This is a genomic window from Burkholderia sp. JKS000303, assembly GCF_002563755.1.
Classification (GTDB): Bacteria; Pseudomonadota; Gammaproteobacteria; order Burkholderiales; family Burkholderiaceae; genus Burkholderia; species Burkholderia anthina_B.
In genome coordinates, this window is the sequence record NZ_PDBZ01000002.1 from 400,870 (window position 1) to 457,328 (window position 56,459).

Consider the following 56,459-nt stretch of genomic DNA (forward strand, 5'->3'; position numbering starts at 1 on the left):
GTTCAGGAGCACCACGCGAAAGTGATGCTCGAGCAGCGAGATACGGCGGCTGGCGGTGGACAGTGACATGTGGGACTGCTGCGCGGCGCGCGAAAGGCTGCCCAGCTCGGATGCACGAACGAACAGGGCGAGTGACGTGAGATCGAACAAGCGCGGATTCTCCATTGAAGCTTGCGGAAGTATGTCATTGCTCGACGCCCGCCATCGCGCCGGGCGCTTTGGGGCTAACCCTGAGCGGCAGCCGATGCTGCGCCGCACACCGCGACGCACCCGGCAGGTCGCGGCACAACGCAGAGGGCGGGATCGGCCGCTAGAATTCAGGGTCTCGCTTCTTGTGCATCGCACCGTGCCGCGACCGATGGCGCGTGCATTCGAGATATTCGAAGTGCCGCTTGAAGGATTTCGCATATCGGCCGGATTCGGCAGCCGGTAGATTCGAACGGTCCCCACTCGCACATACCTGTTCGACAGCGCGCGCTGCGATCCAGACGCGCGGCGCGGGTGAGCGGGGCCATCCATGAACCTTCGGAGACAAACGTGGAAATCGACGCGACCTGCAGCCCGGGCGGCATCGCAACACCGGCATCGACGCACAACCCGGCGCACGAGGACCGGCTGTTTCGTCGGCTTGCGCTGCATATCCTGCCGATCCTGATGTTCGCGTACGTCACTTCGTATATCGACCGCGTCAACGTCAGCTTCGCCAAGCTGCAGATGAGCCAGCACCTGGGCTTCTCCGACGCGGTGTTCGGCTTCGGCGCCGGGATCTTCTTTCTCGGCTACGTGATCTTCGAGGTGCCCAGCAACATGCTGCTGGTGCGGGTCGGGCCGCGGCGCTGGATCACGCGGATCGTCGTGTCGTGGGGCATCGTGTCGGGGCTGACGGCCTTCGTGTCCACGCCGATGCAGTTCTACGTGATGCGTTTCCTGCTCGGTGTCGCCGAGGCCGGTTTCATTCCGGCCATCGTGCTCTACATGACCCACGCGTTCCCGCGTCACCGGCGCGCGCGGATTCTCTCGCTGTTTTATGCCGCCCTTGCGCTCGCGGGGTTGATCGGCTCGCCGTTGACCGGCTTCATCCTCCAGTATTTCGACGGCGCAATGCAGATCCCGGGCTGGAAGTGGATCTTCATCGTCGAGTCGCTACCGGCCTTCGTGGCGGCCCTCTACGTGTGGAAAGGGCTCGACGACGACGTCACGCGCAGCGAGCGCTTTTCGCAGGCGGACCGCGCGATCCTGACGCGCGTGCTGGCGGAGGATCGCGAGATCACCGCGGCGGCGAGTCACCAGGGCCTCTTCTCGAGCTGGCTCGTCTGGGCGTTCTGCGTGATCTACTTTCTCGATGTGTTCGCCATTTACGGCTACACGTTCTGGGCGCCGACGATGATCAAGCAGATGGGCATCGGCAGCGACTTCGTGATCGGCCTGCTCGCGGCGCTGCCCAACGCGGTGGCCGTCGTCGTGATGGTGCTGTTCGGGCGCAGCGCGGACCGGCGCGGCGGCCGGCGCCTGCACGTCGCCGCACTCCTCCTGATGGGCGCGGCCGGGCTGGGGCTGTCGGTGATCTGGCGCGACCAGCTGTGGCTCGGCATGTTCGCACTCTGCATTGCGAACGCCGGCCTCATCTCGTTTCCGCCGCTGTTCTGGAGCATGCCGACCGCGGCGCTCGGCACCGCATCGGTGTCGATGGGCATCGCGGTGATCAGTTCGTTCGGCAACCTGGGCGGTTTCTTCGGGCCTTATGCTGTCGGTTATCTGAAGCAGGTGTCGGGCGGCCTGACCGCGCCGCTGTTCCTGATGGTCGGCTGCCTGTTGCTCGGCCTGGTTCTCACGATGCTCTTGCCGGCACGCCTGATCGATCGATAACGGCGACCCATTTCGCCGCGGCGTCGGTGCCGCGGCACCATCGTTTTTGACGGAAGGAAATCACATGAAACAACAGATTGGCCTGATCGGCGTCGGTTTGATGGGACACGGTATCGCGCGCAACATCCTGAAGCACGGCTATCCGCTCACGGTCGTCGAGCATCCCGGCAACCAGCCGCTCGACGAGCTGTTGCGCGGCGGCGTCCGGACCGTGAAGACGGCGCGCGAGCTGGCTCAGGAAGCGGACGTCGTCATCCTCTGCGTGACGGGTTCGCCGGAGGTCGAAGCGGTGCTCACCGGCGAGCAGGGCGTATTGGCGGGATTGAAGGACAACGCAATCGTCGTCGATTGTTCGACGGCCGTGCCGGAGTCGACGGTCAGGATGGCGCGGCTCGTCGAGGCCGCCGGCGGCCGTCTCGTCGACGCACCGATGACGCGCGGCGCCAGGGAAGCGCACGAAGGGCGGCTGAACCTGCTGGTCGGCGCGACGCCGTCGTTGTTCGACGAGGTGCGGCCAGTGCTCGCGTGCTTCGCGGAAAACATCACGCGGGTGGGTGAGCTCGGTGCGGGACACAGCATGAAGCTGCTGCACAACTTCGTGTCGCTCGGGACCATTGCACTGCTGTCGGAAGCCGTCGCCTGTGCGAAGCGCTCGGGCGTGGACACGGCGGTGCTCGCCGAGGTCCTCGCAAACGGCGGCGGCGGCGGGGTCGCGCTGAACCGGCTGCGTCCGTTCCTGGCGTCCGGCGACACGTCCAGCCTGCCGTTCCATATGGCGAACGCGTTCAAGGACCTGTCGTACTACTCGGCGATGGCGGAAGGGGCGGACGCGGCCCATGCCATTGCCAGTGCCGTCACCGATACCTACCGGGATGCGGTGACCAGCGCCGGTGCGCATTGCCCGGTGCTCAAGTTGTCCGATGTGCTTGGGGCGACGGTGGCAGCCGACGAGGGCGAAGCGCGGTAGCTGCGCATACAGCCCGGCTGGTGTGCGGGCTGGACGGACTGCGGGTGGCAATCAGGTCTGCTCCCGGTGTGCGCGTCGAAGCCGCACATCGGTGCGCCGGTCGCGCGGCAGGTTCGATTCGCGCCGTGTCGGGAAGGTGGCGGAGCCGGCGCGGATCCCCGCTACCGCTTGCGCTTCCGCCGCCGAAAGAAATGCCAGAACATCGCGGTCGCGTCCGGCCCGGTGGCCGAGTGGAACGCTTCGCGCGGATCGCCGCCGCTCCATGCGTGCGCCAGCCGGCGAACGATGCAGACCCGCACGATCACCCGGCCGCTGCGCAGATAGTCGGTGTATTCGGCGCCGTCGTCGGCGTACGTGTGCTGCTCGCCGACGCGCAACTCGCCGTGTTCGTCGACGAGCCGGTTGAGTCGCGCGAATGCCACGCCGAGCTGCATCGCGTTGGGTTCGGCCACCACCGTATCGAGTCCGCCGTGCATGACGAGCGCGGGCATGCCCGGATACGCACGAACGTCGACGCAGGTGTCGACCACCTGTACCGGATCGTCGCGCAGCCCGCGCCGCATCACGCTCATCGCGGCCATGGTCGACAGTGGCGGCGCGATGGCCGGGCCGGAGTGCAGGCCGACGGCCGCGAACAGGTCGGGAGACTCGATCGCCAGCCGCGCGGCCAGCCCCGCGCCGGCCGACATGCCGGCCAGATACACACGGTCGCGATCGAACCCGCGCTCCTGCACGATCGCCTCGATCAGCGACGCGATCGCCGGCGCTTCCGAATGCGATGCATCGCCATGCCAGTGCCAGCAGCGATGCGAATGGGCGGTCTTCGCCTGTTCGGGAAACAGCACGGCAAACCCGGCGCGCTCCGCGATGCGGCAAATGCGCGTGCCGGCGGCGAACGACTCGGCCGTCTGCTTGCAGCCGTGCAGCATCACGACGACGGGCATGCCGACGGTCGTCGCCGGCGCGACGGGAAGATACAGCCCGTACGCGAGATGGTTGACGAAGCGGCCGGCAGCCGGGCGGGCCGAATGGAACGAACGCAGCCACGTGCCGGGCGCCTGGTTCGGCGTTGTTCGTGCGGCGGGGGCCGGGCTCGCGGGGCGCGTCGCCTGTGTGCCCGCGGGGCGCTTGGTGGTTCGCTTGGCCGACGCGGCCGGTTTGGCAGGCTTCTTCCTGGGCCGCGTACTCGTCGCGGCGGAAAGCAGATCGAAAGGCCGTAGCCAGAGACTGGATTTTTTCCTGGGCATGGACGAATCTCGTGCCGTCGACACGCGCCACGGGATGCGGCGCAGCCGGCGGTCGGATGGAAGTCGAATGCGGGCCGCGCGCGATGCGTGCTGCGGGAAGCGTTGGTGTCGAAACCGCCGACCGTGGACGATCAGCCGGTCATCGGCCGGCCGACGACATGCCACGCGACATCTTCACGGAAGCGGTGCGATTCGGCGCCGCGACACGGCATGCTAACAGGCGTCGCTTGTGGCAAGTGCGATGGTTCCGTGACGTCTCGATGAACGGTTCGACCCTACCGCGGGCTGCGTCGAACCGGTATGCTCGACTTCTTCCATGCACATCCAGCGAGCGGCCTCGCGATGAACCTTGCTTTCTCCCCGACGACGCAAGCCGACGCGGACGCCCTCGTCGCGATGCGTATCGCCGCGATGCGCGACAGTCTCGAGCGCATCGGCCGCTTCGACCCGCAGCGTGCGCGTGAGCGGTTTCTCGCGTCGTTCGATCCTGCGTTGTGCCGGTTCATCGAATGCGACGGCGTGCGTGCGGGCTTCTTGCTGGTGCGGCCGAACGCCGATCACTGGCTGCTCGATCACCTGTACGTCGCGCCCGGGCAGCAGGGGAAGGGTATCGGCGCGGCCGTGCTGCGCGAGATTTTCGTGGAAGCCGATGCGCAGCGGATGCCGGTGCGTGTCGGCGCGTTGCGCGGCAGCGCATCGAACCGGTTTTATCAGCGGCACGGTTTCGTGCAGACCGATGAGGCGCAATGGGATATCTACTACGTGCGGGAACCGGGCGCGCCCGTGCGCGCGGGTTGAATTCCGTCATCGCGGCGTGCATGCCGCGAGAGCGGCATCGACCGGATTCTTCGGGCCGGAGGCCAACGGCTTGCGGATCGACGAAGCGCATCATCGGCCCGCCACTGGCGCGGAGGGGCGCGTCGCACCCGTGACCCACGTCGGTCGAGCAGCGTTTTGCCGCGCTTGTCGAGCGACTCGAGCGGCGGGGCGACGTTACGCGGCTTGACGTCGTGGCGCGAAATGCCGTCGCATGATCACGACCAGCAACGCAATCATCGCGACCGGCGCCACATGAAACGGCCACTGGAACAGGCCGTTGCAGAATGCCAGCACGGGCGTCATCCATGCCAGGCCGATACCCGCCCGGTCGATGGCGGTCAGGTCGTCGTGTTTCGAATCGTGCAGCAGCAACGCGATCGGGAGGCCGAGCCAGACCAGATCGTAGCTCATCATATACGGCTGCATGAGCAGGCTGGCGACCACGAGCGCGGCGGCCCGCAGTTCGAACCGTGCGTGACCGGCCCACAAACACGCCGCGGAGACCGCGGCCGGAATGGCAACGGCCAGGTGCAACGCGTGCGCGCCGAGCACGGGGAGACCGGCCATTCTCGCCATGGCGAACACGGTGGGCATGCCTGCCCAATGATCGTCACCATGGTGCAGCGCCGCCCGGCTGAATTCCGGCAGGTAGGAAGCGAACGCGCTCCAGGCATCGACGCCGAGCACCGCTGTGCTGCATGCGAGGAACGCGACGCCGAAGACGCCTGACGCGAACAGCATTCTCCAGTGACGTCCGCAAACAAGCGCGACTGGAAACAGGACGCCGAACTGCGGTTTGATCGCCAGAAAGGCGAGACATGCGCCGGCGCGGACCGGCGCTGATTCGATCAGCACGAGTGCGCCGCCGGCCGCGGCCGCCGTGAGCAGCGAATTCTGACCGGCGTAAATCGCGACGGCGACGCCGGGGAACGCCGCAGCCACCCAGCGCCTCGGCGTGCCGATATCGCGACACAGACGCGCGATGGTCGCGCCGTACACGCCCACGCCGAGCGCCGTGAACAAAGCGACGGCATGCGCGAATTTCAGTGTGCCGAACGGAAGAAGGGCCAGCAGGAAGGTCGGCGGGTACGGAAACGGCGCGTATCCGATCACCGGCCGGACCTGCGCCTCGACGGGCAGCATCCACGCGGCCGAGAATACCGCCGATGCGCCATGTTCAATGGCGACCCGGGCAGCAGCCCAGAAAATTCCGAAGTCGATTCCGACCATCGGAGCGGTTCGGTCGTCGAGTACGTAATATTTGACGCCCCAGATGGCGAGGGCGGCAATTTGCATGACAAGCGCGGCACACGCATAGAGCGACGTGCGACTGACACGCGTGAGTGCGTTATCCCACGTGCCCACGATCGTTCCCCCCGATCATCAGCGTGATATTGGATGGCTGACACGGCAAGCGCGCCCCTGCTCGCGTACCACGTCGACCGATCCTACGCCAACCCGGGATGAGCGCCTATCCGGTCGTGACCCGGCTACCGCCGGTCCAGCAACGTGTCGCTCAGCACGCTGAACGCCGCGCCCGGCAACGCGCTCAGTTGTTCGACGACGCTGCTGACCGGATAAAACGACACCACCGAATCGTCGAGAATCCCGACGCCGATCAGCTCGACGCGCTGTTCGCGCAGCGCCTCGACGCGTGCGCGCAGGTCGGTGCGCAGGATCGCCGGGTTGCCGTCGCCGGTGGCCGGATAGCCGTCCGACAGCACCATCAGGATGCGGCGGCGCGCGCGCTTCGACAGCAGCCGTTCGGCGGCCCAGCTCAGTGCTTCGCCGTCGGGGTTCTCGTGCCCGCATTCGATGCAGGCGAGCCCGCTCGGATTGTCCGAATCGAAGCGCTTGTACACGCGCAGGTCGAGCCGTTCGACGAAGCGGTTGTAGCCGAACGTGTCGTGGCCGCCGTCGAGCCAGCGCTGGTAATGCGCGCGCATCGCGGCGTCCTCGACGGAACTGTAGCCGAGCACTTCGCAGGCGAAACCGAGCTGCATCAGCGCATCGCACAGCGCGGCCGCGCAGAGCGTCGCGAGTTCGATCTTCCTGCCGGCCATCGAGCCGCTGCAGTCGAGCAGCAGGCTCACGGCCGCGTCGCGTCCGGGCGCCGCGCGCGTGACGCGAAACGGCGTGCGATAGCCGGGCGTGGTCGCCACGCGCACGAGCGATGCGCGATCGAGCTGCCCGCGTTCCTGTTCGCGCCGCCAGTGGGTCTGCTCGTCGACTTTCAACGCGCGTTCGAGCCGCATCCGCAGCGGCTCGGTCTGCGCGCGCGCCGTGCCGCGCAGACGATGCCAGCGCGCCGGTTCGCCCTTGCCGGTGAAGTCCGTCACCGTATCGAAGGCCGTGGTCAGCGGAATCGAGAGGAGCGGCCGGTTCTCTGCGGACAGACGGATCGTGCCGGGCGCCGCATCGCCTGGCGCCGGTGTCCCGGATGACGACGCCGTTTCGGCGATCGCGCCGGCGGCGGAGTCGGTGGCGGCGGGCGCGCGTGCGTCGTCCGACGCGCCGGGTTCGTCCGCGTCGAACTCGGCGGCGATCGCGTCGCTGTCGAGCGTGCTGCCCGGATCGGCGGCGAACATCATGGTGTTGGCGCCGGTCGACGCGAGCGCGCGAACGCGCGCCACGATCCGCCGCGCGGCCCCGATGCTGTCGGCAGTCGATGCCGCGGCACGTGCTTCGTCGACGAGATCGGCGGTGGCCGCGATGGTCGCGTCGAGCGACGGCACGTGCTCGATGGCGGTCGGCGGTTCGTCCCACAACGCGCGTTCGATGCGCCACAGCAGCTTGTCGCGCCACGCGAGCGTTGGCCATCCGCGCAGCGTGTCGGCGGCGGATGCCGCACGCATCCGGATCAGGAATCGCTGCGCACCGGGATACAGCGCAACGAGGCGTCCGGCCGCGCGCCGGTCGTCGATCGCCTGCGCGATGCGTTGCACGACGGGCGAGGTTAGCGCGGCCACGGACTCGATCGCGCTGAAGCGCGCGCGGGCCGCATGGAGATCGACGAAGCCGGTGATCGCGTCGTCGTCGATGGCGCCGTCGAGCAGCGTGTCGGGCAGCACGAGCCGGTCGCGCTGCAGCAGCGGCCCGTGGCTGGCAAAGCGCACGTCGATCCCGTGCCGTTGCGACAGCGTGCGTGCGAGCCGGGTCAGGTGAACCGCGCGCGCGTCGTCGTCCCGGTCCATCGCGTCAGGCCTCGAAGTCGATGTGGTGACGGATGATGCTGCGAATCAGCGCCGCGTCTCCCGGGCCGACCTTCGCATAGATCGTCGGGCCGGCGGCCGATTCGGGGTCGCCGGTGCGCAGCATCAGTTCGGCCCAGTCGAGCAGACGGCGGGTCGAGAACGCGCTGGCGAGATCCTCGCGGACGAACGCTGCACGGCAGTCGGCGGCGATCGCCGCCAGCGTCGCGGCCATCGCGGCGGACATGCGCGGGCCGAACGTCTGCTGCAGCACCTGCGCTTCGTCGTGCGGCGGCAGGTAGTCGAGGTGGTACACGCGCCAGCGGTCGAGGAACGCCTCGTTCATCACGTTCGCGCCCTGGTACAGGTGCCGGAACTGCCCCATCGCGCCGATCGCGTTCGCGGTCGCGAACAGCCGGAACGACGGATGCGGGACGACGATCTCGTTGCCTTTCTCCTTCAGCAGCAGGCGGCCGCCGGGTTCGAGCACGGCGGTCAGCACCGCGAGGATCGCCGGCTCCGCGAAGTCGATCTCGTCGACGATCAGCCACAGCCCTTCGCGCATCGCGGTCGGCAGCACGCCGTCGACCCAGATCGTTTCGCCACCCTTGACGGTCCAGAAGCCGACGAAGTCGCCGACCGTGGTCTGGCCGTTCATGTTCGAGCGCAACACGCCGTGACCGGTCCGCGCGGCGACCTGTTCGATCAGGCTCGTCTTGCCGGTGCCCGTATGACCGATCAGCAGGATGCGGCGGTTTTCGACGATGTCGTCGAGCACGCTGGCCGCGCGGGTGGTCAACAGGTAAGCAGGATTGAGCGGCGGAACGAGCGGGCCGCCAGGGCCGCGCGGCATCGGCACGCCGCCGACCGGCACGGCGTGCACCGCGTCCTGCGAGGCGGCCGGCCGGGCAGCCTGTGCGCGGCGCAGGTCGTGCATGAAGCCTTCGCGAAGGGCCGGGGAGGCGTGCTCGCCGTCGCCGTCGTCTTTGTCGCGGCGGGCGAAGCCTTCGTGGTGCCACTTGCGCAGCTTTGCGTCAAGGTTGTCCGCATCGACGACCGTATCGACCGACGTGCTGCCGTCGGGCCGGTGATGCTGGATGCGGAACATGTGCGCGCGCTCGGAGCGGCTGACGACCCATTGTCCGGCGGACGGATCCGCCAACTGCCGATAGACGCCGAGGAGCGACGGGGCGGAAGGTGCGTTGTCAGCGGTTGCGTTCATGGTCGAGAGCGGAAAGGAACGGCGGAATCGGCGGGCCGGGCAGGCGCTGGCTGCGCTCGATGCGAACCGCGTGGGCCGTGCCGGCCGGATGCCACGAAACGCATGAGCGGCGAACCGGAACGTCACGTCCCCGGTGCATGCTCCGTACTGTATCGCATTGGATCAATGCCGGGTCCGGCCGCGGGCGGCGCTCGGGAATGGCGGCTCAGGTGCTCTGGCGGGGTGCGAAGCCGACACTGGCGGCTGCGACGGCGGGCGGTGTGCGGTGCGACGGGGCGTCGACGGTCGGTGCGGCGTCGAGCGCCGGCACGCGCTCGCTCATTGCCCACTCCGTGCCGCGCAACCGGGCGGTGACACCACACATGCGCATGGGTGGCGCTTCACCGATACGTCCACAACCGATGCATCAGAAACGTCGTCGGCGGAATCAGCAGCGCGATCGCGACGATGCTCCAGCCGCGCGGCACGTCGAGCAGCTCGGCTGTGCGCGCGAGCACCATCGTTTCGGTGAAGCCGGCCAGCGCGACGACCAGAAAGCGTCGCAGGTTGCGCGAATGCACCGTCGACGAGAAGCTCCACAGCGTATTCGCGAGATACGAGAACACCGTCGCGCAGATGAACGCGACCGCGTTCGCGATGACCTGCGTGGCATCGAACAGCGCGTACATCGTGCAGGCGATCAGCGCGTGAAGGGCGGTCGAGCAGAGCCCGGACAGCCCGAAGCGCGCCAGCCGCACGCGTTCGGCATAGAGCAGCGCGAGCATCGTCGCCTCCGTGCGTCAGCGCGTGCCGACCCGCGCGCGGGCCGGCTGTACGCGGCGGCGTGCGATCGGGCGCCGCGCATCGCGCGCGACCGGCAGTTCGGTCACCTTGCTGTGCGCCTGGTACCGGCGGCGAATCAGGTAGACGGGCCGTTGCTTCGACTCGTCGTAGATGCGGCCGATGTACTCGCCGACCACGCCGATGCCGACGAGCTCGATGCCGCCGATGAACAGCGTGACCGACAGCAGCGATGCATAGCCGAGCACCGGATTGCCGAACAGCAGCGTGCGGCCGACGATGAACGAGCCGTACAGGAACGCGAGCGCGGCGATGCCGACGCCGATGTAGGTCCAGCTGCGCAGCGGCACGGTGCTGAAGCTCGTGATGCCTTCGAGTGCGAAATTCCACAGCTTCCAGCCGGAGAACTTCGACTGCCCGGCGCTGCGTGCGTCGCGCTGATACTCGACGATCACGGTGCGGTAGCCGACCCACGCAAACAGCCCTTTCATGAAGCGATGCCGCTCGGGCAGGTTGCGCAGTGCGTTGACGACCTTGCGGTCCATCAGCCGGAAGTCGCCGACGTTCTCGGGCAGCTTCACGTCCGACAGCAGGTTGTGCACGCGATAGTAGACGGCCGCGGCGGTGCGCTTCGCGAACGAATCGCATGCACGGTTGCTGCGCTTCGCGGCAACGACTTCCGCGCCGTCGCGCCAGTGCTCGAGCATCACCGGAATCAGGCTCGGCGGATCCTGCAGGTCCGCGTCGAGCGGAATCACCGCATCGCCGGCGGCTTCGTCGAGGCCGGCCGTGAGCGCCGCTTCCTTGCCGAAGTTGCGGGTGAGGTCGATCACGCGTACGCGGCGATCGGTCAGGCTCACCCGGATCAGGCGTTCGAGCGTGTCGTCGCGGCTGCCGTCGTTCACGCAGACGATCTCGAAGCGGATCGCGTCGAGGCCGGCCATCAGCGGAATCACGACGTCGAAGAAGTGCTCGACGGCTTCGCCTTCGTTGTAGAACGGCACGACCAGCGAGACGAGTGGCGTATAGAGCGGTTCGCGCATGATGGTTTCCCCCTGTGATGACGCGTCAGCGATCGGTGCCGAAGGTCGGGCGGCCGATGCGGCGCAGTCCGTGCGCCGGGCGGTGGTGCGGTCGGACCGAATGCGTGAAGCCGGTGTCGGTCGTGTTGTCGTGTGCGTCGGGCATCGACGGTACGTCGTGCCGTTCCTGTGCGATCCGGCTGACGAGCAGCGCGAGCGAGGCAAGCGTGACGAGCGGCATGAACTGGAACGCCAGATGCGGCACCAGCGCGAGGCCCGCGAGCGGCATCGCCCACATCAGCATCAGCCATTCGCGATCGAAGCGCCGCCAGCCGTGCGTCCAGGCATAGCGCGCGTACCACGCGATCACGAGCCCGTACCAGGTCAGGTCGTAGTCGTACAGGTAAGGGCTGACGAGCAGGCACGCGCACGCGACGGTCGCGGCGCGCAGCGCGTAGGAACATGCGCCGCGCCATGCGTAGACGACGGCGCCGGCGGCGAGCGCGGTGGAGAGCAGCTGCAGCGCGCGCGCGACGGTGGCGGGCCAGCCGGCCATCGTTGCGAGCGCGAACAAGGTCGGCATGCGTGCGAGCTTTGCCTGGCCGGTGCCGACGACGTGGTACGCGTCATGGATGCCGTGCGCGAACGCGACCCACGCGCCGATGCCGAACACGAGTGTCGACAGCGCGACGCTGCCGGCGATCGTCGCGGCCCATGCGACCAGTGCGCGCCACTGCCCGGCGCACAGCAGCGCGAGCGGCAGCAGGATCGCGAGCTGCGGCTTCATCGTCAGCATCCCGAAGCAGATGCCGGCGACGACCGGGCGGCGATTCAGCACGAGCAGCCCGACGCCGGCGAGCGTTGCCGTGAACAGGCTCGTCTGCCCGACGATCAGCGTGAGGAACGCGGCCGGGAAGGCGAGCGCGCAGAGCAGCGCCGCGTCGCGCTGAACGGTCGCGCGGATCGTCACCGCGAACAGCACATAGGTGGCGGCGAGCCACAGCACGAGCGCGACCAGATACGGCAGCCAGCCGAGCGGCAGCACGAACAACAGCATGGTGGGCGGGTAGAGCCACGGCAGCGTGCCGTGCGCGACGTTCATCGTCGGGACCGCGAGCTTCTCGATCGCGAACAGCGTGGGGAAATGCCAGGCGTCGATGGCGTGTCCGTGGGCCGCGAGGCGGGCCGCGCTCCAGATCGGCGAAAAATCCTGCGACAGCGGCTCCAGCACGCCCGTATGCGAACGAGACAGGCGGAACAGCGCGATGGCGATGGACAGCAGCTCGATCATCAGCGCCCCGCCGGCGTAAAGGAGCACGCGTTCGCGGGTGAGCCAGTGCGGAAAGCGGCGCGGGCCCGCGATCGGCAGCTCAGGGTGCGCGTCGATGGCGCTCGACGGATGTCGGAGCGAGAGCGGCGTTTTCATTGCGGCTTCCGCGGCGCGAGCGTCGCGCGACGCACGACGACGAACAGCATCGCGAGCAGCACGAGCGGGCCGATCTGCGGCAGCTTCATGACCGGGTTGAAGAACTCGAACCCGGGCAGCAGCCATGCGGCCACGATCACGATCTGGTCGCCGGGCAGCCACCCCTCGTCGAGCCCGTACGCGATCAGGCAGAAAACCGCGATGCCCAGCCACGTCAACTCGTAGTGCCACAGATACGGCGTGATCAGCAGCGTCGCGATCGCCAGCGCTGCGCTGCGCAGCCGCATGTCCTGCGTGCGACGCCACACGTTGATCGCGGCGGCGAGCGCGAGCAGCCCGATCGCCGCTTGGGCGGCGAGCGCTACCGGTTGCGACGTGCCGGCGAGACGAAGGGCCGCGAACGACGTCGGCGAAGCGAACCAGTAGGCGGGGAGCATGAAATGCAGTTCGCGCACGGTCGATAGCGTGTGACTCAGCCCCGTCAGCGACTGGGTGCCGGACAGGGCGACGCCGGCCGCCGTGATCAGGATGGCCGTGAATGCGGCGGACACGAAGGGACGCCACGCGCGCGTCGCGATCAGCACGAACGGAAACAGGATCGCCATCTGCGGTTTGATCGCGAGCAGCCCGATCAGCATGCCGGCGACGATCGGGCGGCGGCCGAGCTGATAAAGCGCGAGTGCGGCGATACCCGCGGTCAGCACGCTGTTCTGCCCCAACAGGATCGACGTAAACACGGCGGGGTACGCGAGTAACACGAGCGCCGCGGCACGCGGGACGGGAAGGTGCGTGCGCAACCCGGACAGCCGCGAGATCGCGTACGCATAGCATAAAAGACTGCCCGCGGAAAAGAGGAAGTAAGCGGGCAGGAAAGGCACAAGGGCAACCGGAACGACGAACAGCAGCATCGTCGGCGGATAGAGCCAGGGCAGCGATCGGTAATGTCCGAATGAACCGAACTGCGCGACCTCGGCATGAAAGAAGGACGTCGGATCGTAGACGGCGGCGGCGTGGCCATGCAACGCGAGGTGCGATGCTGTCCAGAAAACGGAAAAGTCGACGGCCGGCAGTGCGGTGCCGGGTGCCGTGAATCCCTTCGTCACGGCGGCCCAGGTGACGAGCACGGCGATGCAGAGCATCAGCATGATGCAGCTGTACGGAATGATCCGGTCTGCCGTCAGCCACTGAGCACAGCGTATTGCGCGATAACGCGTTCCACGATTGGCTGTGTACATGATGCCCCGTCTTGTGTGAACGCTGCGTGGTCGGTCGCAGCCGTTTTGTGTTGTCGTGTGTCTCCGGATCGATTCGCACTGCATGGCGTTGTCCGGTGAATGCATTGTTGAAGAAAAAATCGCATGAAGCAAACCGCGTATTGAAAGGCGCGATACCGATTTGTCAGCGATACCGCCGAAAACCGGGTTTTCATGTCTGAGAAAACGAGGCCGGCGCATTTGATGTTTCTCGCATGAAACATTCCTCGTTTTTCGCCGGTGCGGCATGGTGCGGAATACGCGTTTTGCGAGCGACCGCGCCGATTCGGGAAAGTCCCGAGAAAATTTTTTGAGGCCCTTGTGCAGCGCGGCGGCAGCGAAACCGGTGCGCCAGGCGGGATGGCGCGCGTATATCAGATTTGAAACATTTCCTGCAACGCGCCGCGGTCCGGCATCGGCAAGATTTCCCGAAACCCTTGCTGCACGTGGATTTCTTTCCGGCTGGCCTGCTCTTTGCGAGAAGGTCCGCACGACAGTCGACGATGTGACGAGCGACCGGTTGCCGGAACAGGCAGATAAAGCCGGAGCGAATCACCTGCGGAATGCCAAGGATCGAGCGGACGTCGGGGAACACGCCGTCCGATCCAGCAAACCGGCGATCGCGTCGAACGATCGAGCAGACGCCGGCATCGTCCGAGCAATAAGAATCGGCAAGACCGAATTTGGGGAATAAAAATGATAGACCAGAGCACACTGCGGCTTGCACGCCGCGACGACAATCAGCAGCATCGACGCGAACGCGTCACGCCATCAATCCGAAGCCATGCGTCGGACGGTCGCCATGCCGTTCCGCTCGATCGCGATATCGCGCCGATCGAACTGCGCATGCGTGCCGAACGTTTCATCTCACCGAAATTCGCTCGCCCTGACAGGTTGACGCACTGTCGTGCCTGTTGCTGAGCATCGCAACCGAATCCGTTTGTTGTGCCCGTAGTAACCGCTCCCCGAGTCGATCCTCGACAACGGGAATTCCATAGTAGTGCGAAAGGAGACTAGCCATGTCCAAGCTCATGCTCAAGATTCGTAGCTTCTTCCAAGACGAACAAGGCGTAACGGCCATCGAATACGGCCTGATCGCTGCCCTGATCGCAGTCGGCATCATTGCCACCGTATCCGCAATCGGTACGGATCTTCAGACCGTGTTCAGCACGATCGCCACCGATCTCAGCGCGGCAGTCTGAAAACGACGGGGCGGCGAACGGTTGTCCGACCGTTCGTCGTCACCGGTCGGTGGGCGCAGGTTCGGACGCGGCATCAACAGATGTTGGCTGGACGGAACGGCAGATGGCTCGGCCGGTGCAGTTGACGAGCCGTCTCCCGGTCTTTTTGATCAACCGTGAAACGGAGACGACCATGCAAGCCCGTATGCGTGACCTGTTGCGCTGGATTCGTGACAAGCGTGGCGTGACATCGATCGAGTATGCGCTGCTCGCAGCCATGTTCGCCGTCGCCGTCCTGGGCAGTGTCGTGACGCTGAGGGGCGCGCTCGTCGGCGTGTACAGCACGGTCGCGACTGCCGTGACAGCCGCGGTGAGTGCCGCGGTGTCACTTGCTTCCTGATTTTTTTGCCAGCCGGAGTCCGCCATGTTGCCTGTCGCGCTGCCTTATCCGGTTCCGTTGTGCGTGACGGTGCTTGCGGTCGTTGCGGCCAGCACCGACATCACGAGCCGGCGTATCCCGAACCGCATCGTCGTGCTCGGTCTCGCCGGGGCACTGATCGCACAGTGCGCGCTGCACGGCATCCAGGCAGGCGCACTCGCATGGATGGCAGGCGCGGCGACCGGCTTCGGCTTGCTGCTGCCGCTTTATCTGCTGCGCGGGATGGCGGCGGGCGATGTCAAGTTGATGCTGGCGATCGGCGCATGGGTCGGCGTGCAGATGACGCTCTACATCGTGCTTGCCACGTTTGTCGCCGGCGGTATCGGTGCGCTGGCCGTGGCGCTGATGCACGGCCGGATGCGGCGGATGTGGACGAATGTCCGGATGCTGGTCACGCGGCGCGGGGCCGGCGTGCGCACGACGGCGACCGGCGAACCTGTCGCGGTCGTGTCGGTGGGCTCGCTGCCGTACGGCGTCGCGATCGCGGCGGGCACGCTCGGCGTGGTGTTCGCCTCCTGCGCATGAACGACCAGGCTGCCAAGAGAAAGGAAAGGACCAACATGAACACGAACCGCACCGATCCGAGACGCGACGCGCAGGTTGCACACCTGCCCGATCCGTTGCCGTCGCGGGAAGTCCATACGAAGCTCGGCGAGCAGTTGCCGGCCGCGCCGCGCTCGCTCGACGAAACCGGGCTCGGCCTGAGCTTCGTCGCGGGGCTCGTGCTCAAGTCGACGCTGATCATCGGGCGGCCGTCGTACGGCGAGCTGATCGAACGGCATTGCCTGCCGCTCGCGGTGCTCGACGACGTCTTCGCGTTCCTGGTGCGTGAGCATCTGGTCGAGCTCGCGCATCGCGGGACGACCGATCTCGACGTGTCGTTTCGGCTGACCGACGCGGGCCGCGTGCTCGCACGGGCGGAACAGGTGCGCAGCAGCTACAGCGGCCCCGCGCCGGTGACGCTCGATGCGTATCTCGCCTGCATCGACGCGCATTCGGTGCGCCAGCTGCGCATCACGCGCGCCGACGTACTGGCTGCGTTCGACGGCATCGTCGTCGACGCGGCGATCCTCGACGCGGCGGCCGCCGCGCTGAATGCCGGCCGCCCGCTGCTGATCTACGGGCCGGCCGGCAGCGGCAAGACCTTCCTGGCCGAACGCCTCGGCACGCTGATGCACGGCCACGTGCCGGTGCCGCATGCGGTGGTCGTCGGCGGTGAAGTGATCCAGATCCACGATCCGCTCGTGCATGTCGATGTCGCGTCGCCGACGGACAGCCTGTCGTTCGATCGTCGCTGGCGCCTGTGCGAGCGGCCGGTCGTGATGTCCGGCGGCGAACTGACGCTCGGCGAACTCGACCTGCGCCGCGACGATGCCGCCGGCTTCTACCAGGCGCCGCCGCACATGAAGGCGAACATGGGCATGTATGTCGTCGACGACCTCGGCCGCCAGCGCGTCGAGCCGCGCGACCTGCTCAATCGCTGGCTGCGCCCGCTCGATCGCGGCGTCGATTTCCTGACGCTCGAATCGGGCCACCGCTTCGTGCTGCCGTTCGACGTCTGGCCGGTGTTCTCGAGCAACATCGCGCCCGAGCAGCTCGGCGACGACGCATTCCTGCGCCGGCTCGGCTCGAAGATCTACGTCGGTCCGCTGTCGATCGACGACTACCGCGCGGTGTTCGACGCGGCCTGCGTGTCGCACGGCCTGGTGCCGGCGCACGACGCGTTCGAGTATCTGCTGCACCACCTGCACTTGCCGACCGGCAAGGCGTTTCTCGCGTGCTTCCCGGATGACCTGCTGCGACTCGTCGCCGCCGGCGCGCGATATCGCGGCGATCCGCACGAAGTCACGCCCGACGGGCTGTACGACGCGTGGGCCAGCTATTTCGGCGCGGCGCCCGAACGGGACGGCAGTCACCCGCCGCCCGTCGAGCGGGTCGGCCGTACCTTCATATCGGGTTGAGCGGTTCCCTTCACCAGTCATCGAGGAGCATTGCCATGAAAAACAGTCGAGCGGTCATGATGCTGATCGTCGCGATGGTCGCGGGGCTTGCCGCGGTCGTATTCGCGTCTCGCTGGCTGATGAACACGTCCAATGGCGCGGTTACGCCGGTCGCGGTGGCAGCCACCGACCTGAACCTGGGCGAGCCGATCACGCCGAACGAGATCCATATGGTGAGCTGGCCGTCGGGCAGCGTGCCGCCGGGGGCCTTCACCGACACGAAGGCGCTCGACGGGCGCGTCGTGCGTGCGAGCCTGACGCGCGGCGAGCCGGTGATCGAAACGAAGCTCGCGCCGATCGGCACGAAGGGCGGGCTCTCCGCCGTGATCGCCGACGGCAGCCGCGCGATCACCGTGCGCGTGAACGACGTGGTGGGGGTCGCGGGCTTCGCGCTGCCCGGCAACTACGTCGACGTGATCGTCAATACGCAGGAGCAGCAGGGCAAGAGCGACGGGCAGAGCATCTCCAAGATCGTGCTGGAGCACATCCTCGTGCTCGCCGTCGCGCAGCAGGTCAGCCGCGACGACACCGCGCCGAAGGTCGTCAATGCGGTGACGCTCGAAGTCACGCCCGATCAGGCCGAGCGGCTCGACCTCGCCCGCAGCGTCGGCACGCTGTCGCTCGTGCTGCGCAACCAGATCGACCAGAAGACGCTCGCCACCGATGGCGCCACCAAGATGACGCTGCTCGGCAAGGCGCCCGAAACGCCGCCGGCACCCGCACCGGTACACACCGTGCGCGTGCGGGTCGCGTCGCACGTGGCGCCCGAAGTGCGCCGCGATTGCATCGGCGTGCTGTCCGGTGTGAAGGGCAGCGTCGAATGTTTCTGACGCCATAGAACACATCCAGATAACAGATCGGCCGCCGTCAGGGCACGGCGGCGTTGGAAGTCGAAAACCGGCGCATCGCCGGTCACTCGGGGGATCAGACGAAATGAAGATCAAACCGCAACGTTCAGGTACCGGCCTGGTGCGCACGCGCATCGCCCGGGGCACGATGATGGCCGCGATCCTCTGCACCGGATGGCTGACCGTGTACAGCGCACTCGCGCAGGAAGGCGCGGAGTCGGCCGCGCTGGCGAAGGGCGGCGCGAGTGCGCCGGCCGCGGTCGGCAAGGGGCCGATGCAGATGACGATCAGCATGGGACCGGTGCCGGCCGCCGCGCCCGCCGCCCAGGTCGGACCGCTGCGCGGGCCGAACTGCGTGGGCGCGGTGCGCGACTCGACCAGCGTCAGCGTACCGCTCGGCAAATCGCTGCTCGTGCCGATGCCGGAACCCGTGCGCAACCGCACCATCGGCAACCCGGCCGTTGCGCAGGCGACCATGGTGTCGCCGCAGACGCTGTACATCCTCGGGCTGTCGGTCGGCACGACCAACATGATCGTGCAGGGGCGCAGCGGCGCATGCCGCGTGATCGACGTGGCGGTCGGCGCGGATGCCGCCGGCCTGCAGGCGTCGCTGCAGCAGTTGATGCCGGCCGAGCACGACATTCATGTGTCGACCGCCGCTGGCACGATCGTGCTGGCGGGCAACGTGTCGAGCTCGCAGGCCGCGCAGCAGGCGATGCTGATCGCGCACGCCTACAGCGACAGCGCCGGTGAGGGCGGCGGCAAGGGCGGCGGCGGCGTGCTGAACATGCTGAGCGTCACGTCGCCGCAGCAGGTGATGCTCGAGGTGAAGGTCGCCGAAGTGTCGAAGACGCTGATCAACCAGCTCGGCAGCGCATTCAACATCCAGGGCGGCTTCGGCTCGTGGAGCGGCGCGCTCGTCAGCAACCTGCTTGCCGGTGTCGCGAGCGGCGCGGTCTTCAACAAGGCGAACAACAAGCCGTTCAGCATCGCGGCCGATGCGCAGAACACCGATAACCTCGTCAAGATCCTCGCGGAGCCGAACCTCGTGACGATCAGCGGCCAGGAGGCGACGTTCCTCGCCGGCGGCAAGGTCTTCATCCCGGTACCGCAGAGCAGCGGCACGGGCACCACGACGATCACGCTGCAGGAAGAGGAGTTCGGCGTCGCGCTGAAGTTCACGCCGACCGTGCTGGCCAACGGCCGCATCAACCTGAAGGTGGCGCCGGAAGTGTCGGACCTGTCGCAGACGGGCGTCACGCTGAGCGCGACCAACGTCAGCGGCACGTCGATCCTGCCGCTGATCACGACGCGGCGCGCCTCGACGACGGTGCAGATGAGCGACGGCGAATCGTTCGCGATCGGCGGGCTGATCAAGGACAACGCGACGGGCGCGCTGAAGGCGATCCCGGGTGTCGGTGAGGTGCCGGTGCTCGGTGCGCTGTTTCGCAGCACGTCGTTCCAGCAGGATCGCACCGAGCTGATCTTCCTGATCACGCCGCACCTGGTGAAGCCGCTGCAGACCGCCGACGTGCCGCTGCCGACCGACAGCTTCTCGAAGCCGAACGAAGCCGACGTCTATGCGACCGGCAACATGGAAGGCCGCGGTGGTGTCCGCAAGCCGGCCGCGCAACCCGCGAACGGCGCACCGGCACCGGATGCGCCGCAGACGCCGGCCCCGGCGCCCGCTCCGGCACCGCAATCGGATGCGCCCGCCGGGCCTGCGGCCGCATTGCCGGCCCCGCGCGCACCGCAGCAAGCGGATGTGCCGTCGCCGGTGCCCGTCGAGCCGCCGAAGGCCGCCGCCGCCGCGCCCGCCGCAGCGGGTGCGGTGAGTGCAGCGCCGGCGCCCGCCGCGCAGGCCCAGCCGCAAGCGCAGGCCGATCCGGCCAGCGCGGCCCGCGTCGCACGGATCGAGGCCGCCGCCGCCCGCCTGGCGGCAGCCGGCCCCGACACGCCGGCCAGTCCGGCGCCGCGCCCGAAGCACCGGCACCCGGACGCCGTTCGCACGCAGCTCGCGCGGGCGAACGCGGAATCCGAGTCCACCGATCGTTGATGCCATCCAAGGGGAAGCTCATGAACTCCGCCTGCCTCGTTTTCCTGCGCCGCGCGGCGCTGGCCATGCCGCTCGCCTTCGCGCTCGCCGGCTGCATGTCGTCGTCGCCCGTATGGGACAGCCGCTTCGGTGACTCGGTGCGCGCCGTCACCCAGGCCCAGATCATCGACCCGCATGCCGCCGACCACGCGGCATCCGATCCGGGGGTCGACGGTGCGGCCGCCGCGTCGGCGATGGACAACTACAACAAGTCGTTCACGCAGCCCGAGCCGAAGGGCAACACCTTCGTGATCGGGATCGGCAAGGCTGCCGACTAACGACCGCATGCTCAGGGAGAACGCCATGTCCAGCGCAACCCGTCGTCCGAACCCCACGCGTCGCGGTCTGCATCACCAGCGCGGTGCCGTCGCGATCATCGTCGGCCTTGCGCTCGCGGTGATGATCGGGTTCGTCGGTCTTGCGCTGGACCTTGGCAAGCTGTACGTCACGCGCAGCGAACTGCAGAACAGTGCCGATGCGTGCGCGCTGTCGGCCGCGCGTGACCTGACGGGGGCCATCAGCCTGACCGTCGCCGAAGCGGACGGGATCGCCGCCGGTCACCTGAATTTCGCATTCTTTCAGAAGACCGCCGTGCAGATGCAGACGAATTCGAGCGTGACGTTCACCGATTCGCTGTCCAACCCGTTCCTGACGAAGTCGTCGGTCACGACCCCGGCGAACATCAAGTACGTCAAGTGCACGGCGTCGATGAACAACATCGCGCACTGGTTCGTCGAGGTGCTCAACGTGCTGCCGGGCGTGAAGATCGGCAAGACCGAGCAGGTCGCGGCGAGCGCGGTCGCGACGGTCGGCGGCGGGCAGACGGCCTGCGCGATTCCGGTGTTCGTGTGCAAGGCGTCGGCTGCGGCGCCGTACAAGGTCGGCGACTGGATCACGTCGCCGTCCGGCTCCACATACGGGCCCGGCAACTTCGGCTGGGCGGCGCTCGACGGGTCGACCAACGAACCGACCATCGCGACCGAGCTGTCCGGCAATACCTGCAACATCACGGTGCCGCCCACCCTCGGCTCGACGGGCCTGAAGACCGCGGCGTTTCGCGCCTGGAATACGCGGTTCGGCATCTATACGAACGGCGCCAACGGATCGAGCGGCCAGCCGGACTTTACCGGCTATGCGTACGTCGGTCCGAACTACGGGCCGCCGGGAACCGCCGGAATCCTCGGCGACGCCTACGCGCAATTCGTGATCGATCGCACGAAGTTCAAGTCCTACCAGGGCGACGGCGCGCCGCCGGGCGGCAGCGGCATCTCCACCGGCTGGACGGGTTCGGCGGGCAACTACCAGACCGCCGGCGGCGACCGGCGGATCGCCCTCGCGCCCGAAGGCGACTGCTCGGGGCTGAAGGGCAACAGCGTCAACGTGCCGGTCACGCAGTGGGATTGCGTGCTGATGCTCGATCCCTTGCCGTTCAGCCCGGGCAAGGGCGCGGTCATCGCGCACCTCGAATACCTCGGCTCGTCTCCGTTCAGCACTTCGTCGTCGGGTTCCGGCAACTCGACGGTCACCGGCAACAATCCGTGCGCGACCCAGGGCGTGCCCGGCGGCGGCAGCGCCAGCGGCACCCAGGTGCCGATGCTCGTTCAATAGCGGAGAGCGATCATGAAAAGAGTCCTGTTCCGTCGGTCGCGCATGCGTGGCGTGGCTGCCGTGGAGTTCGCGATCGTCCTGATCCCGATGATCCTGCTCGCGACCGGCGTGGCCGAGTTCGGGCGGGCGATCTATCAGTACGAGACGCTGACCAAGGGGACCCGCGATGCGGCGCGCTACCTGTCGCTCTATCTGCCGGCCACCGACAGTTCGTATCCGGTGGCGCAGGCGCAGTGCCTGGTCGTATACGGCAGCACGACTTGCGGGAAGGCTGGCACCGAACTGTTGCCGGGCCTCGAGACGTCGATGGTGATCGTCTGCGACGCGCTGCACACGACCGGCTGCAGCGACGCAACGGATCCGTCGGCGTTCTCCGGCCTGACCACCTACGACGCGAGCAACAACGCACCGACCGGCTCGGCGACCGGCAGCATCAGCATCGTCGAGGTGAAGGTGAAGGGCTACAAGTACCAGCCGATCCCGGCCTACCCGGGGCTGAAGGCGATCACGTTCGGCAACATCGTCACCGTGATGAGGCAAGCATCATGAGCGCGCATCGTTTTCCGCGGTTGCGTCGCCGCGCCGAACGCGGCTCGACGATCGTCGAGTTCGCGCTGATTGCGTCGATCCTGATCATGCTGCTGGTCGGTATCTTCGAATTCGGCCGCGTGCTGTTCTACTGGGGCACCGCGAGCGAGGCCGTGCGCCTTGGCGCGCGCACGGCGGTCGTCTGCGACGTGAATGCCGCCGGCGTCGCGAAGCGCGTGACGTCGATGCTGCCGCTGCTGGCAAACGCGAACGTGTCGGTGACCTACACGCCGTCGGGCTGCGACGTGACCTCCTGCACGTTCGTGACCGTGAGCGTCACGAACGTCACCGTGAAGACGATGATCCCGTTCATGAAAGTCGCGGTCACCATGCCGCCGTTCACCACGACGCTGCCGCGGGAAAGCCTGAATTCCTCGACGGGCGGCAGCGCCTGTCAATAACCGAACCGACGAGGCATACGTCATGATCAACATCCTCGTAGCGTCCGACGACACCGCGCGGCTCACGCAGATCGCGCGCCTCGTCGCCGACAGCGGCCGCTATCGCGTGACCCGCGCGGCAGGGCGGGCGTCGCAGATCGAGCATCGCACCGACGGGCTCGACGCATTCGACATCCTGCTGATCGACGGCGCGATGCTCGATGCGTCCGAGCTGTCCGCCATCGAGCGGATCTGCCGGCTGCACCCGGGGCTGACCGGCATTCTCGTGACCGCCGATGCGTCGCCGCACACGCTGCTGGACGCGATGCGCGCGGGCGCACGCGACGTGCTGCAGTGGCCGCTCGATCCGGCCGCGCTCGCCCATGCGCTGGAGCGCGCCGCCGCGCAAAGCACGCGGCGCGACACCGCGGATACGCGGATCGTGTCGTTCATGTCGTGCAAGGGCGGCGCGGGGACGAGCTTCACCGCGAGCAACGTGGCGTACGAGATCGCCGAAAGCTTCAAGCGCCGCGTGTTGCTGATCGACGTGAACCAGCAGTTCGCCGATGCCGCGTTCCTCGTCAGCGACGAGACGCCGCCGTCGACGCTGCCGCAGCTCTGCGCGCAGATCGAGCGGCTCGACGGCGCGTTTCTCGACGCGAGCGTCGCGCACGTGACACCGACCTTCCACGTGCTCGCGGGTGCGGGCGACCCGGTGAAGGCCGCCGAGATGCGCGAGGATGCGCTCGAATGGATTCTCGGCGTCGCCGCGCCGCGCTACGACTTCGTGATCTTCGACGTCGGCGTCAGCATCAATCCGCTGTCGATGGTCGCGCTCGACCGCAGCGACCAGATCCAGCTCGTGCTGCAGCCCGCGATGCCGCACGTGCGCGCGGGGCGCAGGCTGCTCGAGATCCTCGTATCGCTCGGCTATTCGACCGATCAGCTGCGGCTCATCGTGAACCGTGTGACGCGCGCAAGCGAGCGGACCCGCACCGCGCTGGAAGAAGTGCTCGGCCTGCAGGCGGTCTGCACGATTCCCGACGACGTCGACACCGTGCGCGAAGCGATCGACCAGGGCCATCCGGTGTCGCGCGTCGCGCGCAGCGCCGCGGTCGTGCGCGCCCTGCAGGGCTGCGCGAAGCAGATCGTCGAAGGCGACGTGCGCGCGGGGCACGGCGCGTCCAGCAGCGAACCGTTGATGTCCCGGCTGTTCGGCCGCAAGGCCGCGCCGAAGCTCAAGTCCATGTGAATCTCTCGGGGAAACCATCATGTCATTGCGCGAACAGATGTCCTTGTACCGGGCGCAGCCGCAGTCGGCAGCCGGCGAGCCGGCGTCGCCCCATTCGTCGGTACGCGACGCCTACCAGAAGCTGCGCCGCGAGATCCACCTGGCCGTGCTCGAGCGCGTCGAGCTGGAGCGCCTGTCGCGGCTGCCGCAGGATCAGGTCCGGCAGGAAATCACCGCGCTGATCTCGCGCATCCTCGACGAGGGGCGCATGCCCGCGAACGATATCGAGCGGCGCCAGCTCGCGATCGACGTGTACGACGAGATGTTCGGCTTCGGTCCGCTCGAAGCGCTGCTGCGCGACCCCGGCATCTCGGACATCCTCGTGAACACGTACCGGCAGGTCTATGTCGAGCGCTGCGGCCAGCTCGAGCTGACCGACGTGACGTTCTACGACGACGCCCACCTGATGAAGGTGATCGAGAAGATCGTGTCGCGCGTCGGGCGCCGCATCGACGAATCGAGCCCGATGGTCGATGCGCGGCTGCCCGACGGCTCGCGCGTGAACGCGATCATCCCGCCGTCGGCGATCGACGGGCCGCTGATGTCGATTCGCCGCTTCGCGGTCAGCCCGCTGAAGATGGACGATCTCGTGCGTTTCAAGAGCCTCACGCCGCCGATGGCGGAACTGCTCGATGCGCTGTCGCACGCGAAGGTGAACGTGCTCGTGTCGGGCGGCACGGGCAGCGGCAAGACGACGCTGCTCAACATCCTGTCCGGCTTCATCCCGCGCAACGAGCGGATCGTGACGATCGAGGACGCGGCCGAACTGCAGCTGCAGCAGCCGCACGTGCTGCGCCTCGAAACGCGCCCGCCGAACATCGAGGGCAAGGGCGAGATCACGCAGCGCACGCTGGTGCGCAACGCGCTGCGGATGCGTCCGGACCGGATCATCCTCGGCGAAGTGCGCGGCGCGGAAGCGCTCGACATGCTCAATGCGATGAACACCGGCCACGAAGGTTCGCTCGCGACGATTCACGCGAACACGCCGCGCGACGCGCTCACGCGGCTCGAGAACATGATCAGCGTCGGCGGGCTGTCGCTGCCGCCGAAGACGATGCGCCAGCAGATCGCCTCGGCGATCTCGGTCGTGGTGCAGGCCGCGCGGCTCACCGACGGCAAGCGCAAGATCGTCAGCATCCAGGAACTGACCGGGATGGAAGGCGACATCATCAACATGCAGGAAATCTTCACGTTCAAGCGCACCGGCGTGGACCGCGACGGCACGGTGCGCGGCCACTTCTGCGCGACCGGCGTGCGGCCGAAATTCGTCGAGCGGCTGCAGGCATTCGGCATCAACCTGCCGGACTCGCTGTACGACCCGTTGCAGCGCTACGAGACGAACTGACGCGCGGGCCGGCGTCTGATTCCGGGGAGGCTTCATGGACGCGATCTTTTACGGATTTGTGATTCTCACCTTCGTCGCGGTGGTGCTCGCGATCGAAGGCGTCTATCAATGGTGGAACGCGCGGCACGGGGCGGCCGCGCGCCGGATCGAGTCGCGCCTGCGCGCGATGTCGGCCGGCGGCAACGTGCAGCGGGAGCGGATGTCGATCCTCAAGAAGCGGATGCTCGACGAGTCGCGGCCGCTCGACCGGCTGCTGCTGCGCGCGCCGCGCGTGCGGCAGCTCGACCTGACGCTGCAGCAGTCGGGCCTCGACTGGACGGTCGCGAAGCTGGTCGTGCTCACCGCGGCGCTGCCGGTGGCGGCGCTGCTCGTGCTCAGCTTCACCGCGTTGCCGCTGATCCTCGTGCTGCCGATCGCGCTGCTGTGCGCGTGCCTGCCGATGGTGTACGTGACGCGGCATCGTAATCGCCGGATGCGCAAGCTCCAGCGGCAATTGCCCGATATCTGCGACATGATCGCGCGCGCGCTGCGCTCGGGCCATTCGTTCACGAGTGCGCTCGGCATGGTCGGCGAGGAGTTTCCCGATCCGATGGGCGGCGAGTTCAGGATCACGTTCGACGAGATCAACTACGGCGTGTCGCTGCACGACGCGCTGATGAACCTGGCGACGCGCGTGCCGGTGCAGGACCTGCGCTATTTCGTGATTGCCGTGCTGATCCAGCGCGAGACGGGCGGCAACCTGGCCGAGCTGCTCGACAACATTGCCGGGCTGATCCGCGAGCGCTTCAAGCTGTTCGACAAGGTTCGCGTGCTGTCGGCGGAAGGGCGGCTGTCCGCCTGGATTCTCGGCCTGCTGCCATTCGGGACCGCGGCCATGATGGCGCTGCTGAACCGGGAGTTTCTGTCCGTGCTCTGGGAGGATCCCGCCGGGATCAAGATGGTCAGCTCGATGCTGGTGTCGATGATCTTCGGCCTGTTCTGGATCCGCCGGATCGTCCGGATTCGCGTCTGACGCGCGTTACAGGCTTCACGAACCGTTTCGAGGGTGTCATGCAAAACCTGAGCGTAATACAGACCGTGATGCTGGGCGGCTTGTTCGTCTTCGTGACCGGCGGCGTGCTCGTCGCGATGCTGCTGTTCGCGCCGCGCAACTTGCAGCGCCGGATCGAGCAGGCCGGCGGCGCTAGTGCGGGCGTCGCCGTGGGCGGTGGCGGCGACGAGTCGTCGCGATGGGTCGCGAAGCTGGTCGAGCTGTCGCATCCGATCTCGCGGCTGTCGGTGCCGCAGGACGGCTGGGAGGATTCGCCGCTGCGGATCCGGCTGATGAATGCCGGATGGCGCGAATCGAGTGCCGCGGTGCTCTATTTCACCGCAAAGACGGCGCTCGCGCTGGCGCTGCCGTGCTGCGCGCTGCTGTCGCTGATCACGACGCGCCTCGCGGAACAGCGCATGCTGCTGTCGTTCATTCTCATCGCGTTCGCGGGCATCGGCTACTACGTGCCGAACACCCTCCTCGCGCGGCGGATCGCGGCGCGTCAGCAACAGATCTTCGAGGATTTCCCCGACGCGCTCGACTTGCTGACGGTGTGCGTCGAAGCAGGGCTCGGGCTCGATGCGGCGTTGATGAAAGTAACCGACGAGCTGCGTTTTCGCAGCGTGGTGGTCGCCGGCGAGTTCGACCTGCTGCTGCTCGAGATGCGTTCCGGGTTCACGAAGGAGACGGCGCTGCGCAATCTCGCGCTGCGAACCGGCGTCGAGGATGTCGAATCGTTCTGCGCGATGCTGATCCAGGCCGACCGCTTCGGGACGAGCATCAGCGAATCGCTGCGCGTGCTGTCGGACATGCTGCGCACGCGGCGGCGAATGCGTGCCGAGGAGCGCGCGGCCAAGATCGCGTTGAAGCTGCTGTTTCCGCTGATCTTCTGCATCTTCCCCGCGCTGATGGGCGTGTTGCTGGGGCCGGCGGTGATTCACGTGTATCGCGTGCTGCTGCCGACGTTCGTCGGTATTGCGCACTGACAGTGCGTGTGCGGGGTGCCGCACGAAACGAATTTCCGCGCCGGCCTTGATGCCACGACCGGTCGGCACGGTCAATGTCTTCATGGGAGATTCCTTCCCCCGGGCGACACCGCGAGACAGGTCGATCATAGCGGCGTCAACGCAACCCGGACCCATGGTCGACCCTGGATGCAGCCGTAGTCCACTGCCCGCGCGGGTGGCCCCCTACTGCTAACCATGAACGGCCGGTCGTGTACCTGGACACGACCCACGCATCCCCGCGCCAAAGGGCTGCGTCTCATTCGTCGGACGAACCCGGCCGGGGCGACCGGCCGGGTTCGCGCTTCACTGAAAGTGATGCACGTAGCGCAGCACCATCCGTGTGCCCTGCGGCCGGTTGCGCGCATAGACTTCGAAATACGCGTTGAACAACAGGTGATCCTGCGGCGAGAAGCTATACATCGCGCCCGGCCCGATCGCGAGCACGGCTTCGCGCGTGCCGGATACGTCCTGCCCGTTCGCCTTCATGTCGGTGGTCTGGCGCAGCCAGTAGCCGTTGAGCCCCAGCCGCAAGCCGGGCCGCACCTCGTACTCGGTCGCGAAGTTCGCATGCACGGCCTGGCCGGCCTGCGTCGAGCTCACGTCGGACCCGAGCGCGGTCGCCGGTTCATGGTTGGTCGCATTCCACAGGTAGTGCAGCCGCCATGACACGGTCCACTTCGGCGTGACCCAGAACGTCGCGGCCCAGTACGGATCGAACGACCAGAAATGACTGCCCGGATTGATCGCGCGGGCCGGATCGTAGGCGCCGGTCGGCGCGATGAACTGGAACTCGACGCGCTGCGCAAAGCGCGGCCCCTGCGCGCCCATGACCGGATCGAACTGGATGAACGGGCCGACCAGCAGGTCGCCCAGCCCGGCGCGCGAATTCAGCGCGACGTTGCCGATGCCGTCGTTGGTATGCACGGACGCCACCCACGGCAGGATCACGTCGAGCCCCGGATGCATGCCGCGGAACGTCAGCGGCGACTGGTAGACGAGCTGGCTCAGCCCCGCGAACAGGTCGATGTCCTGCTTCGGCAGCCCGACCTTGTTGCCCGCGTTGTCGTTGACGCGGCCGGCCGTGTAGTACTCGAAGTACTGCGTGCCGTACCAGCCGGAGCCGGCCGGCGGCATCCCGTCGAGAAAACTCGTCATCCCCAGGTTGACCGACGGCAGGTCGGTCGCACGGGCCGGCGCGTGGCCGGCGATGCCGGCGAATGCGAGGCCCGCGATCGCGAGCAGGCGAGAGCCGCGTTTCTTCATCACCACCTCCTGACTATTTATTTGTATAACTAATCAAAGTGCGCGTTAAAGATCGGGGTGATCCGAGATCGCGCGATACTGGCCCGCGTGGAAGACGAGCGGCGGCTTGCGGAACACGTCGAGCTGCTCGATCTGGCCGATGAACAGCAGGTGATCGCCGCCTTCGTAATGGCCGACGTGACGGCACACGAACCGCGCGCTGGCGCCGTCGAGGCACGGCACGCCGCCCGACTCGGCGTCCACGTGCGGCACGCCGTCGAACTTGTCGGTGCTCGGGGTCGCGAAACGGCGCGACAGCGCGATCTGGTCGTGCGCGAGAATGTTGATCGCGAAGTGCGTGGCCGCCACGAAATCCGGGCGGCTCGGCGCGACCTTGCGCAGGCTCCACAGCACGAGCGGCGGGTCGAGCGACAGCGACGAGAACGAGTTGGCGGTGAGGCCGACCTTGCGCCCGTCGGCGGCGCGCGTGGTGATCACGGTGACGCCGGTCGGAAACTGCCCGAAGGCGGCCCGCAATTGCGCCGGGTCGATGGCGCGATGGCCGGAAACGGTCGTCATCATCGCGCTTGCTCCGCACGTGCGGCGTGTTCGCGGATCAGCGCCGCGCAGGCCGACGGATCGAACCACCACGGCGAGAATTGGCGCGGATCGTCGAAGCCGTCGACGATCGTCCGGGCGAGCGACGGCAACTGGCCGGCCGCGCCGAGCAGTTCGAGCACGTGCGGCGGCGGCGGGGTCAGCAGCGAGTTGGTCCAGCGCACGACGTGCTGCGCATAGGCCCAGTAGCGCTCGAACGTCTCGTGCATCCAGGCTTCGTCGAACGGCGCCGCCTCGCGCGCGAGGATCGCGTCGCCATACACCTTCGCGCACTTGGCCGCATTGTTCGAACCCTGGCCGGTGATCGGGTCGTTGACGACGACCGCATCGGCCATGCCGAACACGGTGCGGCCCGACGGCAGGCGGAAGAACGGCTTGCGCACGGTCGGCGTGAAGCGCCCGGACAGCGTGCCGTTCGGATCGGTGAGCGCGACGTCGCGGCAGCGCTCGAACTCCCACGGCACGTACTGTTGCAGGAACGACAGGCTCCGGTCGAGATGCTGCTCGGGCGTCTTCACGTCGGCCCAGCAGTCGAGCGGGCCGCCGGGAATGCCTTCGAACACCATGATCTCGCACGGGTCGGTCGTGGTCAGCGCGGGGAACACGAAGTATTCGCCGATGCCCGGCAGCAGGTTGAAGCGCACGCGCGAATATGGCTGGCTCGGCGTCATGCCCTTCACGTAGGTGAGGGCCAGCGCGCGCTGCGGGCGCTCGAACGCGCTGCGCGCGTCGTCGCGGCCGAGCAGGTTGACGATTTCGCCCTTGCCGGCGGCGAGCAGCACGAGATCGTGGCTGCGCGCCAGTTCCTCGAGCTCCGGCACGCCGACGTCGCAGATGCGCACGTCCGCGCCGCGCCGCCCGATCGCGTCGAGCCAGTGCGCCATCTTCACGCGCTGGTCGACCGATTGCGCGTAGCGGGTCAGGCGCGACGACCAGTCGATCGCCTTGCGGCCGTTGCCGTCCGGATGCGGCACCGCGATGCCGATGCCGTCGACGGACGGGCATGCTTCTTCCCATTCGTTCAGGCCGAGGTCGCGCTCGATCTGCAACGCGGTATGGAACATGCACTGGCTCGACATGACCTTGCCGGTGCGGATCTGCTCCGCGTCGCGGTTGGTCGCGAGCGTGACGTGATAACCCTGGTCGAGCAGCGTGAAGGCGAGTTGCAGGCCGGACTGGCCTGCACCGACGATGGCGATGCGTTTCATGATGGAAATCCTTGGTAGAACGAATTACTTGGGTAGGAGCGTGAACCGGAAGAAGCGGCGTGCGGCTATTCCGCCAGGCGCGGAATCGCCGGCACGGCCTGCTCGGGGCCCATCGCGGAGTAACCGCCGTCCACCGCATAGTCGGCGCCGGTCACGAAGCTCGCCGCGTCGCTGCACAGGAACGTGACGACCTGCGCGACTTCCGACGGGTCGCCGACGCGTCCGAGCAGGTGAAACGGCGCGGCCACGCGATCGGTTTTCGCGCGGTCGCCATGCGTCATCTCGTCCATCACGCGCGACCACGTCCATCCCGGCGACACCGAGTTCACGCGGATCCGGTCGGCTGCCAGATCCATCGCCATGCTGCGCGTGAGCTGGCGCATCGCGGCCTTCGACGTCGGGTACAGCCAGCGGCCGGTTTGCGCGCATTGCGCGGAGATCGAGCTGAAATTCACGATCGCGCCGCCGCCGCGGCGCGTCAGGTATGGATGCACGGCCTTGGCCATCATCGCCGCCGAGACGACGTTGACGTCCATCGCGGCGAGCCAGTCGTTGCGCGTGGCCTGGATGCCGTTGTCGACGTAGCTGCACGCGAGGTTGATCAGCAGGTCGACCGCGCCGAAGCGCTCGGCGACGGCCGATACCGCGTGTTCGATCGCACGGTCGTCGGTGATGTCGGTCGCGACGAACATCCCGCGCTCGCCGAGGGAAGCGGCGACGCGCGCGCCGTTCTGCGCATCGAGATCGAGGATCGCGACGCACGCGCCGGCGCGGCTCAGGTCCTGCGCGACGGCGGCGCCGATCAGCGTGGCGCCGCCGGTGACGATGGCGACTTTGCCAGCAAGGGCTGTCATGGGGTGTCTCCTGGAAGGATTGAATGAAGGCGGCGCGCGCCCGGCGCGTCGCCTGTTTGTCCGGTGCTTACGCGCTGTCGCGCCAGCGGCCCATCAGCCCGTTCGACGGCACGGTTTCGTCGAGCAGCTTGCGCGCCGTTTCGACGCCGGCGACCGGCAGGCCGGCCGGGTCGAGCAGCCCGACCTGCACGAGCACGCTCGCCTGATCCCAGTAGATGTGTTCGTGATACAGCTTGTCGCCGCGGAACTTGACGATCGCGACGAGCGGGATCTCGACGCGCTTGCCGGTCGGCGCGACGCCGGGCAGCATCCAGTCGATCTCGGTCGTGTGCGTGAAGCAGAACAGCAGTTCGTCGACGATCTGGCTCGCGCCGACCGTGCGCGAGATCGGCGTGATCGTCGTGTCGGGCGGATTCGCATGCACGAAGTGATGCGTGTAGAAGCGCTTGAGCTCGTCGTAGCCGACGCCGCCCGTCAGCGTCGGGATATGGTTCACGTAAGGTTGGGCGACCATCGTGGCCATCGTCGCGTCGACGTTGCGCGTGTCGAATTCGTGCCGCAGGTGTTCTTCCCACAGTGTGGACAGATCGTAGTGCGGGCCGAGCGCCGCGCGGAATGCGGCAATCGCGCGCTGGTGCGCCATCACCGCGGCCGCCTTGTCGAAATGATCGCCGCCGATGCGCGCGAACGCATGGTCGACGCCCGGATAGACGTACACCTCGACGCCGTCGCGGCCGGACAGCGCGGCGCCGATGCGCTGCTGCGCGTCGGGCGGGCAGAAGCGGTCCTGCGCGGCGATCTGCAGCACCAGCCGCCCGCGCAGGCGCGACGCTTCGTCGAGCGCCTGCTCGATTCCGACGCCGTAATAGCTGACCGCCGCGGCCACGCCCGGCAGCCGGCACGCGGCCAGGTACGCGAGCTTGCCGCCGAGGCAGAAGCCGAGCACGCCGGCCTGGCCCGTGCATTCCGGGCGTTGCGTGAGCACGGCGAGCGCCGCGCCGATGTCCTCGACCCCCTTGTTTTCGTCGTACTCGCGGTACAGCGCCATCGCGCGCTCGACGTCGGCGGCGGAGTCGCCCAGTTCGATGCCGGGAGCCTGGCGCCAGAACAGGTCGGGCACGAGCACCGTGTAGCCTTCCTCCGCGTAATAGTCGGCCACGTCCCGCATCGTCGCGTTCGCGCCGAAAATCTCGTGGCACAGCACGATGCCGGGCCCCTTGCCGGCGGCCGGTGCGCTCAGGTAGGCGCGAAACGTGCCGCCGTCCGGCGACGGGATCTCGATGTGATGTCCTTTCATGCGTCTCTCCATTCTGTTCGTGGCTTGCATGGACCCAGTATTGGCGGACGAAACGCGCGCTTCTATCCGCTTTCTTCGGCCGGTATCCGCGAATTCCGGAAACCTGCGGTTCGGCCTGCCGCATCGGGGCCGGAACGCGGCGCACTGCGGGTATGTGCGGATGCGGAAGTCCCGCACAGTTTTCTACGATGCGCGAACGGTCCGCTTCTTGCGTCAGGTACGCAGGGCTTGCGTAGTGTAACGAGGCGGACTGTCCGGATACGCCGGACGCTATCCGGATCGTGCGACCGGATTCCCGGGAAGCGGGAATGCGTGCACAGCGCAAGTGCGATCGAGCACGACGGGAGAACATCGATGGGGCAATTTTCCGGAACGGGCTGGCTGGGCGAGGCCACCTGTTTCAATCACGACGCGCTGCTGCTGCAGTCGAACGATCTCGACGAGGTACGCGCGCGCGTGGCGGATGTGTTCAAGCCGCATCGACTCACGCTGACCGGCGATTCGCGCGCGCTGCACAGCTGCATGCACCATGCGCGCTGGGGCAATCTGTCGTTGAATCTGCTCGACTATGGCGGCGAGGTGTCGATCGAGCCCGGGCCGCTCGAGCATTTCTACCTGTTGCAGATGCCGCTGCGCGGCGATGCGGAGATCGAATGCGGCGCCACGCGCTTCGTGTCGTCGCCCGACACGGCGTCGCTGCTGTCGCCGACGCTGTCGCTGCGGATGCGGTGGGGCGAAGCGTGCCCGCAAGCGATCCTGCGCATCGAGCGCGAGGTGATGGAGCGGCATGCGCAGCGGCATTTCGGCGACGACCGGCGCGGGCCGGTCGAGTTCGAGCCGGAATTCGGTTTGTCGTCGCCGCAGGGCGCATGCCTCGCGCAAATGCTGCCGATGCTGGCCGATGCGATCGCAACCGACGGGCATCCGCTGCGTCATCCGCTCGCGTTCGAGCAGCTCGAATCGACGCTGCTGAACCTGTTGCTGTACGGCCACCCGAACACGGCGCGCAACGGCACGCGTCCCGCGCCGGCGCCGCTCGCGCCGTTCTATGTGCGGCGCGTCGAGGAGTACGTCCGCGCGCATCTCGACGAGCCGCTGACGATCGAACGGCTCGCCGAGCTCGCCGGCGTCAGCCCGAGCACGCTGTTCGCGGGCTTTCGCAACCGTCACGGCATTACGCCGATGGCGTTCGTGCGCCAGTTGCGCCTGCAACGTGTGCGCGACGAACTGCGCGACGACGCGACACCGGGGCTCGCGTCGGTGACGGACGTCGCACTGAAATGGGGGTTCGCGCACCTCGGGCGGTTCGCGATCGAGTACAAGCGCGCGTTCGGGGAATCGCCGTCGGCGACGCTGAGAATGCGGCGCGTGCGCAACTGACGGCAGCCACGTCGACGCAGGCTCATGCGTCGAAAGTGTGGCACACGCGTCAAGCGGGCGCTTGACGCAGATCATGAACGCGGACGATGCCACCTCGCCGCGTAGGGGCACGCCCCATCGCCCGTGTCACGGCGCTAGGATGAATGACGTCATCCCCAGTCGCCGGAGACGCACATGAAAATCAGCGAACCGATGCGGGCACCTTCGACGCCCGATACGTTGCCGTTGCTGCAGCTTGGCCTGCGGCCGTTCTATCTCACCGGAGCCGTGTTCGCGAGCGTCGCGATCGCCGCGTGGCTCGCGGCCTGGCACGGGCTGCCCGTCGCCGGCCGCACGGGCGCGATGACGGGCCTGATGTGGCACGTGCACGAGATGATCTTCGGCTTCGTCGCGGCGATCGTGGTCGGCTTCCTGCTGACCGCCACGCGTGCCTGGACGTCGCGCGAGACACTGCGCGGCCCCGCGCTCGCGGCGCTGTGGCTGGGTTGGCTGGCCGGCCGCGTGCTCGTCTGGTCGGGGCCGCCGATGCTCGCGGCCGTCGTCGATTCGCTGTTCCTGCCGGTGACGGCGCTCGTGCTGCTGCGCGTGCTGATTTCGGCGCAGAACCGGCACAACGTGTTCCTGCCGATCGCGCTGCTGGCGTTCGGCGCGCTCAACGCGCTGTTCCATGCGTGCGTGATGACGGGGCGGGCGGATCTCGCGCTGCGCGCGGCCTATGCGGCGACCGGGCTGGTCGTGTTCTTCGTCGCGGTGATCACCGGCCGCATCGTGCCGATGTTCACGATGAATGCGATCCCCGGATTCACGATGCGCCGCTTCAGGAGCGTCGATGCGCTCGCCGCGCCCGCGGTCGCGCTGACGCTGTTCGCGGACGCGCTCGGCGCGCCGGACACGCTGCTGATCGCCGCCGCGCTCGCCACCGCGCTGCTGCATGCATGGCGTCTTGCCGGATGGCATTCGTGGCGCGTCGGCAACCGGCCGATCGTGTGGATCCTGCACGTGTCCTGTCTGTGGATTCCGGTCGGGTTCGTGTTGCTCGCGCTGTCGTTCGCGGGCGTGGTCGCGCATTCGCTGGCCATGCATGCGCTGACCGTCGGCGCAATCGGCGGCGCGATCATCGCGATGATCACCCGCACGGCGCTCGGCCATACCGGACGCATGCTCGTCGCGGGCCCGTGGGAGCAGCTGTGCTACTGGCTGGTGATCGGCGCGGGCGTCATTCGCGTGTTCGGGCCGCTCGTTCCGGGCGTGCCGTATGGCGTCTGGCTCGATGCGTCGGGCGCGTGCTGGATCGTCGCGTTTCTCGCGTACACGGTGCGCTACGCGCCGTTCCTGCTGGCGCCGCGTGCGGATGGCCGCCGGGATTGATGGCCGGGCGTCGCGGGTCGGGCAGGGGCGGGGGGCGTGTGGCGTCGTGCGACGGACGGCGCGACGCCGACCGTGATCGGCCCGAGCGAGGACATGCATCGCCGCCGGCAAGCGCGATGGCTTGCCGGCGGCGTCACGCCAGGAGACCGGTTGCCGCGACCGGGCCGGCCTCGTTGCGCGTGTTTCAGAAATGCACGACGGTCCGGATGGACTTGCCTTCGTGCATCAGGTCGAACGCTTCGTTGATGCCGGTGAGCGGCTTCGTGTGCGTGACGAACGGTGCGAGCTGGATCGTGCCGGCCATTGCGTCCTCGACCATGCCCGGCAATTCGGAGCGGCCCTTGACGCCGCCGAACGCCGTACCGAGCCAGCGGCGGCCGGTGACGAGCTGGAACGGACGCGTCGAGATTTCCTGGCCGGCGCCCGCGACGCCGATGACGACCGATTGACCCCAGCCGCGGTGCGCGCATTCGAGCGCGGCGCGCATCACGTTCACGTTGCCGATGCACTCGAAGCTGTGGTCGACGCCCCAGCCGGTCATCCCGACGATGACTTGCTGGATCGGCTCCTGATGGTCCTTCGGGTTCACGCAGTCGGTGGCGCCGAACACGCGGGCGAGGTCGAACTTGCCCGGGTTGGTGTCGACCGCGATGATGCGGCCGGCCTTCGCGAGCTTCGCACCCTGGATCACGGCGAGGCCGATGCCGCCGAGGCCGAACACGGCCACCGTATCGCCCGGCTGCACCTTGGCGGTGTTCTTCACCGCGCCGAGGCCGGTCGTGACGCCGCAGCCCAGCAGGCAGACCTGCTCCGGGTTCGCGTCCGGGTTGATCTTCGCGAGCGAGACTTCGGCGACGACGGTGTATTCGCTGAACGTCGAGCAGCCCATGTAGTGATAGATCGGCTGGCCGTTGTAGCTGAAACGCGTGGTGCCGTCGGGCATCACGCCCTTGCCCTGGGTGGCGCGCACCGACACGCACAGGTTGGTCTTGCCGCTCTTGCAGAACAGGCATTCGCCGCATTCGGCGGTGTACAGCGGAATGACGTGGTCGCCGGGTTTCACGCTGGTCACGCCTTCACCGACTTCCACGACGATGCCGGCGCCTTCATGGCCCAGCACGGCGGGAAAGAGCCCTTCCGGATCGTCGCCCGACAGCGTGAAGGCGTCGGTGTGACAGACGCCCGTATGGGTGATCTTGATCAGCACTTCGCCCTTGCGGGGCGGCTCGACATCGATCTCGACGATCTGCAGCGGCTTACCCGCCTCAAACGCAACAGCAGCACGTGATTTCATGGCAATCCTGTTAGAAAAAACACCGAATGGAGCGCTACGTCGACGATTTCGCCTCAGTCAACGCAAGTAGGACCGAACGAGGGTGACGATTTCGTCGATCGATCCGGGAGAGGGTTGCGGGGCGTCCGCGAGCTGTGTGAATTCCTCGCGCAAGTGACTTTCCAGCACGTTGGCCATGACCCCGTTGATCGCACCGCGGATGGCCGCCAGTTGCTGCAGGACCGGGCCGCAGTCCGCGCCCTCCTCGAGCGCTTGCTCAAGCGCGTTCAACTGCCCGCGAACGCGGCGCACGCGGGTCAGGACGCGTTTCTTTTCTTCGGGGGAATGCGGCATGGTGTCGTGGCTTCCGGATACTGGGGGGCAGTATAAAACAATGCCGCGCGCAGGTATAGGGGATCGTTGCCGGCCGCGGCCCGGCCGGCGGCGGGCGAACGGGGCGCGGGAAGGCGGCTGCGGCGCCACGTTTGGCACTCTCGCTGGTGGCCGGTTTGGACCAACGATGACTTTTTGAAGTCGATATGCTGCGTTCTCGTTCGATCCGACGCGGCGCCGACCCATGCAGACGCGTCGTGGATAACCGGGCTTCATAAGGACTGGCGCCGTCCACCTGCCGATATCGAATCACATGATCGATGCAATCGGTTAGAAATCCTATTGAAATGTTTGCCGTCGAGAAGAGGCCAGAACGAATACGCGTGGTTGTCAAAAAATCCAGGAGCTTCCTGTCAGGAGACGATATGCAGATGCAGAACACTGAAGGCGTGATGCGGCGCGACACGACGGAATGGTTGCCGTTGATTGCCCTTTTCATGGTGGGTGTCTTTCCGAACGGCGTGTTGCTGTGCGCGCCGGCGCTCGGCAACCAGCTCGTCAACGAGTTTGCGTTCACCCCCGAGCAGCTCGGGAATTTCTTTTCGCTGGAATTTTGCGGGTTCGCGGTGGCCGGGATTCTCGGCACCTATGTGCTGCCGAGAGTGAACTGGGTGAAGCTCTTCAACTTCGCGCTGTTCGTGTTCGTCGCCGGCTATGTCGCGTCGATCTTCGTGCTGCCCGATGTCAGGGCGCTGATGATCGTGCAGGGCGTGACGACGATCTTCGGCGGCTGCTCGATCAGCCTGCTCGGCTTGTCGTTTTCCGGGCAGGTGTCGCGGCCGGCCCGCGGATACGCGATGTTCATCCTCGGCCAGCTGGCGTCGGGCACCGTCGGCCTGCTGGTGCTGCCTTGGCTGTTCCAGGCCTACGGGCTGAAGGCGTTCTTCGTCGCGGAAGTGTTGCTCGCGTTGTCGATGGTGCCGTTCATCAAATGGCTGCCGGCCACGCCACCGTCGGCGCGCGCGGGGAACCGGCCGCAGGCGAGCGTGCCGTTCCACCTGCTGCTGCTCGGGCTCGGCACGGTTACAGCCTTCTACTACGGTCTGGCCAGCGTGTGGACGTTCATCGGGCAGATCGGCACCGGCATCCATCTGACGGACGCCAGCATCGGGACCGCGCTGGCGATTTCCACCGTGGCCGGCATGATCGGCTCGGTCGTCGTCGGCGTGCTCAGCGGCCGCGTGCAGGCCGCGCTGCTGATCTCGGCCGGGATGGGCGCGATGCTCCTGTCGTGCGTCGGGCTGGTCGACGTGCGCTCGCTCGCGCTCTTCACGCTGTCCGCGATCCTGTTCAAGTTCGCCTGGACGTTTGCGCTTCCACCGATGCTGGAGGCCATTGCGCAGGCCGATGAAACCAGCCGTCTGCTCGCGTTCTCCAGTTCGGGCATCGGCGTCGGGTTGATGGTCGGTCCCGCGGTCGCCGGCTGGATCATCTCGATCAGCAAAGGCTACACGGCAATGCTGCTCGTGGCCGCCGCGATGTGCGTGTTCGCGTGGCTGGGCTGCCTGACGCTCGTGCGCGTCAATCGACGCGCGACGAAGACCGGCCACGCGGGCCGCGTCGCGGTGCGGTGACACGCCACGCGACGACCGGCAAACAAAACAATCACGATCGTTTGGAGCATCCATGAAATACAAGGCAGCCATGCTGTGCACGGTGTTGTGCGCGGTGACGAACGCGGCGTCCGCGCAGAGCAGCGTGACGCTTTACGGCCTGATCGACGAGGGCATCGGCTTCACGAACAATGCCGGCGGCAAGCAGGCGTGGCAGACGCAGAGCGGATGGACCGCGGGCGACCGCTGGGGGATCAAGGGCGTCGAAGCGCTCGGCGCGGGCACCGCGGCGATCTTTACGCTGGAGAACGGCTTTCTGCTCGATTCCGGTCGCGCGCTGCCGTCGGGCATGCTGTTCGGGCGTCAGGCGTTCGTCGGCTTGCAGAGCACGCGCTGGGGCAGCGTCACGCTCGGCCGGCAATACGATTCGATCCAGGATTACCTCGCGCCGTTGACCGCCAATGGCCGCGATGGCGGGTGGCCGTTCGCGCATCCGTACGACAACGACAATACGGTCGCGACGTTCCGGCTCAACAACGCCGTGAAGTTCAGTAGCACGAATTATGGTGGGCTGCAGTTCGGCGGGGTGTATGCATTCGGCAATGCAACCGGGTTCGCGAGCAACCGGAGTTTCAGCGTCGGCGCATCGTACAGCCGCTCGCCGCTGTCGCTTGCGGTCGCGTATCTGCAGGCCGATTCTCCGGGGGCGACGGCGTCTGGCGCCATTTCGTCGACCGATGCGAATTTCGTCGCACGGCGTCAGCGCGTGTGGGGTGCCGGTGCGAACTACGACTGGGGGCCGGCGACGCTCGGCCTGACCTACACGCACACGGTGTTGAACGACCCGGTTTCGTCCGCCTATTTCGGCACGCTGCCGGCCGGCGCGACGCTGCTGCGGTTCGACAACCTCGAGGCGAACGTCCGGTATCAGGCTACACCGACCGTGGTGCTCGCCGCGATGTATGCCTATACCCTCGGCCGGTTCGATGGTGCTTCGGGGGCGGCGACACCGCGCTGGCATCAGGGCGGCCTGATGGTCGATTACCTGCTGTCCAAGCGGACGTTCCTGTACGCGCAGGCGGTTTATCAGCATGTCGGCGGCGATGCGGCCGGAACTGTGTTCGGCAACGCCTATATCACCGGGTCGGCCGGCATCTCGTCGACCCGCTCGCAGGTCCTTGGTCGCGTGGGGATCCGGACCGTCTTCTGACGCTTCCCGGGTGATTCGCGGTTCGTTCGAACCGCTTCGTAAACCCTCGGTGAACGGTAGCGTTCCCGAGGGTTTCTTGCATTCGGGCGGTCCGTATCGGGCGGTTCGTGCGCACGCAAGCAATGGAGCGGGCGTGTAGAACCCGACGGGACCGCCGGTCGCATGCACTGTTTCGATGCGATACAGAAGCGGCTGCGCATGCCGGACGACGAACAAAAAAAGCCGACGACACCAGTCGTCGGCGGGTGCTGCACGATCAAGCGTGACGCGGGCCTTATCGCGCCACGTGCACCGGCGGCCGCCGGTTCGCCCACGGACGCGCCTGTTCGAGCTGCGCGGCCAGTTGCAGGAGCGTGGCTTCCTGCCCGTAGCGCCCGGCGAAGTGAACCCCGACCGGCAACCCGGTGTCCGTCACATGCAACGGCAGCGAGATCGCAGGCTGCCCCGTCACGTTGAAGACGGGCGTGAACGGAATATATGAGAACACCTGCCGGGTCCATTCGAACGCGGCGATGCCGGCACGATCCTGATTCAGTTCGCCCAGCGGGCGCGGCAGTCTCGCGAGCGTCGGCGTCAGGCACACATCGACCGTTTCGAAAAACGCGCCGACCTGCCGGCACACCGCGTTGTGCTGGCCGAGTGCGCCGATCAGGTCGGTGGCCTTGTAGTGCCTGCCTTCTTCGTAGGATGCGAGCGTCGCGGCCTCGAGGTTGTGCGGGCCCGGCGTGCGGCCGGTGGCCAGCGCGAGCTGCTGCGCGCTGGCCGCGATGAAGCTCATCCACACGACGTGCGTTGCCTCGAGGAACTGCTCCCAGTCGTAGACCGGCGCATCCTCGACGACGGTATGACCGAGTTCCTCGAGCAGGCGCACGGTCCGGTGCACGGCCTCCACGCACTCGGGGTCGGGCAGGTCGCCGGCGCCCGTCTTCGTCGACCACGCGATGCGCAGCGCGCGCGGTCGTTGCGCGATGACGGCACCGTACGGCTCCGGTTGCGGCAGCGGATGGCCGGGCGCGCCGACGTCGGCGCCCGACACCGCGTCGAGCAGGGCCGCCGCGTCGCGCACCGTGCGGGTCAGCGCGAACTCCGAGATCGCGCCGAACACGAGCTCCGACCCGTGGTACGGCCCCCACGGGGTCCGGTAGCGGCTCGGCTTGAGGCCGACGAGACCGTTGCACGACGCCGGAATCCGGATCGAGCCGCCGCCGTCGTTGCCGTGTGCGACGGGAACGATGCCCGCGGCGACGGCGGCGCCTGCGCCACCGCTCGAACCGCCGGCGCTGCGCGCGAGATCCCACGGGTTGCGCACCGCGCCGTGCAGCCGCGGTTCGGTCGACGGGCTGTACGCGAACTCCGACGTCTGGGTCGTGCCGGCCAGCACGAAGCCGGCCTGCCGGAAGCGCGTCATCAGCTCGGAATCGGCCGGTGCGACGAGCCCCCGCGCGAGACCGGAGCCCATCTCGCACTTGACGTCCTTCGCCTGCAACACCGCCTCCTTGATCAGGAACGGCACGCCCGAAAACGGTCCGGCCGGGATCGCGGACGCCACGGTGGTGGCTGCCTGCTCGCGAAGCACCTGCAGCACCGCGTTGACGGTCGGGTTGACCTTGTCGATGGCGGCGAACGCGGTGTCCAGCAGCTCGTGCGGCGTGACGTCCTTTTTGGCGACGAGCTCGGCCAGGCCCAGGCCGTCATGGCGTGCGTACTCTTCCAGGGAAATCATGTGGGTGTCCTGTCGTCAGATTGAATAGCCAGGGCGAACCGTGCGGCTGTCCGCCGTCCTCCTGATATGACCACGTCGTTGCGGGCCTTCGGTCGATCGTGCGCCGACGCCGGCCAGACGAGCGCCGCTCCGTACGCCACGAAGACGACGGCGACGCTTGATGCGAGACGGTCGATTGCTGTGTCCAGCCGCATGGCTTGCCTGCTTGCACGGGTGAAGGTTGGGGCGTCGTGACGTGCGTGACTGCCGGGGGCGATGCATCGGCGCGTCGGCGATCGCACACGCGTGCGCCGGCCGCGTCGTGGTCCGAGGTCAATATACGCACGCAAAAACGGCCGTTGTGGGGCCAAACCTGCGCGGATGAAGGGTGCCAAGTTGCTGCTCCGGCTGCGCGACGCGGCGGCCGTGACGCGCCATCGCGACATTGGGGCAACCGAGTGTTTGGCGCGTATTTCAGGCGAAGTAAGATCGGGCGGCCGGCATCGCGCGGCGCCCGACGGGCGCGGCACGCGGCGCCGTTTTCTTTGCGTTTGAAAGGATCACAGGCAGTGGAGAAGTCATCAAGCCGAAGCAGAAAAAGTCTGGGTGTCCTGTTCGCGCTGGACGGCAGGGGCGCGCTGGTCGACCAGCTGGTTCGGGCGCTGCGCACCGAGATCGCAAAGGCGCAACCCGGCACGCGGCTGCCGCCGACGCGCGATCTCGCGAAGGAGCTCGGCGTGTCGCGCAACACCGTCACGACGGCTTACAGCGAGCTTGTGAACGAAGGGCATATCGTCAGCCGCTTCGGCGCGGGATCGGTCGTCGCGGAACGCCTGATCGGCAAGCCGGCGGCTGAGTTGCCGCGGTCCCGGCCCGCGACGGTCGCGCCGGTGCTGTCCCATTTCGCGCGGCGGCTGCAGAGTCTCGAACCGTCGCCGATCCTGGAGCGGCCGGAGCTGAAGTACGACTTCCGGTACGGGCTGCCGGTGACGGACGAGTTTCCGTTCTCGAAGTGGTCGCGGATCGTCGCGCGGCGCGCCACGGTCAGCGCGACGTCCAATATCGGCTATGGCCATCCGGGCGGCTATCCGGCGCTGCGCGCGGAGATCGCCGAGTATCTGGCGCGGGCCCGCGGGATCCAGTGCCGACCGGATGACATCGTCGTCACGAACGGCTCGCAGCAGGCGCTCGACCTGATTGCGCGCCTGCTGATCGATCCCGAGGACGGCGTGGTGATCGAAGAGCCGCATTTCGAAGGCGCGCGGGAGGCGTTCGCCGCGGCCGGCGCGCGGATCATCGCGGTGCCGGTCGACAAGGACGGCCTGCAGACCACGAAATTGCCGGGGGCTTCCGCGCATTGCCGGGCCGTCTACGTGACGCCGTCGCACCAGTTTCCGACCGGCGCGATCCTGTCCGCGGCGCGACGCCGCGAGCTGCTCGACTGGGCCGGCGAACACAATGCGTTCGTCGTCGAGGACGACTACGACGCCGAACTGCGCTACGACGTGCGCCCGCAGGCGTCGATCAAGGCCGTGGACAGCGGCGATCGCGTCATCTACGTCGGCACGATGTCGAAGGTGCTGTTCCCGTCGCTGCGGATCGGCTACATCGTCAGCCCGCGGCATCTGCTGCCGAGCCTGCTGGCCGCGAAACACGTCTGCGACCGGCAGACGCCGCTGCTGCTTCAGTCGTCGCTGAGCGACTTCATCGCGCAGGGTCATTTCGACCGCTACCTCGTCGAGCAGAAGCGGCTTTGCGGCCGCAAGCGTGCCGCGTTCATGCGCGCGGTGGACGAGTGCATGGGCGAGCACGTCATGGTTCAGGGCATCAGCGCCGGCATCCATGCGCTCGTCTGGCTCAACAAGCGCACGTCGGGCGACGTGCCGAAGCTGATCGACGCCGCCGCGCAGGCCGGGGTCGGCATCTACCCGGTGACGCCGTACTTTCTGCACGCGCCCAGAAAGGCCGGGCTGCTGCTCGGCTACGCGTCGATGGAAGAGGCGCTCATCCGCGAGGGCATCGAACGCCTCGCGCGCGTGGTGCGTGGCTGACGAAAGGCCCGGTCGGGCATTCGCGCGCCGCACCGGGCGACGGCGCGTCGATCGCCGTCGTTCGACTTGGCTCCTTCGAATTCACCGCCGTTGGACCATCAGCCGGGTTTTTTGCCTGCCTATATTGGACCGTCAGTCGCCCGACAGCCGTACCTGCCGGGCGACTGCTCATGAACCCAATCGCCAGGAGCCCGTAATATGTCTGTCTATCTGAGTATGCAACGCGTGCGTTTCTCGAGCCCGGATGGCTACGAGAAGTTCAAGATGGTGTTCTCGGATGTGCGCAATCACCTGAAGGACGTGCCCGGATTCATGCACCTCACGTGGTGGGTGCATGCGGACGATCCCGCGTGGTTCAACGAAGTCAGCTTCTGGACCAGCTTCGACGCGCTGCGCGACTGGCATGCGAACGTGTATCACAAGCATGCGAAGGAATGGGCGGTTCGCACCGGCGCGATCATGGAAGACATCATCACCAATTTCGAGCTGAAGAGCACGCGCCTGATTCGCGTCTGCCCGTGCTGCGGGACCGCCGACGACAGCCCGTATCCGCTCGAACGCGAGCGGGACGTGCTCGCGCAGCCGTGCGGGCAATGCGGCTTCAACTTTCCCGTGACACCTGAAAACCGCGCGAGTACCGCGTTGTACAAGGATGTCGCCGTCTGACGCGCGTGCTCAGATCAACAGCTCGAGCGTGCGGAACAGCGCCAGGTCCTCGCCGCGCGCCGAGCGGGCATGCCGCCGGATCACCTGCAGCAGGCAGTCGATGAAGCAGCGCGCCGGGTCGCCGAGCGTGCTGCTGCGGCGCGTGACGATCCCGAGTTCGCTCGGCTCGAACGTCTCCTGCAGCGACAGCACGCGCATGCGCTCGCCGAACGGCCGCACCGCCGCGAGGATCGTCGGGCACCACGTGCACATGCCGGCCTGTTCGAGCATCGTCTGCAGGATCGCGACCGACTGCGCGCGCACGATGCGCCGTTCGTCGATCTGCGCGCCGTGCCGCGTGAACAGATAGTCGACGAGCGTGGCCTGGCCGTCGGCGGACGAATTCAGCACCCAGTCGCAATCGAGCAGTTCGTGCACCGACGTCGCATGCTCGTGCGGATGCCCGGCGCGCACCATCACCGACGTGTCGTAGCGCAGCAGCGGCTCGAACGCGAATTCCTGCGCGCTGCTGCCCGGCTGCACGTGGCCGAGCGCGAAATCCATGCTGCCGTCGCGCAGCAGCGGTTGCGCGACGGCCATCAGCGCCTCGTAGAGTTCGAGGCGCACGTCGGGCATCCGCTCGCGAAACCGCAGCACGGTTTCCGGGAGAAACGTCATCGTGAGCCACGGCGTGACGCCGACGCTCAGCCGCCCCTCGACGCGGCCGCGCATCCGTTCCAGGTCGCTCTGCGCATGCTCGAGCTGCTTGAGCACTAGCTTCGCGTGCGTGAGCAGCGTCTTGCCGTATTCGGTGAAACCGATGCCTTCCGGCGCGCGCACCAGCAGCGGCAGGCGCTCGCTGGCCTCCAGCTCGCGCAGCGCGCGCGTGACGGCCGCCTGTGACAACCCGAGCGTGCGCGCGGCCCCGCGGATGCTGCCGGCCTCCGCGCTTGCGACGAGTGCCTGCAACTGGTGCAGCTTGATCGTGCTCATGGTGCGAAACGGGACGAAACCCGACAACGAAAGGTTGTCATCATAACGAAACTGCGGCTGTTCGCCGGCATTTTCGCTGCATACGATCCCGTCACGATCCGCCATTCGGGCGATCGGAAAACCGGAACGCATCGAGGAGTATCGGGGTTGGATCGAGAACGCATTGCGCCAGAAATGGCGGCCATCGAGACGGAGATGATCGCGCTGCGCCGCCGGCTGCACGCGCATCCGGAGCTCGGTTTCGACGAACACGCGACCAGCGCGCTGGTCGCCGACTGCCTGACAACGTGGGGTTATCGGGTGACGCGCGGCCTCGGCGGCACCGGCGTGGTCGGCACGCTCACGCGCGGCGCCGGCAAACGGCTCGGGCTGCGCGCGGACATGGACGCGCTGCCGATCCGCGAGACGACCGGGCTGCCGCATGCGAGCCGGCACGACGGCGTGATGCACGCGTGCGGCCACGACGGCCATACCGCGATGCTGCTGGCCGCCGCCCGTTGCCTTGCCGAACGCGGGCGCTTCAGCGGCACGCTGAACCTGATTTTCCAGCCGGCGGAGGAAGGGCTCGGCGGCGCGAAGCGGATGATCGACGACGGGCTGTTCGCGCAGTTCCCGTGCGATGCCGTGTTCGCGATGCACAACGTGCCGGGGCTGCCGGCCGGCGTGCTCGGCTTCTGCGACGGTCCGGCGATGGCGTCGGCCGACGAGGTGCGGGTGCGCGTCACCGGGCGCGGCGGTCACGGCGCGGCGCCGCACACGACGATTGATCCGGTGGTCGTGTGCGCGTCGATCGTGATGGCGTTGCAGACGGTCGTGTCGCGCAACGTGAACCCGCAGGAACTCGCGATCGTCACGACCGGCTCGATCCACGCGGGCACGGCATCGAACGTGATTGCGCCGCATGCCGATCTCGAACTGAGCGTGCGGGCGCTGTCGCCGGACGTGCGCGCGTTGCTCGAACGACGCATCCGCGCGATCGTGCGCGGCCAGGCCGAAAGCTATGGCGCGACGGCCGAGATCGACTATCGCTACGGCTATCCGGTGCTCGTCAATCATGCGGCGGAAACCGCGTTCGCGCGGGACGTGGCGCGGGAATGGGGCGGCGACGACGCGCTGATTGCACACCTGCGGCCGATCGCGGCGAGCGAGGATTTCGCGTTCATGCTGAACGCGTGCCCGGGCAGCTACCTGTCGATCGGCAACGGCAACGGCAACGGCAACGGCAACGGCAACGGCAACGGCAACGGCAACGGCGACGGTGCTGCCGGCTGCGGGCTGCACAACCCCGGCTACGACTTCAACGATGCATGCCTCGCGACCGGCGCGAGCTACTGGATCGCGCTCGCGGAGCGTTACCTCGCGTGAGCGGGGCAAAGGCATTCAAATCACTTTCAACGATGGAAACAAGGAGACAGGCAATGAAACAGTGGATGGCGGCGCTCGCGGTGGCGCTTACGGCAACGACGCTGGCAGGGGCCGCGCACGCGGGCGACTGGACGGGCAAGGAGATCCGCCTCGCGGTCGACCCGACGTATCCGCCGCTCGAATACAAGCAGCCCGACGGCACGCTGACGGGCTTCGGGATCGACATCACGAACGCGTTGTGTGCGGAACTGCATGCGCGTTGCGTGTGGGTCGAGTCGAGCTTCGACGGGATGATTCCCGGGTTGCTCGCGCGCAAGTTCGACGTGATCGCGTCGTCGATGACGATCACGCCGAAGCGGATGCAGCAGATCGCGTTCACGAACCGGATCTCGAATGCGCCGGCCCGGCTGATCGCGCGCAAGGGTTCGCCGCTGCTGCCGACGGCCGCGTCGCTGAAGGGCAAGCGCGTCGGCGTCGAGCAGGGCTCCGCGCAGGCCGACTATGCGATCGCGAACTGGCAGCCGGCCGGCGTGCAGATCGAGTCGTACCAGAACCAGGACCAGGTCTATGCCGACCTCGTGACCGGGCGGCTCGACGCGGCGTTCCAGGCGTCGATCGCGGCCAGCGACGGCTTCCTGAAGAAGCCGCAGGGCAAGGACTTCACGTTCGTCGGCGCGGCGATCGACGACGCGAAGTACTTCGGGCAGGGCGACGGCCTAGGCTTGCGCAAGCAGGACACCGACCTGCGCGACGCGTTCAACCGCGCGCTGGCGGCGATCCTCGCGAACGGCACGTATCAGCGAATCAACCACAAGTACTTCGATTTCGACATCTACGGCGCGAAGTAAGCCGCGCCGCCTCATCGGGCGGTCGGGGTCATCATATCAATAAGGAAAACGAATGAACTGGAGATTGTTTGTCGTCGCGATCCCGGCGCTGTGTGCGGCGCCGGCCTTTGCGCAAAGCAGCGTCACGCTGTACGGATTGATCGATGCGGGCATCGACTATACGAACAACGTCGGCGGCCACGGCGCGTGGCAGATGGCGAGCGGCTTCGCGCAAGGCAGCCGCTGGGGGCTGAAGGGCACCGAGGATCTCGGCGGTGGCTACAGCGCGCTGTTCCAGATCGAGAACGGGTTCAACGTGAACAGCGGCACGCTCGCGCAAGGCGGCCGCATGTTCGGGCGGCAGGCGTACGTCGGGTTGGGCAGCACGCGCTTCGGCACGCTGACGCTCGGCCGCCAATACGATTCGGTGGTCGACTATCTCGCGCCGACCACCGCGAACGGCAGCTGGGGCGTCTATCCGTTCTCGCATCCGCTCGACAACGACAACACCGGCAACACGTTCCGCGTGAACAACACGGTCAAGTATGCGAGCCCGGATTTTGCCGGCTTCTCGTTCGGCGGCACGTACAGCTTCAGCAACGACACCGGCTTCGCGAACAACCGGCAGTGGAGCGTCGGCGCGCAGTACGAGCAGGGCGGCCTGCTCGTCGGCGCCGCGTTCCTGAACGCGGACAACCCGGGCGCGACGGCCGGCGGCGCGATCGCGGGTGCCGGGTCGGTCGGCACCGATGCGAACTTCGCGTCCGCGCGGCTGCGGATCTTCGGCGCGGGCATCAACTACACGGCCGGGCCGGCGACGGTCGGGTTCGCCTATACGAACAGCAACGTCACGCGGCCGACCGCGAACGTCGGCTATCTGTTCGGCGACGAGACGATCGAGCCCGTGACGGGGCCGCTCGCCGGCGGCACGGTCACGGCGATCAAGTATCAGAACTTCGAAGTGAACGGCAAGTATCAGTTCACGCCGGCGTTCTTCGTCGGTGCGCAGTATGTGTATACAACCGTGCGTTACGACGCGACCACGGGTAGCGCGAAGCCGAAGATCCATTCGCTCGGGCTGATGGCCGACTACAACCTGTCGAAGCGGACCGACGTCTATCTGATGGGCGCGTACCAGCGCATCGCCGGCGATGCGACCGGGTCGTCGCTCGACCAGGCGTATATCCCGGGGGCGGCCGATCTGTCGTCGACGTCGAAGCAGCTGATGGTGCACGCGGGGATTCGGCACCGGTTCTGATCGGCGTTCATGAAGGCGTACGACGTCGTGCGCTTTCGGCTGACGATCGAAGGACAGCATTCGGAGACCTGCGGGACACGGGTCGCCGAATGCATTTCGCCAGCAGGTCACCCGGGCCGGGCCGCGCTCTTCCGGCTTTTCAATGCCGCCTGCACCTGCTTGCAGTCGTGGTCGAGCTGGACCCGCAGCAGCTTCAACAGCAATTTCGCGTGCTCGGACAACGGCTTGCCGGCGCGGAAAATGACCTGGTCCTGGAACGGCACATCCACCGACAGACGCCGGATCACGAGCCCGCGGGCAATGAAGTCGACGGCCGCGACCGGATGGACGAACGCCAGCCCGACGCCGCAGCGCGCCAGCTCGCACGCCGTGATCGAGTAAGGCGTTTCGACGATGCTGCGCAGCGTGATCCCGTCGCGGGCGAGCATGGCTTCCAGCGCCTGCCGCGTGACGTCCTCCGCGTTCAGCGAAATGAAGTGATCCGACTGAAGGTCGGCCGGCGTGACGACCGTGCGGCGCGCCAGCGGGTGATCGGGCGTCATCGCGATCACGCCCGGCAGCGAACTGAAGATCGAGTGCTCGAGCCCGGACGGCGACATCTCGCTCGCCATCAGCCCGATATCGGCGCTGCCCGACTGCACCTTCTGCTGGACTTCGCGCGAGCTCATGACCTGCAACGACAGCTGGATGCCGAGCGAATCCAGCCGCGCGCCGGCGATCGCGCGCGGCAGAAAGCAGTTCCCCAGCGCCGGAAAGCACGCGACGGTCAGCCGCCCGTGCCGATACGAGCCGAGGCTGCGGATCACGTGCTCGACCGTTTCGAAGCCGACGAAGTAGCGTTCGATCGACGTCATCAGCACGTTCGCTTCGTGCGTCGGGACCATTCGGCCGCGCACGCGCTCGAACAACCGCAACGCGGCATAGGCCTCGACCCGCTGAATCGCCTGGCTGACCGCGGGCTGGCTGATCTCCAGCAACTGCGCCGCGCGCGCGGTGGTGCCGGAGGTCATCACGGCGCGAAAGATTTCGATGTCCCGCGGCGACATAACAGAATCCAATAGATTAATAAGTCAGGATTGTAGCGACGTCCGGCCAGGATCCCGATACTTCGGGGCACCCCGCGCACTATCGACCGACTACCGGTTTCGCTCATGGACAACCTCACCATTGCCGCAGCCCAGTTCACCGCCGACGCAGGCGACATCGAAACCAATCTCGCCCGGCATGCGGTGTTTCTTCAGGCGGCCGCGGAACACGGTGTCCGGTATCTGGTGTTCCCGGAGCTGTCGTTGACCGGGTACGAGCTGCAACTCGGCCGGCAACTGGCGATGGCGCCGCAGGATCCACGGCTGCTACCACTGCTGGCCGATGCGCAGCGACTGGGCGTCACGGCCGTCGTCGGTGCGCCGGTCAGGTTCGACGGCGAGGGCGACGTGTATATCGGTGCGTTTACGCTCGGTCCGGCGAGCCTTCGGGTGCATACGAAGCAGCACCTGCATCCGGGGGAGGACGCGGTGTTCACCGCGGGCGAAAGCGGGCCCGCGGAAATCGTCGACGGCATCCCGGTCGCGCTGGCGATTTGCGCCGATTTCTCGCAGGCGAGCCACGCGGCCAGCGCGGCGCAGGCAGGCGCCAGGCTCTACGCCGCGAGCGCACTGATCACGGACAACGGGTACGCGCACGATACCGCGCTGCTGGCCCGCTACGCCGCCGATCACGACATGGCCGTGCTGATGGCGAACCACGGCGGTGCGACCGGGGGCTGGACGCCGGCCGGCCGTAGTGCGGTCTGGGCGGAGGGCGGGGCGCGCGTGGTCGCCGCGCAAGGGCCTGGGGATGCGCTCGTGATGGCCACGAAAGGGGTGGATGGCTGGACCGGCGCGGTGGTGGTGGTCGGCGCCGCGCACTGAGCCGAACGTCACGGTGGGGGCATGACCGCCCCGTGGTTCCGCTCGCTGCGCTATGTGCGAACGCCGACCCGATACCGGGTCGTCTGCCGATAGGTCTCACCCGGGCGGAGGATGGTTTCGTCGCTCAACCCGCCCATGTTGACCTGGTTCGGAAAACCGCCGGCCTCCACGCACAGCGCCGCGTGCCGCACACACGGCACGCCGCCGCTCGCGCGCACGCCGTCGAGATAGTTGCCCGTATAGAGTTGCAGCCCGCGCTGGTCGGTCGACACGTCGAGCGCGCGGCCGCTCTCCGGATCGTGGATCGATGCGACGTGTCGCACGCCGCGCTCATGGTCGCGCAGCACATAGCAATGATCGAAACCGCGGCCGATCACGAGCTGCGCATGCGGCTGGGCGAGGCGGGCGCCGATTGCAGCGCTCTGCCGGAAATCGAACGGCGTGCCCGTCACGTCGGCCGTGCCGGTCGGGATCAGTGCGTCGTCCACTTCGACGAATGCGTCGGCGTCGATCTGCAGCAGGTGGCCGCGCACGTCGCTGCCCGCGCGCCCACTCAGGTTGAAGTAGCTGTGATTCGTCAGGTTCAGCGGCGTGGGCGCATCGGTCACGCCCGTATAGTCGATCGTCAGCGTGCCGTCGTCGTCGAGCGTGTAGCGAACCTGGACGCTGACGTTGCCGGGGAATCCCGCGTCGCCTTCGGGTGAATCGAGCCGCAGCGTCAACCCGCCACGGTCGTCGATCACGTCCCAGCGCGCGCGATGGAAGCCGCTTGCGCCGCCGTGCAGCAGATTGCCGTTCTCGTTGCGGTCGAGCGTGTAGTCGACGCCGTCGAGCGTGAAGCGCGCGCCGGCGATCCGGTTCGCCCAGCGGCCGACCGTCGCGCCGAAGTAGGTGCCCGATTCGACATAGTCGGCCGGCGTGTCGTGCGCGAGGACGATATCGGCGAAGCGCCCGGCGCGGTCAGGCGCGAGCCACGACACGACCGTCGCGCCGAGATCGCTGACGACGACACGCATCCCATGCGCGTTGCGCAGCGTGTAGCGCCGTACCGGGTCGCCGCCGGGCAGCGTGCTCCACGGCTCGGAAGAAATGCGGGCGACGTCGGATGCCGGGCGGGAGGAGTCGTCGGTAGCGATGGGCATGGGTTAGGGCGTGGGCAGTGCATCCAGTGGGCGGGCGCGGTGCGTTGCCGGCAGTCGCGCGGGGGGCAGCCGTGCTTGCGGCGCTAGACCGCACACCCGCGTTGCAACCACGTGAATCCGCGGCGGATCGAGGCATCAGCAGGATCACCCTCGCGACGGTGCTGCGGACCCGCGAGCGCTCGTAGTATCTCCGAGATCAGGCGGTCGGGTCCATCGGTCTCTGTATGGTTATCGGTCACCCTACGACCGGTCGCGATTCCGCACACGCGTGGCGCCCGTGATCACCGCGTTGCCGAACAGGATGACGGCGACGATTTCAACGTGGAATCGCGGTCGTCACACCGGCTCGACGAACGCTTCCGCGTCGGCGCGGCACACGCGGTTTCTGCCCTGGCGCTTGGCCGCGTAGAGCGCGAGGTCCGCCTGATGCGCCAGTGCGTTCGCGGACGTCGTGCTGGCGCGGTCGCCGGTCGCGCATCCGATGCTGACCGTGAACGCGGGAACGGTGCCGGCGAACCCGTCGAGACGGTTGCGTTCGACCGCACGGCGTATCGCTTCCGCGACTTTCGCGGCGCCGCGTGCGTCGGTGTCGGGCAACACCGCGACGAACTCCTCGCCGCCGTAGCGGGCGGCCAGGTCGCCGCGCCGGCGGGTATGCGCGCGGATGCATTCGCCGAGAAAGCGCAGCGCCGCGTCGCCTTGCGCATGTCCGTACCGGTCGTTGTATTGCTTGAAGTGATCGGCGTCGATGAACAGCACCGACAGGCTGCCGCCGCTGCCGCGCTGCAGGCGATCCCATTCGTCGGCCAGTGCGGCATCGAGCGCGCGGCGGTTGTGCAGGCCCGTCAGCGGATCGGTGCGCGTGAGGTCCGTGAGCAGCGTCTGTTTGCGCAGGTTGTCGCGCAGCGCGAACGCGAGCAGCCACACCACCGTGCAGAACAGCGCGCCGATGACCGACGCCGACACGCCGACCGTCCACGACAGCCGCGTGATGCCGGCCAGCACGTCGCGCTCGGCCGGCGCGACCACGGCGATCAGCGGCGTGCCGGGCACTTGCTGGTACGTATACAGCCGCAGGGTGCCGTCGATGCTCGAGCGGGCCGCATAGAAGCCGGATTCGCGGCTCACCATCCGCTCGAACGCCTTCGAGCGGCGCAGGCGAACCATCTGGTGATCGTTCAACGGCGGATTCCGGGCGAGGATCGTGCCGTCCGCGCGCAGGATCGCGCTGATGCCGTGCGGGCCGACGTTGAGCCGGGACAGCAGCCGGTCGAAGTAGGCGAGGTCGATGGCGACCACCGCGATCCCGTCGAACGTATGGTCCGGCCGCTCGAGGCGGCGCGACAGCGCAATCGACTCGGTGCCGCTGCGCGAACGCGCACGATACGCTGTCGACACGTACAGGCCGACCTTCGCGGAATCGCGATGGACTTTGAAATAGTCGCGATCGCTGAAATCCCAATGGTGCGACGGGCCGCAACATCCGTCGACCAGTTGGCCGGACGCGTCGGTCACGCCCATCCCGGTCACGTATTGGGCGGCCGTGCGCTCGAACAGCACGTCGTGACGCAGCCGGGCGTCCATGCGCGCGATCGCCGGGTTGCCGAGGTCGGCGGAGAGCGCGGCCAGCGCGGTGTTGGATGTCTCGACGGTGCGCGCGATCTCGCTGACCAGCACGGCGGCGACGTTGCGGGACGTCTCGTGCGCGTGCGCGACGACTTCGCTGCGCGCTGCCCACAGCGTCACCGCGCTGATGCCGAGCGCCGCGAGCGACATCAGCGTGCCCAGCGCGCCGATGACCAGATGGTGCCGCCCGGCCCAGTCGGCAATTTTCTCGATCGAAGTGGATGCGGACATGCTCGCGCTCGTGTGGCAAGCCGGCCGCGCGGGCGCGGACGGGCTCAAATCCGGGTTAACGGCAGATGTGAGCGGAAATCGAGGGCGGCATGTCGCGTGATGACCGCGGCCGTGCCGCGGACGTCACGGTAACGCAAGCGGACGGCGGCGCCGGTTCAGTCGAGCCCGCCCTGGCACAGGTACTTGATCGACAGGTAGTCGTCGAGACCGTAGCGCGAACCTTCGCGGCCGTAGCCCGATTCCTTCACGCCGCCGAACGGTGCGGCCTCGCTCGCGAGCGCGCCCTCGTTGATGCCGACGATGCCCGTTTCGAGCCGCGCGGACACACGCGCAATGCGCCGCACGTCCTGCGTGTAGAAATACGCGGCCAGTCCGAACGGCGTGTCGTTCGCGGCGTCGACGGCGTCGTCCTCGGTATCGAACCGGAACAGCGCGGCGACCGGGCCGAAGGTTTCCTCGCAGGTGAGCTGCATGTCGCCGGCGGCATCGGCGAGCACCGTCGGCGCGTAGTAGTTCGGCCCGAGTTCGGTCAGGCGCCGGCCGCCCGTCAGCACGCGCGCGCCGCGCTCGACCGCGTCGCCGACGTGCCGCGCGATCTTGTCGACCGCGCGCGCGTTGATCATCGGGCCGATCTGCGCGGCCGGGTCGGTCGCCGGGGCGACCTTCAGCGCGGCGACGCGCGCGGCAAGCTTCGCGGCGAAAGCATCGTAGACGCCGGCCTGCACGTACACGCGATTCGGCGACACGCAGGTCTGCCCGCCGTTGCGAAACTTCGCGGCCATCAGTCCGTCGACCGCCGCGTCGAGCTCGGCATCGTCGAACACGATGAACGGCGCATTGCCGCCGAGCTCCAGCGACAATTTCTTCAGCGTCGCCGCCGATTCGCGCGCGAGCAACTTGCCGACGGGCGTCGATCCGGTGAACGTGATCTTGCGCACGCGGCCGTCGGCGAGCCAGTCGCCCGCCGCATCGATGCCGCGCTCGCGCGACGCGGCGATCATGTTCAGCACGCCGGGCGGCACGCCGGCTTCCTGCGCGAGGAAGGCCAGCGCGAGCGCGGTCAGCGGTGTGTCCTCCGCCGGCTTCGCGACGACCGTGCAACCCGCCGCGAGCGCGGGCGCGATCTTGCGCGCGATCATCGCGAGCGGGAAATTCCACGGCGTGATCGCGGCGACGATGCCGATCGGCTCCTTCACCGCGCTGAGCCGCTTGCCGCGCTGCTGCTGCGGAATCAGGTCGCCATAGATGCGCGTCGCTTCCTCGGCGAACCACAGCACGTACGACGCGCCGTACGCGACTTCGCCGCGCGCTTCGGCGAGCGGTTTGCCCTGTTCGCGCGACATCAGTTTCGCGAGATCGTCGGTGTGCGCGACGATCGCCGCATGCCACGCACGCAGGATCGCGGCACGTTCGCGCGCGGGTGTCGCGCGCCATGCGGGCAGCGCGCGTGCGGCCGCGTCGGTGGCGGCGCGCGCGTCGGCGGCGGCGCTGTCGGGCACGTCGGCGACGGCGTCGAGCGTCGCCGGATCGGTGACGGCGAAGCGGCGGCCGTCGAGCGCATCGCGCCACTCGCCGTCGATCAGGTTGGCGGTACGAACGAGTTCGGTTCGGGACAGCGTATGCGGCATGACAGGTCCTTGGGGGAAGCGGTTCGGCGGCGGCGCGGGCGCGCGGCGTCCCGGTGCGGACAGGGGCGCTGCCGCGTCGCAGGGGGGCCGCACGCCGTGCGTCAGTGGCGTTCGCCGAACAGCGATTCGAGCGGGTAGTGCCGTTTGACGAACGGCGACTTGATGATCACGTAGCTGAAATACTTCTCGATGCCGATGTTCTGCTCGAGCAGCCCTTCGACGATCGTCTGGTAATGGCTCACGCTGCGCGTGATGAACTTGAGCAGGTAGTCGTAGCCGCCGCTCGCGAGGTGGCATTCGACGATCTCGTCGACGTTGCGAATCGCCGCGACGAAACGGTCGAAGTCCTCGCGCCGGTGGTCGGCCAGCGTGACCTCGGTGAACACGACCTGCACGTCGCCGAGCTTCTCGAGCTGGATGTGCGCGCCGTAACCACCGATGTAACCGGCCTTTTCCAGCCGCTTCACGCGGATCAGGCACGGACTGGGCGACAGTCCGACCGCATCGGCCAGTTCGACGTTGGTCATGCGGCCGCGTTTCTGCAACTGGGAAAGGATGCGCAGGTCGATGCGATCCAGCTTGCTGTCCGTCATGTTCTCGTGAGAGGGAAAAAAATGGAATGTCCGGTTACTTTAGAGTCGAATGATGGCTGCCACAAGCCCGGCTTTCCCTTGGCCTGCTCAGGCCGGCTGGGCGTGCGCGGCGTCGAGCGCACGCTGCACGCCCGTGTCGGCCAGCACGTCGTCGAGCGTCTGGCGCACGCGCTCGAACAGCAGGTCGAACTCGCCCGCGGTGAAGCTCAATGCTGGCGCGAAACCGAGCGTGCCGTCGCCGAACGCGCGAAACACCACGCCGTTCGCGTAGGCCGCCGCGGCGATCTTGTCGGGCACGTTCAGCGCGGCGTCGAAGCGCGTCTTGTGCGCCTTGTCGGCCACCAGTTCGAGCGCGCCGAGCAGGCCGACCGAGCGCGCGTCGCCGACGAGCGGATGCGCGCGCAGCGCGTCGAGGCCCGCGGCAAAGCGCGGCGCCATCGCCTGGCCGTTCGCGAGCAGCCCGCCTTCGTGATACAGCTTCAGC

The 56,459-nt window shown here is 67.5% G+C and carries 52 protein-coding genes (2 of these 52 only partly in view); 28 read left to right on the plus strand and 24 right to left on the minus strand.

Annotation, left to right across the window (positions count from 1 at the left end):
* Positions 1 to 150: the 5' end (the start) of a LysR family transcriptional regulator gene (locus BX604_RS23840; RefSeq protein ID WP_098554012.1), read on the minus strand. It extends 771 nt beyond the left edge of the window; the window shows 150 of its 921 coding nt (coding positions 1-150); the start codon lies at positions 148 to 150; the stop codon falls past the left edge of the window.
* 387 nt (positions 151 to 537) lie between these two features.
* Between BX604_RS23840 and BX604_RS23845 the strand changes: the two genes are divergently transcribed.
* Positions 538 to 1,866: an MFS transporter gene (locus BX604_RS23845; RefSeq protein WP_098553309.1), complete on the plus strand. Its 1,329-nt coding sequence runs from the start codon at positions 538 to 540 to the stop codon at positions 1,864 to 1,866.
* A gap of 64 nt (positions 1,867 to 1,930) precedes the next feature.
* The gene (locus BX604_RS23850) at positions 1,931 to 2,833 is read left to right on the plus strand and encodes an NAD(P)-dependent oxidoreductase (RefSeq protein ID WP_098553310.1); all 903 of its coding nucleotides are present in this window, start codon (positions 1,931 to 1,933) and stop codon (positions 2,831 to 2,833) included.
* A 161-nt stretch (positions 2,834 to 2,994) separates the two neighbouring features.
* Here BX604_RS23850 and BX604_RS23855 read toward each other — a convergent pair whose 3' ends face one another.
* Positions 2,995 to 4,080: an extracellular catalytic domain type 1 short-chain-length polyhydroxyalkanoate depolymerase gene (locus BX604_RS23855; protein WP_098553311.1), complete on the minus strand. Its 1,086-nt coding sequence runs from the start codon at positions 4,078 to 4,080 to the stop codon at positions 2,995 to 2,997.
* A 342-nt stretch (positions 4,081 to 4,422) separates the two neighbouring features.
* Here BX604_RS23855 and BX604_RS23860 point away from each other — a divergent pair, with 342 nt between their 5' ends.
* A complete protein-coding gene (locus tag BX604_RS23860) occupies positions 4,423 to 4,878 on the plus strand; it encodes a GNAT family N-acetyltransferase (RefSeq protein ID WP_098554013.1) in 456 nt (151 codons plus the stop codon).
* 195 nt (positions 4,879 to 5,073) lie between these two features.
* Here the strand turns inward: BX604_RS23860 and BX604_RS23865 are convergent, their stop codons facing one another.
* The 7 genes from BX604_RS23865 to BX604_RS23895 all read right to left on the minus strand — a co-directional run bounded on the left by BX604_RS23865 (position 5,074) and on the right by BX604_RS23895 (position 13,775).
* Positions 5,074 to 6,195 carry a glycosyltransferase family 87 protein gene (locus BX604_RS23865; RefSeq protein WP_098554014.1) on the minus strand — a complete coding sequence of 374 codons (1,122 nt, stop codon included), beginning with the start codon at positions 6,193 to 6,195 and terminating at the stop codon, positions 5,074 to 5,076.
* Between the two features lie 194 nt (positions 6,196 to 6,389).
* Positions 6,390 to 8,093, minus strand: coding sequence for a cobaltochelatase CobT-related protein (locus tag BX604_RS23870; RefSeq protein WP_098553312.1), 1,704 nt, complete (start codon positions 8,091 to 8,093; stop codon positions 6,390 to 6,392).
* A 4-nt stretch (positions 8,094 to 8,097) separates the two neighbouring features.
* Complete coding sequence (locus BX604_RS23875) at positions 8,098 to 9,312, minus strand: ATP-binding protein (RefSeq protein WP_098553313.1); 1,215 nt, start codon at positions 9,310 to 9,312, stop codon at positions 8,098 to 8,100.
* Between the two features lie 380 nt (positions 9,313 to 9,692).
* Positions 9,693 to 10,076, minus strand: coding sequence for a GtrA family protein (locus BX604_RS23880; protein ID WP_098553314.1), 384 nt, complete (start codon positions 10,074 to 10,076; stop codon positions 9,693 to 9,695).
* Between the two features lie 15 nt (positions 10,077 to 10,091).
* Positions 10,092 to 11,135, minus strand: coding sequence for a glycosyltransferase family 2 protein (locus tag BX604_RS23885; protein WP_098553315.1), 1,044 nt, complete (start codon positions 11,133 to 11,135; stop codon positions 10,092 to 10,094).
* A 25-nt stretch (positions 11,136 to 11,160) separates the two neighbouring features.
* Positions 11,161 to 12,540, minus strand: coding sequence for a glycosyltransferase family 87 protein (locus tag BX604_RS23890; protein WP_098553316.1), 1,380 nt, complete (start codon positions 12,538 to 12,540; stop codon positions 11,161 to 11,163).
* Positions 12,537 to 13,775 (minus strand): glycosyltransferase family 87 protein, encoded by a 1,239-nt coding sequence (locus tag BX604_RS23895; protein WP_098553317.1) that lies wholly within the window; start codon positions 13,773 to 13,775, stop codon positions 12,537 to 12,539. Before BX604_RS23895 ends, BX604_RS23890 begins: the two co-directional genes overlap by 4 nt.
* A 714-nt stretch (positions 13,776 to 14,489) precedes the next feature.
* On the opposite strand from BX604_RS23895, the gene BX604_RS38550 reads away from it, so the two are divergent.
* The 15 genes from BX604_RS38550 (at position 14,490) to BX604_RS23965 (ending at position 27,587) form a co-directional block, all read left to right on the plus strand.
* Positions 14,490 to 14,714, plus strand: coding sequence for a hypothetical protein (locus tag BX604_RS38550; RefSeq protein WP_143748093.1), 225 nt, complete (start codon positions 14,490 to 14,492; stop codon positions 14,712 to 14,714).
* A 98-nt stretch (positions 14,715 to 14,812) separates the two neighbouring features.
* Complete coding sequence (locus BX604_RS23900) at positions 14,813 to 14,995, plus strand: Flp family type IVb pilin (RefSeq protein WP_098553318.1); 183 nt, start codon at positions 14,813 to 14,815, stop codon at positions 14,993 to 14,995.
* A gap of 172 nt (positions 14,996 to 15,167) precedes the next feature.
* The gene (locus tag BX604_RS23905) at positions 15,168 to 15,374 is read left to right on the plus strand and encodes a Flp family type IVb pilin (RefSeq protein ID WP_098554015.1); all 207 of its coding nucleotides are present in this window, start codon (positions 15,168 to 15,170) and stop codon (positions 15,372 to 15,374) included.
* Positions 15,375 to 15,398: 24 nt separating this feature from the next.
* Entirely contained in the window at positions 15,399 to 15,938 is a 540-nt protein-coding gene (locus BX604_RS23910; RefSeq protein ID WP_098553319.1) for an A24 family peptidase, read from the plus strand.
* A 35-nt stretch (positions 15,939 to 15,973) separates the two neighbouring features.
* Entirely contained in the window at positions 15,974 to 17,374 is a 1,401-nt protein-coding gene (locus BX604_RS23915; protein ID WP_098554016.1) for an ATPase, read from the plus strand.
* 35 nt (positions 17,375 to 17,409) lie between these two features.
* Positions 17,410 to 18,243, plus strand: a complete 834-nt coding sequence (gene cpaB / locus BX604_RS23920) for a Flp pilus assembly protein CpaB (protein WP_098553320.1) — start codon at positions 17,410 to 17,412, stop codon at positions 18,241 to 18,243.
* A 103-nt stretch (positions 18,244 to 18,346) separates the two neighbouring features.
* Entirely contained in the window at positions 18,347 to 20,317 is a 1,971-nt protein-coding gene (locus tag BX604_RS23925; RefSeq protein WP_098553321.1) for a type II and III secretion system protein family protein, read from the plus strand.
* A gap of 20 nt (positions 20,318 to 20,337) precedes the next feature.
* Positions 20,338 to 20,634, plus strand: coding sequence for a hypothetical protein (locus tag BX604_RS23930; protein ID WP_098553322.1), 297 nt, complete (start codon positions 20,338 to 20,340; stop codon positions 20,632 to 20,634).
* Between the two features lie 25 nt (positions 20,635 to 20,659).
* Entirely contained in the window at positions 20,660 to 21,964 is a 1,305-nt protein-coding gene (locus tag BX604_RS23935; protein ID WP_098553323.1) for a pilus assembly protein TadG-related protein, read from the plus strand.
* A 42-nt stretch (positions 21,965 to 22,006) separates the two neighbouring features.
* Complete coding sequence (locus BX604_RS23940; protein WP_179894904.1) at positions 22,007 to 22,513, plus strand: TadE/TadG family type IV pilus assembly protein; 507 nt, start codon at positions 22,007 to 22,009, stop codon at positions 22,511 to 22,513.
* Positions 22,510 to 22,953, plus strand: a complete 444-nt coding sequence (locus tag BX604_RS23945; RefSeq protein WP_098553325.1) for a TadE/TadG family type IV pilus assembly protein — start codon at positions 22,510 to 22,512, stop codon at positions 22,951 to 22,953. The genes BX604_RS23940 and BX604_RS23945 overlap by 4 nt, the downstream gene beginning before the upstream one ends.
* A 22-nt stretch (positions 22,954 to 22,975) precedes the next feature.
* Positions 22,976 to 24,184: an AAA family ATPase gene (locus tag BX604_RS23950; protein ID WP_098553326.1), complete on the plus strand. Its 1,209-nt coding sequence runs from the start codon at positions 22,976 to 22,978 to the stop codon at positions 24,182 to 24,184.
* A 19-nt stretch (positions 24,185 to 24,203) separates the two neighbouring features.
* Positions 24,204 to 25,568 (plus strand): CpaF family protein, encoded by a 1,365-nt coding sequence (locus BX604_RS23955; RefSeq protein ID WP_098553327.1) that lies wholly within the window; start codon positions 24,204 to 24,206, stop codon positions 25,566 to 25,568.
* 34 nt (positions 25,569 to 25,602) lie between these two features.
* Positions 25,603 to 26,580 carry a type II secretion system F family protein gene (locus BX604_RS23960; RefSeq protein WP_098553328.1) on the plus strand — a complete coding sequence of 326 codons (978 nt, stop codon included), beginning with the start codon at positions 25,603 to 25,605 and terminating at the stop codon, positions 26,578 to 26,580.
* A 38-nt stretch (positions 26,581 to 26,618) separates the two neighbouring features.
* A complete protein-coding gene (locus BX604_RS23965; RefSeq protein ID WP_098553329.1) occupies positions 26,619 to 27,587 on the plus strand; it encodes a type II secretion system F family protein in 969 nt (322 codons plus the stop codon).
* Between the two features lie 324 nt (positions 27,588 to 27,911).
* On the opposite strand, the gene BX604_RS23970 is transcribed toward BX604_RS23965, so the two are convergent.
* From BX604_RS23970 to BX604_RS23990, 5 genes are all read right to left on the minus strand, one after another.
* On the minus strand, positions 27,912 to 28,871 hold the full coding sequence (locus BX604_RS23970) for a SphA family protein (protein WP_098553330.1): 960 nt from the start codon (positions 28,869 to 28,871) through the stop codon (positions 27,912 to 27,914).
* A gap of 45 nt (positions 28,872 to 28,916) precedes the next feature.
* Positions 28,917 to 29,432 carry a flavin reductase family protein gene (locus BX604_RS23975; protein ID WP_098553331.1) on the minus strand — a complete coding sequence of 172 codons (516 nt, stop codon included), beginning with the start codon at positions 29,430 to 29,432 and terminating at the stop codon, positions 28,917 to 28,919.
* Complete coding sequence (locus BX604_RS23980; RefSeq protein WP_098553332.1) at positions 29,429 to 30,676, minus strand: styrene monooxygenase/indole monooxygenase family protein; 1,248 nt, start codon at positions 30,674 to 30,676, stop codon at positions 29,429 to 29,431. The genes BX604_RS23975 and BX604_RS23980 overlap by 4 nt, the downstream gene beginning before the upstream one ends.
* 65 nt (positions 30,677 to 30,741) lie before the next feature.
* A complete protein-coding gene (locus tag BX604_RS23985; protein WP_098553333.1) occupies positions 30,742 to 31,530 on the minus strand; it encodes an SDR family oxidoreductase in 789 nt (262 codons plus the stop codon).
* A 67-nt stretch (positions 31,531 to 31,597) separates the two neighbouring features.
* Positions 31,598 to 32,827, minus strand: coding sequence for a dienelactone hydrolase family protein (locus BX604_RS23990; protein WP_098553334.1), 1,230 nt, complete (start codon positions 32,825 to 32,827; stop codon positions 31,598 to 31,600).
* Between the two features lie 354 nt (positions 32,828 to 33,181).
* On the opposite strand from BX604_RS23990, the gene BX604_RS23995 reads away from it, so the two are divergent.
* Together BX604_RS23995 and BX604_RS24000 are read left to right on the plus strand one after the other, a co-directional pair.
* Complete coding sequence (locus BX604_RS23995; protein ID WP_098553335.1) at positions 33,182 to 34,207, plus strand: AraC family transcriptional regulator; 1,026 nt, start codon at positions 33,182 to 33,184, stop codon at positions 34,205 to 34,207.
* A gap of 174 nt (positions 34,208 to 34,381) precedes the next feature.
* Complete coding sequence (locus BX604_RS24000) at positions 34,382 to 35,575, plus strand: NnrS family protein (RefSeq protein ID WP_098553336.1); 1,194 nt, start codon at positions 34,382 to 34,384, stop codon at positions 35,573 to 35,575.
* A gap of 184 nt (positions 35,576 to 35,759) precedes the next feature.
* Here the strand turns inward: BX604_RS24000 and BX604_RS24005 are convergent, their stop codons facing one another.
* Both BX604_RS24005 and frmR read right to left on the minus strand, forming a co-directional pair.
* Positions 35,760 to 36,869: an S-(hydroxymethyl)glutathione dehydrogenase/class III alcohol dehydrogenase gene (locus BX604_RS24005; protein ID WP_098553337.1), complete on the minus strand. Its 1,110-nt coding sequence runs from the start codon at positions 36,867 to 36,869 to the stop codon at positions 35,760 to 35,762.
* A gap of 57 nt (positions 36,870 to 36,926) precedes the next feature.
* Positions 36,927 to 37,202: a formaldehyde-responsive transcriptional repressor FrmR gene (frmR, locus tag BX604_RS24010; protein ID WP_098553338.1), complete on the minus strand. Its 276-nt coding sequence runs from the start codon at positions 37,200 to 37,202 to the stop codon at positions 36,927 to 36,929.
* Positions 37,203 to 37,612: 410 nt separating this feature from the next.
* On the opposite strand from frmR, the gene BX604_RS24015 reads away from it, so the two are divergent.
* Both BX604_RS24015 and BX604_RS24020 read left to right on the plus strand, forming a co-directional pair.
* On the plus strand, positions 37,613 to 38,815 hold the full coding sequence (locus tag BX604_RS24015) for an MFS transporter (RefSeq protein ID WP_143748094.1): 1,203 nt from the start codon (positions 37,613 to 37,615) through the stop codon (positions 38,813 to 38,815).
* A gap of 52 nt (positions 38,816 to 38,867) precedes the next feature.
* Entirely contained in the window at positions 38,868 to 40,004 is a 1,137-nt protein-coding gene (locus tag BX604_RS24020; RefSeq protein ID WP_098553340.1) for a porin, read from the plus strand.
* Between the two features lie 274 nt (positions 40,005 to 40,278).
* On the opposite strand, the gene BX604_RS24025 is transcribed toward BX604_RS24020, so the two are convergent.
* Positions 40,279 to 41,727, minus strand: a complete 1,449-nt coding sequence (locus tag BX604_RS24025) for an amidase (RefSeq protein ID WP_098553341.1) — start codon at positions 41,725 to 41,727, stop codon at positions 40,279 to 40,281.
* 548 nt (positions 41,728 to 42,275) lie between these two features.
* On the opposite strand from BX604_RS24025, the gene pdxR reads away from it, so the two are divergent.
* Together pdxR and BX604_RS24035 are read left to right on the plus strand one after the other, a co-directional pair.
* Positions 42,276 to 43,757: a MocR-like pyridoxine biosynthesis transcription factor PdxR gene (gene pdxR / locus BX604_RS24030; protein WP_179894866.1), complete on the plus strand. Its 1,482-nt coding sequence runs from the start codon at positions 42,276 to 42,278 to the stop codon at positions 43,755 to 43,757.
* 198 nt (positions 43,758 to 43,955) lie between these two features.
* Complete coding sequence (locus tag BX604_RS24035; RefSeq protein WP_098553343.1) at positions 43,956 to 44,423, plus strand: antibiotic biosynthesis monooxygenase family protein; 468 nt, start codon at positions 43,956 to 43,958, stop codon at positions 44,421 to 44,423.
* Between the two features lie 9 nt (positions 44,424 to 44,432).
* On the opposite strand, the gene BX604_RS24040 is transcribed toward BX604_RS24035, so the two are convergent.
* A complete protein-coding gene (locus BX604_RS24040) occupies positions 44,433 to 45,395 on the minus strand; it encodes a LysR substrate-binding domain-containing protein (protein WP_098554017.1) in 963 nt (320 codons plus the stop codon).
* Positions 45,396 to 45,590: 195 nt separating this feature from the next.
* On the opposite strand from BX604_RS24040, the gene BX604_RS24045 reads away from it, so the two are divergent.
* Genes BX604_RS24045 through BX604_RS24055 form a run of 3 tightly spaced genes read left to right on the plus strand, consistent with a single transcriptional unit; the run spans position 45,591 to position 48,845 of the window.
* The gene (locus BX604_RS24045; protein WP_373562441.1) at positions 45,591 to 46,760 is read left to right on the plus strand and encodes a M20 aminoacylase family protein; all 1,170 of its coding nucleotides are present in this window, start codon (positions 45,591 to 45,593) and stop codon (positions 46,758 to 46,760) included.
* 53 nt (positions 46,761 to 46,813) lie between these two features.
* Positions 46,814 to 47,608, plus strand: coding sequence for an ABC transporter substrate-binding protein (locus BX604_RS24050; RefSeq protein ID WP_098553345.1), 795 nt, complete (start codon positions 46,814 to 46,816; stop codon positions 47,606 to 47,608).
* A 52-nt stretch (positions 47,609 to 47,660) separates the two neighbouring features.
* The gene (locus BX604_RS24055) at positions 47,661 to 48,845 is read left to right on the plus strand and encodes a porin (RefSeq protein ID WP_098553346.1); all 1,185 of its coding nucleotides are present in this window, start codon (positions 47,661 to 47,663) and stop codon (positions 48,843 to 48,845) included.
* Positions 48,846 to 48,952: 107 nt separating this feature from the next.
* On the opposite strand, the gene BX604_RS24060 is transcribed toward BX604_RS24055, so the two are convergent.
* Positions 48,953 to 49,891 carry a LysR substrate-binding domain-containing protein gene (locus BX604_RS24060; RefSeq protein ID WP_098553347.1) on the minus strand — a complete coding sequence of 313 codons (939 nt, stop codon included), beginning with the start codon at positions 49,889 to 49,891 and terminating at the stop codon, positions 48,953 to 48,955.
* A 105-nt stretch (positions 49,892 to 49,996) separates the two neighbouring features.
* On the opposite strand from BX604_RS24060, the gene BX604_RS24065 reads away from it, so the two are divergent.
* Entirely contained in the window at positions 49,997 to 50,755 is a 759-nt protein-coding gene (locus BX604_RS24065; protein WP_098553348.1) for a carbon-nitrogen hydrolase family protein, read from the plus strand.
* 50 nt (positions 50,756 to 50,805) lie between these two features.
* Here BX604_RS24065 and BX604_RS24070 read toward each other — a convergent pair whose 3' ends face one another.
* The 5 genes from BX604_RS24070 to BX604_RS24090 all read right to left on the minus strand — a co-directional run.
* Entirely contained in the window at positions 50,806 to 51,897 is a 1,092-nt protein-coding gene (locus BX604_RS24070) for an aldose epimerase family protein (RefSeq protein WP_098553349.1), read from the minus strand.
* 336 nt (positions 51,898 to 52,233) lie between these two features.
* Positions 52,234 to 53,754, minus strand: a complete 1,521-nt coding sequence (locus BX604_RS24075) for a sensor domain-containing diguanylate cyclase (RefSeq protein WP_098553350.1) — start codon at positions 53,752 to 53,754, stop codon at positions 52,234 to 52,236.
* 155 nt (positions 53,755 to 53,909) lie between these two features.
* On the minus strand, positions 53,910 to 55,382 hold the full coding sequence (locus tag BX604_RS24080) for an NAD-dependent succinate-semialdehyde dehydrogenase (RefSeq protein ID WP_098553351.1): 1,473 nt from the start codon (positions 55,380 to 55,382) through the stop codon (positions 53,910 to 53,912).
* A gap of 101 nt (positions 55,383 to 55,483) precedes the next feature.
* On the minus strand, positions 55,484 to 55,975 hold the full coding sequence (locus BX604_RS24085) for an Lrp/AsnC family transcriptional regulator (RefSeq protein WP_006749694.1): 492 nt from the start codon (positions 55,973 to 55,975) through the stop codon (positions 55,484 to 55,486).
* 87 nt (positions 55,976 to 56,062) lie between these two features.
* Positions 56,063 to 56,459, minus strand: the 3' portion of a protein-coding gene (locus tag BX604_RS24090; protein WP_098553352.1) for an aspartate aminotransferase family protein. The gene runs 1,004 nt beyond the window's last position; only the last 397 of its 1,401 coding nucleotides appear in the window; the start codon falls outside the window, past its right edge; the stop codon is at positions 56,063 to 56,065.

Coding starts and splice junctions, on each gene's coding strand:
- BX604_RS23850 (WP_098553310.1), top strand. CDS start 1,931: ATGAAACAACAGATTGGCCTGATCGGCGTCGGTTTGATGGGACACGGT.
- BX604_RS23855 (WP_098553311.1), bottom strand. CDS start 4,080: ATGCCCAGGAAAAAATCCAGTCTCTGGCTACGGCCTTTCGATCTGCTT.
- BX604_RS23860 (WP_098554013.1), top strand. CDS start 4,423: ATGAACCTTGCTTTCTCCCCGACGACGCAAGCCGACGCGGACGCCCTC.
- BX604_RS23865 (WP_098554014.1), bottom strand. CDS start 6,195: ATGCAAATTGCCGCCCTCGCCATCTGGGGCGTCAAATATTACGTACTC.
- BX604_RS23870 (WP_098553312.1), bottom strand. CDS start 8,093: ATGGACCGGGACGACGACGCGCGCGCGGTTCACCTGACCCGGCTCGCA.
- BX604_RS23875 (WP_098553313.1), bottom strand. CDS start 9,312: ATGAACGCAACCGCTGACAACGCACCTTCCGCCCCGTCGCTCCTCGGC.
- BX604_RS23880 (WP_098553314.1), bottom strand. CDS start 10,076: ATGCTCGCGCTGCTCTATGCCGAACGCGTGCGGCTGGCGCGCTTCGGG.
- BX604_RS23885 (WP_098553315.1), bottom strand. CDS start 11,135: ATGCGCGAACCGCTCTATACGCCACTCGTCTCGCTGGTCGTGCCGTTC.
- BX604_RS23890 (WP_098553316.1), bottom strand. CDS start 12,540: ATGAAAACGCCGCTCTCGCTCCGACATCCGTCGAGCGCCATCGACGCG.
- BX604_RS23895 (WP_098553317.1), bottom strand. CDS start 13,775: ATGTACACAGCCAATCGTGGAACGCGTTATCGCGCAATACGCTGTGCT.
- BX604_RS38550 (WP_143748093.1), top strand. CDS start 14,490: ATGATAGACCAGAGCACACTGCGGCTTGCACGCCGCGACGACAATCAG.
- BX604_RS23900 (WP_098553318.1), top strand. CDS start 14,813: ATGTCCAAGCTCATGCTCAAGATTCGTAGCTTCTTCCAAGACGAACAA.
- BX604_RS23905 (WP_098554015.1), top strand. CDS start 15,168: ATGCAAGCCCGTATGCGTGACCTGTTGCGCTGGATTCGTGACAAGCGT.
- BX604_RS23910 (WP_098553319.1), top strand. CDS start 15,399: ATGTTGCCTGTCGCGCTGCCTTATCCGGTTCCGTTGTGCGTGACGGTG.
- BX604_RS23915 (WP_098554016.1), top strand. CDS start 15,974: ATGAACACGAACCGCACCGATCCGAGACGCGACGCGCAGGTTGCACAC.
- cpaB (WP_098553320.1), top strand. CDS start 17,410: ATGAAAAACAGTCGAGCGGTCATGATGCTGATCGTCGCGATGGTCGCG.
- BX604_RS23925 (WP_098553321.1), top strand. CDS start 18,347: ATGAAGATCAAACCGCAACGTTCAGGTACCGGCCTGGTGCGCACGCGC.
- BX604_RS23930 (WP_098553322.1), top strand. CDS start 20,338: ATGAACTCCGCCTGCCTCGTTTTCCTGCGCCGCGCGGCGCTGGCCATG.
- BX604_RS23935 (WP_098553323.1), top strand. CDS start 20,660: ATGTCCAGCGCAACCCGTCGTCCGAACCCCACGCGTCGCGGTCTGCAT.
- BX604_RS23940 (WP_179894904.1), top strand. CDS start 22,007: ATGCGTGGCGTGGCTGCCGTGGAGTTCGCGATCGTCCTGATCCCGATG.
- BX604_RS23945 (WP_098553325.1), top strand. CDS start 22,510: ATGAGCGCGCATCGTTTTCCGCGGTTGCGTCGCCGCGCCGAACGCGGC.
- BX604_RS23950 (WP_098553326.1), top strand. CDS start 22,976: ATGATCAACATCCTCGTAGCGTCCGACGACACCGCGCGGCTCACGCAG.
- BX604_RS23955 (WP_098553327.1), top strand. CDS start 24,204: ATGTCATTGCGCGAACAGATGTCCTTGTACCGGGCGCAGCCGCAGTCG.
- BX604_RS23960 (WP_098553328.1), top strand. CDS start 25,603: ATGGACGCGATCTTTTACGGATTTGTGATTCTCACCTTCGTCGCGGTG.
- BX604_RS23965 (WP_098553329.1), top strand. CDS start 26,619: ATGCAAAACCTGAGCGTAATACAGACCGTGATGCTGGGCGGCTTGTTC.
- BX604_RS23970 (WP_098553330.1), bottom strand. CDS start 28,871: ATGAAGAAACGCGGCTCTCGCCTGCTCGCGATCGCGGGCCTCGCATTC.
- BX604_RS23975 (WP_098553331.1), bottom strand. CDS start 29,432: ATGATGACGACCGTTTCCGGCCATCGCGCCATCGACCCGGCGCAATTG.
- BX604_RS23980 (WP_098553332.1), bottom strand. CDS start 30,676: ATGAAACGCATCGCCATCGTCGGTGCAGGCCAGTCCGGCCTGCAACTC.
- BX604_RS23985 (WP_098553333.1), bottom strand. CDS start 31,530: ATGACAGCCCTTGCTGGCAAAGTCGCCATCGTCACCGGCGGCGCCACG.
- BX604_RS23990 (WP_098553334.1), bottom strand. CDS start 32,827: ATGAAAGGACATCACATCGAGATCCCGTCGCCGGACGGCGGCACGTTT.
- BX604_RS23995 (WP_098553335.1), top strand. CDS start 33,182: ATGGGGCAATTTTCCGGAACGGGCTGGCTGGGCGAGGCCACCTGTTTC.
- BX604_RS24000 (WP_098553336.1), top strand. CDS start 34,382: ATGAAAATCAGCGAACCGATGCGGGCACCTTCGACGCCCGATACGTTG.
- BX604_RS24005 (WP_098553337.1), bottom strand. CDS start 36,869: ATGAAATCACGTGCTGCTGTTGCGTTTGAGGCGGGTAAGCCGCTGCAG.
- frmR (WP_098553338.1), bottom strand. CDS start 37,202: ATGCCGCATTCCCCCGAAGAAAAGAAACGCGTCCTGACCCGCGTGCGC.
- BX604_RS24015 (WP_143748094.1), top strand. CDS start 37,613: ATGCAGAACACTGAAGGCGTGATGCGGCGCGACACGACGGAATGGTTG.
- BX604_RS24020 (WP_098553340.1), top strand. CDS start 38,868: ATGAAATACAAGGCAGCCATGCTGTGCACGGTGTTGTGCGCGGTGACG.
- BX604_RS24025 (WP_098553341.1), bottom strand. CDS start 41,727: ATGATTTCCCTGGAAGAGTACGCACGCCATGACGGCCTGGGCCTGGCC.
- BX604_RS24035 (WP_098553343.1), top strand. CDS start 43,956: ATGTCTGTCTATCTGAGTATGCAACGCGTGCGTTTCTCGAGCCCGGAT.
- BX604_RS24040 (WP_098554017.1), bottom strand. CDS start 45,395: ATGAGCACGATCAAGCTGCACCAGTTGCAGGCACTCGTCGCAAGCGCG.
- BX604_RS24045 (WP_373562441.1), top strand. CDS start 45,591: ATGATCGCGCTGCGCCGCCGGCTGCACGCGCATCCGGAGCTCGGTTTC.
- BX604_RS24050 (WP_098553345.1), top strand. CDS start 46,814: ATGAAACAGTGGATGGCGGCGCTCGCGGTGGCGCTTACGGCAACGACG.
- BX604_RS24055 (WP_098553346.1), top strand. CDS start 47,661: ATGAACTGGAGATTGTTTGTCGTCGCGATCCCGGCGCTGTGTGCGGCG.
- BX604_RS24060 (WP_098553347.1), bottom strand. CDS start 49,891: ATGTCGCCGCGGGACATCGAAATCTTTCGCGCCGTGATGACCTCCGGC.
- BX604_RS24065 (WP_098553348.1), top strand. CDS start 49,997: ATGGACAACCTCACCATTGCCGCAGCCCAGTTCACCGCCGACGCAGGC.
- BX604_RS24070 (WP_098553349.1), bottom strand. CDS start 51,897: ATGCCCATCGCTACCGACGACTCCTCCCGCCCGGCATCCGACGTCGCC.
- BX604_RS24075 (WP_098553350.1), bottom strand. CDS start 53,754: ATGTCCGCATCCACTTCGATCGAGAAAATTGCCGACTGGGCCGGGCGG.
- BX604_RS24080 (WP_098553351.1), bottom strand. CDS start 55,382: ATGCCGCATACGCTGTCCCGAACCGAACTCGTTCGTACCGCCAACCTG.
- BX604_RS24085 (WP_006749694.1), bottom strand. CDS start 55,975: ATGACGGACAGCAAGCTGGATCGCATCGACCTGCGCATCCTTTCCCAG.